This is a genomic window from Roseateles sp. YR242 (assembly GCF_900109745.1).
Classification (GTDB): domain Bacteria; phylum Pseudomonadota; class Gammaproteobacteria; order Burkholderiales; family Burkholderiaceae_C; genus Roseateles.
Genome location: NZ_FOAV01000008.1, coordinates 1 through 57,671, shown reverse-complemented (window position 1 = coordinate 57,671; position 57,671 = coordinate 1). Strand labels below are relative to the sequence as shown.

General features: G+C 66.4%; 43 protein-coding genes (1 of these 43 running past the window's edge). 11 read left to right on the top strand and 32 right to left on the bottom strand.

The window, feature by feature from the left end:
- Positions 1–2,972, top strand: partial view of a type VI secretion system membrane subunit TssM gene (tssM, locus tag BMY53_RS15835; RefSeq protein WP_092947467.1) — the 3' portion only. The gene continues 598 nt to the left of window position 1, outside the view; the window shows 2,972 of its 3,570 coding nt (coding positions 599–3,570); the start codon falls outside the window, past its left edge; the stop codon is at positions 2,970–2,972.
- A complete protein-coding gene (tagF, locus tag BMY53_RS15830) occupies positions 2,972–3,694 on the top strand; it encodes a type VI secretion system-associated protein TagF (protein ID WP_092947466.1) in 723 nt (240 codons plus the stop codon). Before tssM ends, tagF begins: the two co-directional genes overlap by 1 nt.
- A gap of 91 nt (positions 3,695–3,785) precedes the next feature.
- Here the strand turns inward: tagF and BMY53_RS15825 are convergent, their stop codons facing one another.
- Together BMY53_RS15825 and tagH are read right to left on the bottom strand one after the other, a co-directional pair.
- Positions 3,786–4,694: a PP2C family protein-serine/threonine phosphatase gene (locus BMY53_RS15825; protein ID WP_092947465.1), complete on the bottom strand. Its 909-nt coding sequence runs from the start codon at positions 4,692–4,694 to the stop codon at positions 3,786–3,788.
- Between the two features lie 27 nt (positions 4,695–4,721).
- On the bottom strand, positions 4,722–6,755 hold the full coding sequence (gene tagH / locus BMY53_RS15820) for a type VI secretion system-associated FHA domain protein TagH (RefSeq protein ID WP_092947464.1): 2,034 nt from the start codon (positions 6,753–6,755) through the stop codon (positions 4,722–4,724).
- Between the two features lie 171 nt (positions 6,756–6,926).
- Here tagH and BMY53_RS25480 point away from each other — a divergent pair, with 171 nt between their 5' ends.
- On the top strand, positions 6,927–7,904 hold the full coding sequence (locus BMY53_RS25480; protein WP_143074097.1) for a LysM peptidoglycan-binding domain-containing protein: 978 nt from the start codon (positions 6,927–6,929) through the stop codon (positions 7,902–7,904).
- 291 nt (positions 7,905–8,195) lie between these two features.
- On the opposite strand, the gene BMY53_RS15805 is transcribed toward BMY53_RS25480, so the two are convergent.
- The 5 genes from BMY53_RS15805 to BMY53_RS15785 all read right to left on the bottom strand — a co-directional run bounded on the left by BMY53_RS15805 (position 8,196) and on the right by BMY53_RS15785 (position 17,077).
- Positions 8,196–9,479 (bottom strand): hypothetical protein, encoded by a 1,284-nt coding sequence (locus BMY53_RS15805; RefSeq protein ID WP_143074096.1) that lies wholly within the window; start codon positions 9,477–9,479, stop codon positions 8,196–8,198.
- A gap of 352 nt (positions 9,480–9,831) precedes the next feature.
- Positions 9,832–11,007 carry a hypothetical protein gene (locus BMY53_RS15800; RefSeq protein ID WP_092947461.1) on the bottom strand — a complete coding sequence of 392 codons (1,176 nt, stop codon included), beginning with the start codon at positions 11,005–11,007 and terminating at the stop codon, positions 9,832–9,834.
- Positions 11,004–12,041: a polysaccharide deacetylase family protein gene (locus tag BMY53_RS15795; protein ID WP_092947460.1), complete on the bottom strand. Its 1,038-nt coding sequence runs from the start codon at positions 12,039–12,041 to the stop codon at positions 11,004–11,006. Before BMY53_RS15795 ends, BMY53_RS15800 begins: the two co-directional genes overlap by 4 nt.
- Before the next feature lie 11 nt (positions 12,042–12,052).
- On the bottom strand, positions 12,053–14,635 hold the full coding sequence (locus BMY53_RS15790; RefSeq protein WP_177200907.1) for a protein kinase domain-containing protein: 2,583 nt from the start codon (positions 14,633–14,635) through the stop codon (positions 12,053–12,055).
- A 195-nt stretch (positions 14,636–14,830) separates the two neighbouring features.
- Positions 14,831–17,077, bottom strand: coding sequence for a type VI secretion system Vgr family protein (locus BMY53_RS15785; RefSeq protein WP_092947458.1), 2,247 nt, complete (start codon positions 17,075–17,077; stop codon positions 14,831–14,833).
- 292 nt (positions 17,078–17,369) lie between these two features.
- On the opposite strand from BMY53_RS15785, the gene BMY53_RS15780 reads away from it, so the two are divergent.
- A complete protein-coding gene (locus BMY53_RS15780) occupies positions 17,370–18,692 on the top strand; it encodes a TIGR02270 family protein (RefSeq protein ID WP_092947457.1) in 1,323 nt (440 codons plus the stop codon).
- Between the two features lie 23 nt (positions 18,693–18,715).
- On the opposite strand, the gene BMY53_RS15775 is transcribed toward BMY53_RS15780, so the two are convergent.
- From BMY53_RS15775 to BMY53_RS15710, 15 genes are all read right to left on the bottom strand, one after another.
- Entirely contained in the window at positions 18,716–19,210 is a 495-nt protein-coding gene (locus BMY53_RS15775; RefSeq protein ID WP_092947456.1) for a hypothetical protein, read from the bottom strand.
- A gap of 184 nt (positions 19,211–19,394) precedes the next feature.
- Complete coding sequence (locus tag BMY53_RS15770) at positions 19,395–20,375, bottom strand: S41 family peptidase (protein ID WP_143074095.1); 981 nt, start codon at positions 20,373–20,375, stop codon at positions 19,395–19,397.
- Between the two features lie 410 nt (positions 20,376–20,785).
- Entirely contained in the window at positions 20,786–21,316 is a 531-nt protein-coding gene (locus tag BMY53_RS25475) for a hypothetical protein (protein ID WP_143074094.1), read from the bottom strand.
- Between the two features lie 46 nt (positions 21,317–21,362).
- Positions 21,363–24,014 carry a type VI secretion system ATPase TssH gene (gene tssH, locus BMY53_RS15765; RefSeq protein ID WP_092947454.1) on the bottom strand — a complete coding sequence of 884 codons (2,652 nt, stop codon included), beginning with the start codon at positions 24,012–24,014 and terminating at the stop codon, positions 21,363–21,365.
- A gap of 19 nt (positions 24,015–24,033) precedes the next feature.
- Positions 24,034–25,101, bottom strand: a complete 1,068-nt coding sequence (tssG, locus tag BMY53_RS15760; protein ID WP_177200905.1) for a type VI secretion system baseplate subunit TssG — start codon at positions 25,099–25,101, stop codon at positions 24,034–24,036.
- Positions 25,098–27,047 carry a type VI secretion system baseplate subunit TssF gene (tssF, locus tag BMY53_RS15755; RefSeq protein ID WP_092947452.1) on the bottom strand — a complete coding sequence of 650 codons (1,950 nt, stop codon included), beginning with the start codon at positions 27,045–27,047 and terminating at the stop codon, positions 25,098–25,100. Before tssF ends, tssG begins: the two co-directional genes overlap by 4 nt.
- A 2-nt stretch (positions 27,048–27,049) precedes the next feature.
- Positions 27,050–27,544: a type VI secretion system baseplate subunit TssE gene (gene tssE / locus BMY53_RS15750; protein WP_092947451.1), complete on the bottom strand. Its 495-nt coding sequence runs from the start codon at positions 27,542–27,544 to the stop codon at positions 27,050–27,052.
- Positions 27,545–27,566: 22 nt separating this feature from the next.
- On the bottom strand, positions 27,567–28,382 hold the full coding sequence (locus BMY53_RS15745) for a type VI secretion system accessory protein TagJ (RefSeq protein ID WP_092947450.1): 816 nt from the start codon (positions 28,380–28,382) through the stop codon (positions 27,567–27,569).
- A gap of 16 nt (positions 28,383–28,398) precedes the next feature.
- Positions 28,399–28,893, bottom strand: a complete 495-nt coding sequence (locus tag BMY53_RS15740; protein WP_092947449.1) for an Hcp family type VI secretion system effector — start codon at positions 28,891–28,893, stop codon at positions 28,399–28,401.
- 104 nt (positions 28,894–28,997) lie between these two features.
- Positions 28,998–29,477, bottom strand: coding sequence for an Hcp family type VI secretion system effector (locus BMY53_RS15735; RefSeq protein WP_092947448.1), 480 nt, complete (start codon positions 29,475–29,477; stop codon positions 28,998–29,000).
- A gap of 135 nt (positions 29,478–29,612) precedes the next feature.
- Positions 29,613–31,112: a type VI secretion system contractile sheath large subunit gene (gene tssC, locus BMY53_RS15730; RefSeq protein ID WP_092947447.1), complete on the bottom strand. Its 1,500-nt coding sequence runs from the start codon at positions 31,110–31,112 to the stop codon at positions 29,613–29,615.
- 50 nt (positions 31,113–31,162) lie between these two features.
- Entirely contained in the window at positions 31,163–31,675 is a 513-nt protein-coding gene (tssB, locus tag BMY53_RS15725; RefSeq protein WP_092947446.1) for a type VI secretion system contractile sheath small subunit, read from the bottom strand.
- Positions 31,676–31,749: 74 nt separating this feature from the next.
- Entirely contained in the window at positions 31,750–32,769 is a 1,020-nt protein-coding gene (gene tssA, locus BMY53_RS15720; RefSeq protein ID WP_092947445.1) for a type VI secretion system protein TssA, read from the bottom strand.
- A 222-nt stretch (positions 32,770–32,991) separates the two neighbouring features.
- Entirely contained in the window at positions 32,992–34,839 is a 1,848-nt protein-coding gene (locus BMY53_RS15715) for a hybrid sensor histidine kinase/response regulator (RefSeq protein WP_092947444.1), read from the bottom strand.
- Positions 34,840–34,843: 4 nt separating this feature from the next.
- Positions 34,844–35,476: a response regulator transcription factor gene (locus BMY53_RS15710; protein ID WP_092947443.1), complete on the bottom strand. Its 633-nt coding sequence runs from the start codon at positions 35,474–35,476 to the stop codon at positions 34,844–34,846.
- 505 nt (positions 35,477–35,981) lie between these two features.
- On the opposite strand from BMY53_RS15710, the gene BMY53_RS15705 reads away from it, so the two are divergent.
- Positions 35,982–37,352 (top strand): glycoside hydrolase family 53 protein, encoded by a 1,371-nt coding sequence (locus BMY53_RS15705; protein ID WP_177200904.1) that lies wholly within the window; start codon positions 35,982–35,984, stop codon positions 37,350–37,352.
- 69 nt (positions 37,353–37,421) lie between these two features.
- Positions 37,422–40,055, top strand: a complete 2,634-nt coding sequence (locus BMY53_RS15700) for a TonB-dependent receptor (RefSeq protein WP_092947441.1) — start codon at positions 37,422–37,424, stop codon at positions 40,053–40,055.
- Between the two features lie 80 nt (positions 40,056–40,135).
- Here BMY53_RS15700 and BMY53_RS15695 read toward each other — a convergent pair whose 3' ends face one another.
- From BMY53_RS15695 to BMY53_RS15665, 7 genes are all read right to left on the bottom strand, one after another.
- Positions 40,136–41,158: a glycoside hydrolase family 53 protein gene (locus BMY53_RS15695; RefSeq protein ID WP_255370230.1), complete on the bottom strand. Its 1,023-nt coding sequence runs from the start codon at positions 41,156–41,158 to the stop codon at positions 40,136–40,138.
- 79 nt (positions 41,159–41,237) lie between these two features.
- Positions 41,238–42,248: a galactose-1-epimerase gene (locus tag BMY53_RS15690; protein WP_177200903.1), complete on the bottom strand. Its 1,011-nt coding sequence runs from the start codon at positions 42,246–42,248 to the stop codon at positions 41,238–41,240.
- A gap of 8 nt (positions 42,249–42,256) precedes the next feature.
- Entirely contained in the window at positions 42,257–43,141 is an 885-nt protein-coding gene (gene malG / locus BMY53_RS15685) for a maltose ABC transporter permease MalG (protein ID WP_255370229.1), read from the bottom strand.
- Between the two features lie 28 nt (positions 43,142–43,169).
- A complete protein-coding gene (gene malF, locus BMY53_RS15680) occupies positions 43,170–44,717 on the bottom strand; it encodes a maltose ABC transporter permease MalF (protein ID WP_092947438.1) in 1,548 nt (515 codons plus the stop codon).
- Positions 44,717–46,120 carry a maltose/maltodextrin ABC transporter substrate-binding protein MalE gene (malE, locus tag BMY53_RS15675; RefSeq protein ID WP_255370228.1) on the bottom strand — a complete coding sequence of 468 codons (1,404 nt, stop codon included), beginning with the start codon at positions 46,118–46,120 and terminating at the stop codon, positions 44,717–44,719. Before malE ends, malF begins: the two co-directional genes overlap by 1 nt.
- Positions 46,114–47,271, bottom strand: coding sequence for an ABC transporter ATP-binding protein (locus tag BMY53_RS15670; protein WP_092947436.1), 1,158 nt, complete (start codon positions 47,269–47,271; stop codon positions 46,114–46,116). Before BMY53_RS15670 ends, malE begins: the two co-directional genes overlap by 7 nt.
- 4 nt (positions 47,272–47,275) lie before the next feature.
- Positions 47,276–49,717, bottom strand: coding sequence for a beta-galactosidase (locus BMY53_RS15665; RefSeq protein WP_143074093.1), 2,442 nt, complete (start codon positions 49,715–49,717; stop codon positions 47,276–47,278).
- Between the two features lie 283 nt (positions 49,718–50,000).
- Between BMY53_RS15665 and BMY53_RS15660 the strand changes: the two genes are divergently transcribed.
- Genes BMY53_RS15660 through BMY53_RS15645 form a run of 4 tightly spaced genes read left to right on the top strand, consistent with a single transcriptional unit; the run spans position 50,001 to position 55,447 of the window.
- Complete coding sequence (locus tag BMY53_RS15660) at positions 50,001–52,091, top strand: beta-galactosidase (protein WP_255370227.1); 2,091 nt, start codon at positions 50,001–50,003, stop codon at positions 52,089–52,091.
- Positions 52,092–52,150: 59 nt separating this feature from the next.
- Positions 52,151–53,206, top strand: a complete 1,056-nt coding sequence (locus tag BMY53_RS15655; RefSeq protein WP_092947434.1) for a UDP-glucose--hexose-1-phosphate uridylyltransferase — start codon at positions 52,151–52,153, stop codon at positions 53,204–53,206.
- Positions 53,207–53,213: 7 nt separating this feature from the next.
- Positions 53,214–54,431, top strand: a complete 1,218-nt coding sequence (galK, locus tag BMY53_RS15650) for a galactokinase (RefSeq protein WP_092947433.1) — start codon at positions 53,214–53,216, stop codon at positions 54,429–54,431.
- Positions 54,428–55,447, top strand: coding sequence for a LacI family DNA-binding transcriptional regulator (locus tag BMY53_RS15645; protein WP_092947432.1), 1,020 nt, complete (start codon positions 54,428–54,430; stop codon positions 55,445–55,447). The genes galK and BMY53_RS15645 overlap by 4 nt, the downstream gene beginning before the upstream one ends.
- 157 nt (positions 55,448–55,604) lie before the next feature.
- Here BMY53_RS15645 and BMY53_RS15640 read toward each other — a convergent pair whose 3' ends face one another.
- From BMY53_RS15640 to BMY53_RS15630, 3 genes are all read right to left on the bottom strand, one after another.
- Positions 55,605–55,913 carry a UBP-type zinc finger domain-containing protein gene (locus tag BMY53_RS15640; protein ID WP_092947431.1) on the bottom strand — a complete coding sequence of 103 codons (309 nt, stop codon included), beginning with the start codon at positions 55,911–55,913 and terminating at the stop codon, positions 55,605–55,607.
- A 2-nt stretch (positions 55,914–55,915) separates the two neighbouring features.
- On the bottom strand, positions 55,916–56,458 hold the full coding sequence (locus BMY53_RS15635) for a Dps family protein (RefSeq protein ID WP_092947430.1): 543 nt from the start codon (positions 56,456–56,458) through the stop codon (positions 55,916–55,918).
- 225 nt (positions 56,459–56,683) lie between these two features.
- A complete protein-coding gene (locus tag BMY53_RS15630) occupies positions 56,684–57,160 on the bottom strand; it encodes an ankyrin repeat domain-containing protein (protein ID WP_092947429.1) in 477 nt (158 codons plus the stop codon).
- Positions 57,161–57,410: 250 nt separating this feature from the next.
- On the opposite strand from BMY53_RS15630, the gene BMY53_RS15625 reads away from it, so the two are divergent.
- Positions 57,411–57,671, top strand: a 261-nt coding sequence (locus BMY53_RS15625) for a transposase (RefSeq protein WP_143074092.1), incomplete at its 3' end; no start/stop codon positions are given.

Genomic DNA, 57,671 nt, shown 5'->3' with positions numbered 1-57,671 from the left:
CGCAGGACAGCGACCCCACCAACGACAAGGCCACCTGGAGCGGCTTCCTGCAGATGCTGCGCCGCTCGCGCCCGCGCCAGCCGCTGAACGGCGCGCTGGTGACGGTGTCTGTCTCCGACCTGCTGGCACGCAGCGCCGCTGAGCGGGCCCAGTACGCCAGTACCGTGCGCGGCCGCCTGCAGGAACTGCACAAGGACTTGGACGTCCGTTTCCCGATCTATCTGCTGGTGACCAAGGCCGACCTGCTGTCCGGCTTCATGGACTACATGGCGACGATCGACAAGGACCAGCGGGCCGCCCCCTGGGGCTTCACCTTCCCGCGCGCTGCCACGACCCCGCTGGCCCAGGCCGGGGCGGAGTTCGACGCGCTGGCCCAGCGCCTGCTAGACGGCCTGATCGACCGGTTGCAAGCCGAGCGTGACCCGCAACGCCGGGCCCGCATTTACGGCTTTCCGGCCCAGTTCGGCACCCTGCGTCAGGCCCTGCTCGAATTCCTGGACGGCGTCTTTGCCCCCTCCCCCTACGAAGCCCAGCCCCTGCTGCGCGGCGTCTACTTCGTCAGCGGCACGCAGGAGGGCACGCCCATCGACCGCGTGCTGGGTTCCGTGGCGCGCAACTACCGCCTGGAAAACGCCGTCATTGCGCCCAACCAGGCCAGCGGCCGCAGCTACTTCCTGAACCGCCTGCTCAGCGAGGTGGTGTTTGCCGAAGCAGGCCTGGGCGGCACCAACCGCCGCTGGGAACGCATGCGCAATGCCTGGATGGTGGCGGGTTACGCCGCTGTCGGCGTGCTGGGCATCGGGCTGCTCACGGCGTGGGGGTTCAGCTACAGCAACAACCGCAAGTACATCAGCGATGTGTCGGCCCACGCCGAGCAGGTTCGGCAACTGCTGAACGCGGCGCCCAACCGCGCGACCGCGGAACTGCTGCCAATCGTGCCGGCGCTGGACGCGACCCGCAGCCTGGCGCAGCTGGACGGTGCCACGCCGTGGTCCATGCGCTGGGGCCTCTTCCAGGGCAAGAAGCTCGACAGCGCGGCCCACGCCGCCTATCAGCGCATGCTGGGGGACGCGCTGCTGCCGCGCATCATGCTGCGCATCGAAGAGCAGCTTCGCCAAGGCAGCAACACCCCCGAGACGCTTTACGAGGCCCTCAAGGCCTATGTGATGCTGCACAACACCGATCATTTCGATGCCGCATCGCTGAAGCAGCATGTGCAGACCGACTGGGAAGCCACGCGCCGTGAACTGACGCCCGAACAGCGCGACCAGTTGGCCCGCCATCTGGAAGCCTTGCTGGACCAGGGCGGCGTGGCGTCGCCGTTGCCGGAGGACGAAGCGCTTCTCAAGGCCACCCGCAACCAGTTGGCCACCCTGCCGCTGCCGCAACGCATCTACAACCGGCTCAAGGCCCAGCGCCTGGGCGGCGACTTTCCGGAGTTCACCGTCATCCGTGCGGCCGGCAACAACGCCTCGCTGCTGTTTGTGCGGTCCAGCGGCGCCCCACTGACCTCCGGCGTGCCAGGCCTGTACACGCGGGATGGTTACCTGAAGGGCTTCCAGCCCATGGTGGGCCAGGCGGCCACGCAGCTGGCCGCCGAGCAGTCGTGGGTACTGAACGTGGCCGACGCCCCGAAGGATGCGGCCGCCCTGGTGCGCGCCAACGGGCCGCTGGAAAACGAAGTGCGCCAGCTCTACCTGACGGACTACGCCGCCACCTGGGAATCCTTCCTGGCTGACATCAAGCTGCAGCCCATGGGCACGGTGACGCAGTCGGTCGAGCGCTCGCGCCTGTTGTCCGCCTCGGACAGCCCGCTGCCGCCGCTGTTCAAGGCCATCTCCCGCGAGACCACGCTGAGCACGGGCGGCAACGCCATCGAGCAGGCGCAGCAACGCGCGGATGACCTGATCCAGAAATCCCGCGAGAAGATCGTCAACGCGATCTCGGGCAAACCGGCCTCGGCCGACGCCGCCGCCCAGCAGCGCCTGGAAGCCACCCTGGTGGACGACCGCTTCGCCGGCCTGCGCAATCTGGTGACGGCGCCCCAAGGCGGCGGCAAGGCGCCACTGGACGAGACACTGGCCCTGATCGCCGAGGCCAACGTGGTGCTGAGTGCGGCCGAGACCGCGCTCAAGGGTGGATCCGCGCCCCCGCCGTCGCCAGTGCCCAACCGCTTGAAGGTGGAAGCGGCGCGCATGCCGGAGCCCCTGCGTGCCATGCTGGATGACCTGGGCAACAGCTCCTCCCGAGTGTCACAGGGTGCGCTGCGGCAGACGCTGAGCCAGGAAGTGCGCTCCCAGGTGGGCGAGTTCTGCCAGCAGGCCGTGGCCGGCCGCTACCCGCTGGACCGCAATTCCTCGCGTGATGTCACGCAGGCCGACTTCGCCACCCTCTTCGGCCCTGGCGGCAAGATCGACCAGCTGTTCCAGCAGAAGCTGACGCCCTATGTGGACACCACCAGCCGCCCCTGGAAGTTCCGGCCGGTGGAAGGCACGCCACTGGGCGGAGACTCCGGCACCCTGCCGCAGTTCCAGCGCGCAGCGGTGATCAAGGAAACCTTCTTCCCCGGCAGCAATGCGCCCTCCCTGAAGCTGGACTTCAAGCCGGTGGAGATGGACACCACCATCCAGCAATTCATCCTGGATGTGGACGGCCAGATCGTGCGTTATGCCCACGGCCCGCAGATCCCGACCTCGGTGCAATGGCCAGGGCCGCGCGGCAGTTCGCAAGTGCGTGTGCAGGTCAGCCCAAGCAGCGCCAACGGCTCTTCCGGCATGGTCAACGATGGCCCGTGGGCGTTGTTCCGACTGTTCGATCGGGTGAAGATCGACAAGACCAATGCGCCGGAGCGCTTCCGCGTCACCTTCGACATTGATGGCCGCAAGGCAGTCTTTGAAGTCACGGCCAGCAGCGTGAACAATCCATTCCGCCTGGGCGAGCTCAATCAATTCTCCTGCCCCAACAGCCTCTGATGTCATCCATAGGCCTGCCTCCCAGCACTGCTGCCGACCCCTCCAGCGCCGAGCTGACGCCCGGCTGGTACGGAAAACTCGCCCCCCTGGGCGACTTCGCGCAGCGGCGCCTGCCCACCCACTGGGTGCGCCACTGCGACCCATGGCTCTCGCAGCTGATGCGGGAATTGCCCTCCGTGCTGGGGCCGAACTGGCTGGACCTCTACCTGACCGCCCCGGTGATCCGCTTTGCATGGGCACCCGGCGTGGTGGACATGAAGTGGTGGTTTGGTGTGCTGATGCCCAGCTGCGACAACGTGGGGCGCTACTTCCCGCTGGTCATCGCGCAGCAACGCAGCGACCCGCCGGTAGACCGTGCCGGGCTGGAGCACCTGGAGCGTTGGTACAACGTCCTGTCCCAGGCGGCGCTGCACACCTTGGAGGATGGCGCGTCACTGGAGAGCTTCGAGCAGCGGCTGGCGGCGGCGCCGGCCTTCCCGGCCAGTGCTGCGGCGGCCATTCCGCTGCCGGAGGCGGCCCACCGCTGGCAGACCTTCAGCCCGCCCTCTCCTTCGCTGCCCACGGGCATGGCGATGCTGGCGGCGGGTGAGCTGCTGGAGCGGCTGGCGGGCTGCACCGTGTGGTCCACACGGGCGGTGGCGCCAGAAACGCCGCAGTATCAGTGGGGGCCTGCGCTGCCCAACAGCAGGGTGTTCGCCAACCTGCTCACGCAGGCACGCTGAACGTCGGCAGGCTGAATGGGCCTGAGTGGGGCCTGAGTGGGGCCTGAATCGGACCTGACCGCAACAGCCGAAGGCCTGAGCGGCCTTGGCCTCAGAGCGGCATGCGCCGGGTGGTCTCGTCGTCCTCGTCTTCCCCATCGAACGCGGCGGCCTGGGGCAGCACGGGCACCGCGGCTGATGCAGGCGCAGGTGTGGGTGCAGATGCTGATGCCCCTGCAGCCACTGTGTCGTCATCGTCGGGGTTGATCACGGGCGCGGTCTGGCGGCTCCCCACCCAGAGCGCAATCGCGCTGAAGTTGTCCTGATTCGGCAACTCTCGCGCTTCGATCTCGGCACGCATGGCCATGAGCCAGTCGTCCGGGTTCTGTGCCAGGCGTAGCGTCGCCGGGATGGCCTCGTCGCCTGCACTTCCCCACCACCCATCACTGCACAGCAGAAACACGTCGCCGTCTTCCAGGGGCTCCGCCCCGGTGGTGTGCGGCTCCAGTTCGTCATCGATGCCAAGGGCCGCCACCAGATGATTCTTGTGGGGATGGTCCTCGGCCTGGGCCGGCGTGATCAGGCCAGCATCAATGAGGCGCTGCACCACACTGTCGTCGTTGGTAACCCGGTCGATCTGGCCATTGCGCAGGCGGTACAGCCGGGAGTCACCCACGTGGGTCCACATCGCGAAGCCGCGTTGTGCATCCACGCACAGCGCCACCAGCGTGGTGTGCATGCGCTCCCGGCCCCGTTCCTCAATGCCCCGCCGTACATCCTCATGGGCGGCAATCACGGCGCCAGTCAGCAGCTCCGGCCGCCACGGCAAGGTGGCATCCCCCAGGGTGATCTGCATGCGATAGACCGCCCGGCGCGCCGCCTCGGCCCCATTGCGATGGCCACCGGCCCCGTCGGCCAGCACGGCATACCAGCCCGGGCCGTTCTCGTGGGCGACCACAGCGTCCTCATTGTTGGAACGCTGGCCGGTTTCACTGCAGGCCGCGACGCGGATCTTGAGCATGTTGTCGTGTGTTGGACCGGTGACGCGTCAAGCTGCGGTCTTGCGTTGATTCAGGCGTTCGAGCTGTTCCTCATAGGCCTCCAGGAAGGCCTTGCCGAACAGGTTGTGGAAGTCTTCCTGGGCCTCTTCGCGAATCGACTCGAAGTGCTGCAGGTAGAGCTCCCAGAGCTTGGCCTTGCGGTTGAGCGTCAGGACGCTGTCCAGCACCGAGCGGCTGGTGAGCTTGGACTCCAGCATCTCCGGCTTGAAGCGCCCCAGCACCCCTTCCAGCGCCGCACGAGTGCCGGCCATGGTACCGATGGTATGGCCAACCAGGTCGTGCATGGCATCGGACATCGCAGCCGGCCCGGGCAGGAAACCCCGCACCGGCGGCTGGAGCAACTGCTCCAGCGCGGATTGAGCATCCGGGGAGAACTTCAAGGGGTTGTTGTCCCGGGAACGGATGATGGTCACCTGCGCCCGCAACTCATGCTTGGTGGCCGCCCGCACGGACATCATCTGCAGCGTGCCCTCGACCGACGAACGCAGCAACTGGCCAACAATGCGCATCAGGTCCGGGTTCAAGCCCTGCGGCGGGTCGAAGCGGATGCCGGCGCCCTCGCTGAAGGCCTGCCAAAGGGCGGCAGCGTCCGAATGGCCAGCGGCGGCGCCTGGTGCTGCAGCGGCTTGACTGGGGGCTGCGACCGGTGCGGCGGTGGGAAGCACCGTGGCGGTGGGAGGCACGGGGGTGGTGGGGATGCTGGGGCGAGGCGCAGCCCGCGCGGCGGCTGGTGGCGCGGAGATGGTCGCACCGGTTTCGGACGCCATGACCATCGGCGCGGCGGCTTCATCAAAACCATCATCGATCGCCCTGCCGATGGCGCCAGGGGTCGGCTGCAGCGCTGGCTCCTGCCGGGGGGCAGCGCCCGCTGCCGCAGGCTGGACGTCGGGCAGTGCCTGCTCGGGCTCGGCCAGCGGGCGCGGGCGGCGCACCTCCGGTGGGCGGAATGAACTGCTGAGTGCCGAGGTGTGATCTGGCAGCGCGGGGGTGACCGGCTCGGTGTTCTTGGCCACCGGCGGCGCGTCGCCAAACAGGGCCATCGGGTCGGTCGACAGGGCATCGCTGGCGCCACCCCGCGTGGCCTCAGCCATGAAGCCTGCGAGCGGATCGCTGGATTCACTCGCGCCAGGCTTGAGCCCGAACATGTCGTCTAGCGAGCTGGGGCCGGCGCCCGTGGTGGGGATCAGGTCCGCAAATGCACCTGCAGCGGAGAATTCATGGCCACCCCGGCTGGGCGGCGGCGGTGACGCCACCGGTGCCCCGAGGCCGCCAAAACCCATGTTGGATGCAGCAGGGGCGCTCACGGCGCGTGGCGGCGGAGGCGGCGCAAAGGGATCGAAGTCGTCCGGCAGCAAGCCCATGGTCGGCGGCGGAGCCGCCACGGGGGCGGCCTTGAAGCTTTCTCCAAAGGCTGAGCGCGGCGCCGGTGGCGGCGGAGAACCCAGCAGGTCGGCAAAGGGATTGGATGAAGCGCCAGCGCTGCCACCGCCCCCCATCAGGTCGGCGAAGGGGTCGCTGGCCGGGGCGCGGGCGGGCGCCGCCACGGGTGCGGCCATGGGGGCGGGAACGGGTGCGGCCGCTGGCGCCAGGGGCGCAGCGGGCCAGCCGGCAGCGGCCGGGCTGCCGCCCAGGCCGTGCGCATGCCCCAGGGCTGCCGGCGTGGCGGCGGGCCGGGGCGCCAACGCCACATTCGTGTCATCGGCCGTGTTTTCAACGACTTCCAGCAGATAGCCGCCGATGCGGACCTCGTCCCGGTCGCGCAGCGGCAGGCTTTGGCCCTGGGCCAGGGATTGGCCACGCACGGTGATGGGATTGGCGCTGCCGATATTGAAGATCAGATAGCCGCCCGGCGCCCCACGGATCTCTGCCTGCTGACGAGAGATATGGCGCTCCGGGTCCGGGAGCGCCATGGTGTTGCTGTCGGCGCGGCCGATGGTGCCCCCCTGCGCCCCGAACTGTGCGGTAATCGGCTGCGTCAGGGGCAGGTCGTTCAGCGACACTGCGCGCAGGGTGAGGGTCATGTTGCTGCCTTTGATCGATCCAAGGTCGCCAGTCGCGTCCTTCGCGAAATAGTTGGCGGCCCTCGCATGTTTGCCGGTCTTGGGCCGTGCTTCAATGAACGAAAGTCACCTTCCTCTTCCAGCAGCCGGCTTCATACTGCCGCAGCTCGTTCTGGTTCCCTAGCGATGCAGATGCCAAAGTATTCCCTTCGCGCTATTGCCCCTTGTGTCCTGGCCGCCTTGCTGGCCGGATGCGTCACTCCTGACAAGCGCTCCGGCCCGCCCGCGCCAGACCCCAGCGCCTCGGCCGCATCCGCGCCGGTAGCGCCGCCGCCTGCGCCGGAACCACCGCCGCCTGCCACGCCTGCGCAGGCCGCCCAGGCCCAGAAGATGGCCATGTCCGCCGTGGACATGCTGGAAGCGGGCCAGGAAGACCAGGCCCGCGCTGAAATCCAGCGTGCCCTGGCCCTGGACAGCACCAACAAGCTGGCCAACAGCCTGATGCGTCAAATCACCGGGGACCCTGCCCAGATGCTGGGCCGGGAGTCCTTCTCCTATACCGTCCGCCCCAATGACACGCTGTCGCGCATCGCGGGCCGGTTCATGGGCGACATTTATTCCTTCTACATCCTGGCCCGGTACAACGACATCAAGGTGCCGAGCCGGGTGGCGGGTGGCCAGGTGCTGCGCATCCCCGGCAAGGCGCCCCCGCCGGGGTCGCTGGACCCGCAACCGGCTCCGCGTGGCCGCAACACCCCTGCCCCGGCGCCTGTCGTGGCGCCGCCGCCAGCGGTCCAGGCACCCGCCCCTGTGGCCGCGCCTGCGCCGGCCCCCAGCCCTGCACCCGCGCCTGAACTGAGCCCGGGTGAAAAGGCCATGCGCAACGCGGAGTCCTGGGAGCGCAGCAACCGGCTGGATCGCGCCCTGGATGAGTACAAGCGTGCGGCGTCGCTGGAGCAGCCGGGTGCGCAGGCCAAGGTGGATGCCGTCCGCAAGAAGCTGATCGACCGCTACACCCTGGCCGCCCGTACGGCGTTTGCCAAGCAGGACCTGGCCGGCTCGATCAAGGCCTGGGACAACGTTCTGGAGCTGGATCCGAACAACGAGCTGGCCAAGCTGGAACGGCAGAAGGCCGTGGCGCTGAAGGCGAAGGTGGATCAGCTGAAGTAAGGCGGGGACGACCTGTCAGGAACGAGGCTGGCCTGGGTAACCCGGCCAGCCTTTTTTTTTTGGTTGCCAGGGCGGAGGTCAGACGGGCTGCCAGGAGGCAGGCTGGAGCTGGGTCGACATGTCGAGGATCATGGCGCTGAGCTGAGCAATATTGAGCGTTCCAGGGCCTGTCAGATTGTTTGAATATGGGCACCCCATGCCGAGAAGGCAGATGAATGCCGGGCAGGACAAAGACGACCGCCGCTGCGTTCACGGCGGCGCAGCCGAGATTCCGGCGCTGGGAATGGCTCATCACATGGTCTTCGGGAGAATACTGGCCCATTGCTCAGCGGTCAGAGTGAAGGCTCTGAGCAACTGCAGGTCGTGGTCGTATTCGAAGAGACGGATTTCGTCGGACGCATTGTCGATCTGGGTCACCACGCCATAGCCGTTGGCGGCCGTGCGGGCGAACGCCAGCGTCAGGTACCGAAGTCTTTGGCTCTCCAGGGGGATCTGGGTGTGAAGGATCCGATCCGGTTGCGCCACGCGAAGTGCCCAGGATGACGGGGGAGAGGGATTGGTGACCGTCCACATGGTGCCCGTTGCATCAATGCCGAACTGGCTTTGGAATCGACTAAGAGCCGGATCAGACTTCAACCATCGAAACGATGCAATATCCTTGTCTGTGGCGGGATGAGTGTTCACCTCCGCTGTCGACAGCGTGCGCGTCACGATGGGTCGCGGCGCCAAAGGGCCTGAGCCGTTCGGGCGCAGCGACGCAAGGATATCCGTCTCTGGAGATCTGCCAGATTCCTGCGTGCTGCCGGGGCAAGGAAGGCTGAGATCGCCGTTGCCGTGTTGCCCCACCACACCCCGCCTCAGGTGCATGACGGCATGGGCCGACTCGACAAGGGGCCCACTCTCGCCCTGCTTCACGACCCCCGCTCGGATGTCCAGCTTCCAGATGTATAACGTCGGCAGGTCGGCGTCATAGTAGAGACGCTTGCGTTCCACCAGCACGCGTCCTTCTGCCGTAGGTTCGGGCAGTTCACTGATGCCCACGCATTGTTCAGGTGAAACTCCGAGTTCTCTAAGCTTGGGCACGACCTGACGTGGATATTCAGTCTGCGTAGACCAATTGCGGCAAGCGCCGGAGCCGGCCGGCATCAGCTCGAAACGAAGGGTGGGCTTTGTTCCGATGTAATCCTCCGTGATCGATCTAAAGTCCTCGTCAGTCTCCACAGCAGACCAGCCCGAACGCAGCATGAACTCAATGAGGCGGTCCCTGGTGGGCGGCAACCAGCGAGCGGTCTTGCCTTGAAGCGCCGTGCCCACCAGCAATGGAAGAAACCGGCGATCAATATAGATATCTCTGGCCAGTAGTGGCTTCTGGAGGACCACACCGTTGGAGCGACAGGACTGAGCGAGGATGCTCTCCTGTTTGCGCTTGCTGGTCACATGCGGAATGCCATCGGACACAGGACTGCTCGCGGTCTGCTCGAACGACACGCCCGACACGCCGGCCAGCAAGCCGCCCAACGCGCCGGCAAGAAGTAGCACTGTGACCACGGTCGTAATAAATTGCTTCAATGACATTCCCCCCCCGTGAGGCGCTTGGTCGCCAATGTAGCTGAGCCACAAGTGCCTGATATCAACGATGGGAAGAAATCTGGCTGCGCAATGCGTCGACATTGCGCGTATCAGTGGTTATTTTTCAGCCGGATGTGGAGCTCGCCGCTCCGAACTAAGTGGATGTCTGCCAAAGGGATCCGCCAGTGTTCCGCGGCACCAATCAATACTGGCTTCCCAGCCAACCAATGGCTGTTGAATCCGGCAGAAAACAAAAAGCCGCTCAACACGCATCCCGCGTGTGAGCGGCTCTGTGGCCACCAGTCCTCCAGCTCGGCCGGCCCGCAAAAGCACTGCGGCCCGCCGATGCCGTCGCAACTCAGCGCATCTGCTTCGGTGCAGCCCCCGCGGCTGTTGCCGTCTTGCTGCCCGCTGACGGCGCCGCTGCAGCATCGATCCACTGGCGCATCAGTGCCAAGGCCCGGGGGTGTTTTTCATCGATCTTCAGACATTTCTGCAGCCAACCAATGGCGCCGGCACGGTCCGCACTGGCCACGCGCTCGGCCTTGCGAACGTAGAGGTCGGCCAGCAGCCGGCGGGCTGACGGGTCTTTGCGGTCCTGGACAGAGCGGCGCTCCAGCAGGTTGATCGCTTCGTCCACCTCGCCCTGGGCCGACAGCATGGCAATGTGCTCCAGCTCGTTCCGGTCGGGGCCCGCAGGCGCATCAGTCACCCGCACGCCCTTGCCTGCCGGCGCAACCGGTGCGGCCGCCACGGCCACCTCCTTCACAGCCTCCTTCGCGCCATCTTTGGTCGAATCCTTGCCAGCAGCAGTCACCGAATCCTTGGCTGCCGCCTTCCCGGTGTCCTTCGCAGGCTCCTTCAAAGCGACCTTCGCATCCTTGGCAGGCTCCTTCACTGCCATCTTTGCAGCGGCGTCCTTGGCCGCCACCTCTTTGGCTGCGTCCTTGGCCTCCTTGGCCTCCCTCGCGGCCTCCTTGGCCGCCACCGCCTTCGCCTGCGCAGCCGTCAAGGGCTTGGGTTCCGCTTGTGTACGCCGCAGGCTGATCCGCGACGGCGTGCCCAGATAGGCCCGCTTGTTCCGGTCCTTTTCAATGGCTCGCAACGCGTCCGCCGCCTTGGCGTTGTCGGGTTGCAGACTCAATGCGGTCAGGTACTGCAACGTGGCTCCGTCCAGGTCTCCCTTGGCTTGTGCCTGCTGGCCCTTCTGCAGCCGATCCGTCACACCCGCATCGATCTGCGCCTGCACCGCCGCCAGCCGGTCACGGTAACCCGTGTCCTGCGGGCGCAGCACCGTCAGCACTTCCCAGGCCCAGGCGGCCTCGGCCAGTTGCCCTTTCTGCTCCAGGTCCTTCGCGCGCTGGAACTGGCCCAGCTCGAAGTCCCCCATCGGGCCTCGGGGCACCGTGGGCGCCGCATCGGGCGCACGCTCGCCCGTGGTGGTCTGCGTGGTGCCGCAGGCTGTCAGGAAGACCGCGCAGGCCAGCATCAGCGGCAGGCCGGTTTGACGCTTGATCAGGTCAGGCCAGCTCACGGCGTGCCCCCGATCTTGCGGCTGGTCTGCAGCCGGGCCTTGAAGGCCTCCAGGTCGTGGTCACCAAAGATCATCGTGCGGCGCAGCATCAACGGCTGCGCAAAAAACGCATTGCCACCCGGGTTCACCGTCACCGCCAGGCTGAACTTCTGCCTGGTCAACTGGTCCAGCACCAGGTCGTTCGCATCCCCATACGGAAAGGCGAAGTGCCGCACCGGTGCATTCAGGCGCTTCTCCAACATGTCACGCGGGAGCACCACCTCCTGCTCGATGTTGCGGGCATAACGTTCATCGTTCTCGCCAGCGGCACGCTCGATCAGGTTGCGGTGGGTCTTGGAGTGAGATTGGATGTCCATCAGCCCGGAGGCGGACATTTCCTGCAGCTGCGGCCAGGTCAACGCATCGCCGGCACCCAGGAAGTCCGTGTAGACAAACATCGTGGCCGGCAGGCCCAGCTTCTTCAACACCGGGAAGGCAAAGCGGTAGACCGACTCATAGCCGTCGTCAAACGTCACCACCACCGACCGTGGCGGCAAGGCTTGCTTGCCTTCCAGGTAGGGACCCAGCTGCGCCAGCTTGAGCACGTGGTAGTTGTTGCGCACCAGCCATTCCATCTGCGCAGCGAAATTGCCGGGAGACACCGCCATCTTGCCGCCCGTCGTTCCCAGGCGGTGATAGCACAGCACCGGAATGGTCTGGTAGCTGCCCGGCCACACGCCCAGCGGGTTCTGCGGCTTGAGCGGCACCACGATGGGCTGGCCAGGGTCGACCTTGCTCAGCCCGCCATTGGCTTCACTGATCTGCCATTCGTTGTCTTCATTGCCCAGCAGCCGCCCCGCAATGCCACGCAAGGACTCGCCGTTGGACGGCACATAGATCAACAGGCGATCGTTTCGGGCCACCACTTCGCCCAGCAGGGGCGGTTTTTCCGGGGTGGTGGACGGCACGGGCGGCTGGATCGGCGGCGTGGACTGGCATCCACACAGCACCAGGGCCACCGCCGCGCATACACCCTGCAGGGAGGTAAGTTTCATCACGACAGTGATCAGCGGCGGCCGGAGGATGGATCCCGGGAAGAACCCGATGAGCCGGACGACCCCGTGGAGCGGTCCGACTTGATCGACGTGGCCGGCTTGCTGGACGAACTGCTGCGGCTGCCCTCGCGGGAGGACTCGCGCGACGATTCCCTGGACGAAGAAGAGGAGGACTTGCCCTTCGCCGCCGCTGCCGTCAGCGCGGCGGTGGTGCGAATGGTCTCCGGCTTGCTCTGGCCCGCTGTCAGGGCCTGGCGGTCCTGCAGGGCCTGGGCCATGTGGTCGAAGGTGGCATAGAGCAGCCCGAATTCGTCCTTGCGCTGCTCGCGGATGCGGAAGCCGTAGCGGCCGCGGGCAATTTCGCCCAACGCCTCGTTCATCAGCTTGATCGGTCGCGAGAACCAGTTGCCCACCACATACATCGCAATGGCCACCGCCAGCACGGTCACCACCGCCAGCGCCGCCATCAGCGTGCGGGACAGGCGCGCCACGCTTTCCAGCGGACGCTCCGGCAGGCCCAGGGCCACGTGGCCCACCACCTTGTCGTTGTAGGTGATGGCGGTTTCAAAGCCCAGCACCGCCTCGTGGCCCACCAGGTAACGCGTGCGCTTCACACCGCCCAGCTCGCCCAGCACTTCGCCCGCAGGCGCCTGGTAGGGCTTGCCCACGGCATCCGCCACACTGGAGGCGCGGACCACGTTGTCCTTGTCGGCGAGGGTGAGGCTTTGGAAGTCCCTCGTCTTCATCATTTCGGCCAGGAGCACGTCCACCGTGACCCAGTCGTCCGCCAATGCGGGCGTGGCGTTCTGGACCGCAATGAAGCGCGTGAGCGCCGCACCCGAATCAGCCACCTGCTGCATCATGGCGTTGTACTGCCGGTCCAGGATGATGGTGCAGGTCACCGCCATCACGATGGCGACGATGGCCGCCATCATGGCCGTCCACTTGACCCGCAGCGGGATGATGCGCGGGCGGTCCACCGCCTGCGATTCCTCGTCGATCTCGGCCAGTACACGCGTCAGCGCATCCGCCACCTCGGCACCACTGGGGAAGCGGTCGTCCGGTGCCTTGGCCAGGCAGCGGTCCACCACCCGGCGCAGCGATGCGGGAATGCTGGGACGCAGCTTGTTCAGCGGCGTCGGGTCTTCCTTGGCAATCTTCAGCGCCAGCGTCACCACGCTGTCCCCGGTGAAGGGGCGCTGGCCGGTGAGCATCTGGTACATGACGATGCCGACCGAGAACAGGTCGGCACGGCCGTCGATCTTCTCGCCGTTGATCTGCTCCGGCGACATGTACTGCGGCGTGCCCAGCACATCCCCCACGCGGGTGCGCTGCTCGCCCTTGCTGGACTCCATGTGGGCAATGCCGAAGTCCATCACCTTGATGTCCAGCGTGCCCTTGCTGCGGGCAATGTTGCCCGGCTTGATGTCCCGGTGGACGATGCCTCGCTTGTGCGAGTAGTCCAGCGCGCGGGCCAGCTGGATGGACATCACGACCACATCGCGGATGGGCAGCGGCTTGCCGGGCTCGAGCACGTCGGCCAGCGATTCACCGTCCAGCAGTTCCATGGCCATGTAGGGCCGGCCGTCGATCTCGCCCACATCGTGCACGGTGACGATGTTGGGGTGCGAGAGCCCGCCCGAGGCGCGCGCCTCGCGCAGGAAGCGGGCGCGGTATTCCTCGTCCTCGCACAAGGAGGCGTGCAGGAACTTGATGGCGACGTCCCGGGCGATGCCGGGGTCGTGCGCCCGGAACACACTGGCCATGCCACCACGGCCCAGGCGTTCACGGATTTCGTAGCGGCCGACCTGACGCACCGGCATGTCTGCTGCCGGGGCCGGAGCACCGCCGCGCACAAAGGGCACCGGATGGATCAGCGGGCCACCCGGCAAGGTGGCCGCACGGAAGGCAGCTTCGGCTTCAGCCTGCAGGGTCGGATCGAACGTGGTGGCCGCGAATTCGGAATCGTCATCGTCATCATCGATCGGCTCGTTGATGATGGGCGACTCGAAGCGGCGGGTGATGGGGGCACTGGGGGCCGGCACCGGTGCAGCCGGCGCTGACGAGGCGGGACGGGCCGCAGCGGCTGCCGTCATGGCCTTGAAGGCCGCGCTGGGCACCACCACGGTGGCGTCATCACCGCCCACGTGGCCTTGCGAAGGGACAGGCGCGGCCGCAGGCGCTGCAGCAGCCACAGAGGTGGCGGGTGCCGGAGGCACAGGCGACGCCGCGGCAGCGTCAGGCGCGCCAGCAGGCCATGCGGGGGAGGATGAGGAAGAAGAGGTCACGGATGGGGCCGGTGCCGCCGAAGCGTCGGCCGGAGCGGTGTCGGGTGTAGGGGGAGCCACGGAAGCCATGGCGTCGGGGGTTGATTCCCCGACAGCCTCGGCCACGTCAGGCCGTGCCGGGTCCGGAGTTCCATCCGGGGCCTCGGCACGAGGTTCGACACGATTGGCCGCCGTGATCGGCGGCATGCGGTCCAACGGCGTGGCGGCGGTCGTGATCCGGGTGGCATCGGGATCCATGGTGGGATCGTCCGAATCATCCGGGCCGTTGCCCTTGTCAGGGCGGGAAAAACCTTCTGGTCGTGACATCAAAACGCCTCGCCGCGGCAAGAAAGCCGCATCATGCGTAATCGTCATTCTCTCTCGATGGCCGCGCAATGAACGAAAGTCATTTGGCCATGACCGGGGGTGATGAGGTGGGTCAACAACGAACGCTGACGCCGCCTTACCCAGGCGCACGCCAGGTCACCATGCCTTACGGTTCGTAACGGCCACCCGCCCGACTCAGTTCTGATTGACCTTCGAACCCTTCAGGTTCACGTCCCCGCTGGCCTTCACGTTGATCTTGCCGCTGCCGATGATGTTGATGTCCGCGCCCTTGAGCTGGATATCCCCATTGCTCTTGAGCGTCAGGGACGCCGAGCCGCACTTCAGCACCAGTTCATCAGAGGCCACAAACACGGCCTTGGCCTTGCTGTTGACGGTGTAATCCGCGCCGGACTGGAAGCTCATGGTGGAGCCTGCATCGGCGGAATATTTGGCCCCGGCCTTGCGGCTCATGTTGGCGCCAGCAGTGTCGCTGATGTTGGTGCCGGCGGAGACGGTCTTGCTGATGCCGATGGTCTCGCTGCTGAGGCCGCCGATGGCCACGATCTTGGCGCCGCCCACTTCCTGCATCAGCGCCGCGCCCACGAGGTGATTCATGGCCGCGCCCACGGTGAGCGCGTAGACCGCACCGATGGTTTCGGTCTTGGCCAGCGCCACCGTCACGGTCTGGGTGCTGCCGAAGCTCTGGCTGTCCGACGAAGCCACGGAAAGCGTGCGCGTGGCGCCGACCGTCTCCACCTGGTTGGCGCCCACCGTCAAGGTCTCGTTGGACCCCACGGTCTTTGTGCGGTTGGCGCCGATGGTGATGCCCTGGTCCACGCCCACCTTCAGCGTCTGATTGTTGCCCACCGTCTCCGAGTCATCCACGTCGATGGTGTCGGTGCGGTTGTTGTGCACCGTCAGCGTCTGGTCGTGCTCGATGGTGGACTGCATGTCGAACTGACCATGCAAGGTGATCATTTCCTTGCCGGCCGTGTCGTCCATCGAAAACTCGTTGTAGCCGGTGGCCTTGTGGCTCTTGGACTTGATGCCGCTGACCACGCCGGCTGCCGGCAGCTCGAAAGGGGGCATCTGCTCGGCGTTGTAGACGCGGCCGGTGATCAGTGGCTGGTCCGGATCCCCTTCGACGAAGTCGACCACGACCTCCTGCCCGATGCGGGGAATGGACACACCGCCCCAGCCCTTGCCGGCCCAGGGTTGCGACACCCGGATCCAGCAGGAGCTTTTTTCGTTGCGCTGGCCACGGCGGTCCCAGTGGAACTGCACCTTCACGCGGCCATATTTGTCGGTGAAGATTTCTTCGCCAGAGGGGCCGGTGACGATGGCGGTCTGCGGCCCCGGTGCATACGGCTTGGGTGTACGGCGCAAGGGACGAAACTGCTGCTGCGAGGGCATGGCGCTGAAGCTGCAGCGCAGTTCGGACGCGCCGGAGCCGGATTCGCTGGCTGCCTGCTGCAGATGCAGCGTGGTGCCGGTGACCAGGTACTTGGCATTCTGGTCATCTCGCGGATGCCGGAACAGCGACAACAGGTGGCCGGTGCACACACCTTGCGAATTGCTGCTGCCCTCGAAGTACTCGTGGCTGCTCTGGATCTCATCGAGCCGGTCTTCCGCGTATTGGGAACCATCGGACGGCTGCAGGTAGCCCCCCGGGAAGTCAAAGACCTCGCCGTCGGACAGGTCGTAGTCCCGGGAGCGGGATTGGGTGGATTGCAGTGAGGTCGAGGGCCGCTCGAAGTCGAAGTCCGTGATGACGACCTTGCCGGAGGTCATGCTCTGCACCGCACTCCAATGGTCCACAAATTCCAGTGCCGGCGGCGATTGGGAGCCCCCGCCGTAGAACGGCAGCATCTCGCAGTTGGGTGCGCAGTCATGGGCACTGGCCGCGTCCGCCAACACCAGCTTGTGGCCGGATTCGTCGTGGGTGAAGTACCAGTAGATGCCTTCATGCTCCAGCAGCCGGGCCACGAAGTTGTAGTCAGTCTCGCGGTACTGCACGCAGTAGTTCCAGCTTCGATAGGGCCGCTGCAGCTTGAACTCGAACTTGGCCGCCGGATGGTCCTCGAACACCGCCTTGACGATGTCCGGCACCGTCATCTCCTGGAAGATGCGGCAGTCCGCCGTACGGGTCAGCAGCCACAGCCAGGGCCGGACGGTCATTTCGTAGACCGTGTAGCGGCCCTCGAAGCCGCGCTGGGCGAAACGGGTGATGTAGCCGGAGAGGTGGCGTGGTGCGTCGTCGCGCAGCGCGACCTTGAGCGCGGCGGACTTGCCCAGCAAGTCACTGGCCTTGATGTCCTTTTTTTCGCTGAGCAGCGTCAGGGAGGTCTCCCCCAGCTCGCTCAACTGTTCCCGGGAGACGCAGCTATGGACGCGCAGCAGGTCGTCGGCAAGCGGGGTTTTGAGCTGAAAAGGCGCGGCCATGGCTGATGTGAGGTGGTCCTGGGCGCGACGGTAGGCCGTGTGACCGCGCTCGGATAGCGACCAAAGTCATTCAGCCCCGCCGACCGGCTTTGGGCGTTGCCCGGAAACGGTGACCGCCGGTAGATGGGGCCGGCTGCCGCCGGCGCTGGTTGTCGCGCGGCCGTCCCTGGCCCGAGCGACACGGAGCCGATGGCCCGGGGTGGGTGGGCCACCGGGTGACTTTCGTCGCTTTACCGTCTGGTCATCGATCCCTAGGGTGTCGGTGGCCAGATGGCCAGACTGAGGAGCAGTTATGCAGTTGCCGGTGCACGTGTCCAGGCTCGTAGACCGGAATCCCCTGGCTCGACAGGCCACTGAATGTGGCCACTTGTGGACCTTGCGAGACCGAGCGGTCCGCTCGCCTCGTTACCGGATGCAGCATCTGGTGGCGTTGGACCGGCGGATCGAGGAACACCGGACGGCGTTGACGCTGGGCGGTGATGAAGCCTGGGCGGCCTGCGTTGACGCGCTGAACGGCACGGGCCCAGGAAGCGACGAGGCGTCTGATGACGCACAGAGCCCCCACGACAGCGCCGGCATCATCTTTGCGGCGGCGCTGATGGCGTTCTCCGCCCGCCGCGCCGATTACATCCGCCTGACTTGCGATGCCGCCCTGGCCTCGGCCGCTGGCCAACGTGCCTTGATCGCGGCCTTGGCCTGGCTGCCCTTCGAGCCGCTGGCGCCCATCCTGCAGCAATTTTCCTCGGCCCCTGACGCGCGCTTGCGGCGGGTGGCCATGCGGGCCTTGGGCCTGCACCGGCGGGATCCGTTTGACGCCCTGAAACCCGCCCTGTTGGATGACGACCCTGGCGTGGTGGCGGCAGCCGCGCGAGGCCTGGGCGAAAGCCGGCGGCGCGATGCCGTGCCGTTGCTGGCGTCCCGTTCCAGCGTGGCACCCGAGCCGGCCCGGTTTGGCATGGCGTCCAGCCTGCTGCTCCTGGGCTGCCGCGACGCCCTCCCCTTGCTGGCGTTGATGGCTGAGGATGGCGGGGCACAGGCCATGGAAGCCCTGGGGTTGGTACTTCGGTCCGCCCCCACGGCGGAGGGCCGCCAGTTGCTGTCCAGGCTGAGCAGCCGCGCGGGCGCCGAACGCCTGGTGGTGGCCGGCACGGGCATGCTGGGGGATCCGCTGGCGGTGCCCTGGCTGATTGCCAAGATGCAGGATCCGGCCCTGTGCCGGATTGCGGGAGAGGCGTTCTCGCTGATCACGGGCGCGGACCTGGCGGACCCTGCGAACTTTGGACAGGGAGAACCCAGCGCCGCAGGCGAAGCTGAACCGGCCGCTTCATCAGCGCAGGGCGAGATCCACCCGGATGACGTTCAGTTGCCGAAGCTCGACCTGGAGCGTGTGGGCGCCTGGTGGCAGGAGCACGGTGATGCCCTGACCAAGGGCTCACGCCACCTGTGCAGCCAGTCGATCACACCCGCCTCGCTGTTGGGGATTCTCCAGTCGGGCGATCAGCGCCAACGACGTGCGGCGGCGCTGGAATGGGCGCTGCTGGACGATGACCAGCCCGTTTTTGATGTCCGGCAACGCAGTGACGGGCAATTGCGGGCGTTGAGAGCCTGCAGTTGATGAAGGCTTGACGTAGGGGCCCGTCAAGCCATGGCCAGCGCCGCCGTCAGGCACAGCACCTCGCCATCCTCGTCATAGTCGGCCGACAGTTCCACGCCCTGGCCCCCCGCCTGTACCACCCACTGTTCCCACTCGATGGCGTCTTCTTCACCATCCGAAGCGTCCGGCTCGCCATAGGCGGCCAGCGCTTCTTCGCGGGTCTCCACGGGAGCCTCGCTGAACGGGCCCGGCCCTTCATAAGGCTCCACCTCCTCGCTACCTTGCGGGTAGTAGAAGATGCCACTGAGCACCTTGGCGCCCTCCCCGCGAGGCTCGCCGAACTCACGTTGGTAGGCGTCACGGTTGGAGAACGAGAACACCACGCCCAGCTCGGTCAGCATGAGGAAGTCGGTCTTGAGCTTCTGGATACGCGCGGGATTCAGCGCAGTGTCGCCGGCGGCGTGCGGGGCAATGGCTTGGTGCAAGGCCTCGTCGGAGATGGTGAGGCCAAGCAGTTGGGGAAAGAGGTCCGGGGTCATGGGAGGGATTGGAGCACATGGCCCCAAGCCCCCCCGACCAACACCCTATTACCTGGAACTGGTGAAGTGACGGCCCCTATCCTTGCGGATGACAAGCTTCTGAAACTTGAGGGTATGTTCAAGGACGTGCAGAGCGCAGCCCAGAAGGACTGGCAACTTGAACTGCGATGAGGGAGGTCGATGATCACAAGATCCCGGCTTGCCGCAGTTCCTTGACGAGGTCTGCTGCAGTCTGGCTTGTGACCAGCAAACGCGGCAACAGGGAACCTTCGATAGCTGCGCCATCCGCGTCGAGCATGGACCCGGCCGTCAGTTGCAATGTCAGCTCCCGATTGACGCGATAGCTTTCATTGGCGGTGGTCAAGCCCGCCGTCGGCTCCCCGACGAAGATGCCATGAGCTCTAACCTGGCTCGCTGCGATCAGCATTTCGCAGGAGCTGGCACAGGATGAATCGGCCCAGAGCACCACCTTGCCTCTAAAGTGCTCAAGTTGCAGCGCTCGCTCTTTCCATATCGTGCCGGCGGTGCGTTTTCCACGCGGTGTGAGATCAACCTTCTGCACAACGCCCTTTCCGTTGACCCACGCATATAGGGGACCCGCGGACAACGCCGGAGCAGCAGAGGCCAACAGGATCTCCTCGTTGCCACCTGTATTGCCCCGCAGATCGAAGATCCAGGTGCCATCGGAGGGTGCCGCCAGGATGCATGCATTCGCCATCGACACATACCGCTCAAGCGCCTCGGCACTCATGCCGGCAGTGCCTGGCAAGGTTAAGACCCTGACGCCATCGCCCAGATCCACGCAGGAAGGGAGCACATCTTGACGATGCAAGGGCTTCCGCCCGTTACGTTCCAGCGGCTGGAAAGCCAGCGACGAATGCTTTCGATCAGGGAGCGATGACAGCATCACGGACAACAGTGCGCCCTCTGGTGCGAAGTCTCGAGGAGCCCGTCTTAAGGCTTTACGGAATTCAGCCTCCAACGCCGCCCAACGCACCGCTGTACTTTTGAAATACACATCTTTCGCATATTTCAGGGCCGCAAAGGCGGAACGTCCCAGGACGGCAATTTGTTCAGCAGAGTTCTCGATATCCGACCTGGACTCAACGAGCGCCACGCGTTCGAACACCACGCCCGGCGTATCCGAGTAAGCAACGATGACCACGTGGTCCGCCTCTTCGGGGATCCATGCGACGGCTCGGCAGCTCACGCCCTGGCACGCCCCAGGTGGCGATGCGGATAGGCGGTACTCACCCTTGTAGGCAGCTACGGTCAACCGGATGTCAGCAGCCGGCGAACCACCGCGGATTGCAACTCGGGCGCCGAACCAGCGGCCAGCATGTGCACTGGCATCCAACGACACCCTCGCAAAGGTCGTCGATTCCGTCGTCCGAAACGCCAGGCCGGCACCGCCCTCACGGACATCAACCCACGCTCGTCCATTTGGCCGCGCTTGAGCGGGAGCAGCCCCAACAGTGGCTGCAAGCAGGCCAAGAATCACTAGGAGGACGTGGCGCTTGAGAAATAAAAAAGCCACCAGGCACACCTGCTGCGTTGCTGCTGAGATTGGGCGCTTCAACGGCGACACTCTCCGCCGTTGAGTGCGCTTTCTTTATCGCATGGAATGACAGATTTCAACTGCGGCAGTCGGCTGATCACTGGCCCCTGGCAGGCAATCTCAACTTCCTTGCCCTCTTCAGTTGTGACACGAACACCTGAAGCATGCTTGCGACCTTCCTGATAGTCATAGACCACGTAGTCCGTTCCCTGGATCTCGAAACGAACCTCAGTTTTTTCCACCTTCTCACGGAAGTATCCGGCGTAGAGCAACCGACTTGTTCCATCCGTTGCCTGAGCGGGGAACACCAGCTCTACCCTATCCGGGCGTCCGAAGCGGTACTGCAGCGTCCCCGGTTTTCCACAAATACTCACCCATCTCGACCTGGCGGTCGGGCAAGCGAAGTAAACCGATTCTTCCGGTTGGCACAGGCCGCGATCGGCCACCAGCGCCGTACGGCTTTCGGCACCCGTCGCGGAAGCATCGGCAAATGCCGATGCTGGCAATGCAAACAAGAGCGCGAGCCCCCCTATGACGAAAGGATTCATCGGCCTCATGGCAGTTTGATTTGGATAGATGGCTGAGGCCTCCTACTCAATCAAACCCGTACTCAAAATCCCCGTCCTTCACCGTCAACGCCACCTTCTCGATGCTGTGCCCCTGCGTCAGCCGCGTCAGGTATTCACGGCTGATGCGTGGCAGCACGGTGTTGGTAAGGATGGCGTCGATGACGCGGCCACCGCTCTCCACCTCGTTGCAGCGGCTGATCACCAGCTTCACCACCTCCTCGCCAAAGCTGAACGGCACGCCCAGGTTTTCCGCCACGCGGCGCTGGATGCGGCCGAGCTGCAGTCGGATGATCTGGCCCAGCATCTCTTCGTTGAGCGGGTAGTACGGAATGGTCACCAGACGGCCCAGCAGCGCCGCCGGGAACACCTTCAGCAGCGGCTCGCGCAGCGCCTTGGCAATGCCCTCCGGTTCCGGCATCAGCTCCGGGTCCGCACACAGCTTCATGATCAGGTCGCTGCCCGCATTGCTGGTGAGCAAGATGATGGTGTTCTTGAAGTCGATGTAGCGCCCTTCGCCGTCCTCCATCCAGCCCTTGTCAAAGACCTGGAAGAACAGCTCGTGCACGTCCGGATGAGCCTTCTCCACTTCGTCCAGCAGCACCACGCTGTAGGGCCGGCGGCGCACTGCCTCGGTCAGCACGCCGCCCTCGCCGTAGCCCACATACCCCGGGGGCGAACCCTTGAGCGTGGAGACGGTGTGCGCCTCCTGGAACTCGCTCATGTTGATGGTGATGACGTTCTGCTCGCCGCCGTACAGCGCTTCGGCCAGGGCCAGCGCCGTCTCGGTCTTGCCCACGCCGGAAGTGCCGGCCAGCAGGAACACACCGATGGGCTTGTTGGGGTTGTCCAGCCGCGCACGGCTGACCTCGATGCGCTTGGCGATCATCTCCAGCGCATGGCGCTGGCCAATGACGCGCTGGTTCAAGGTGTCCGCCAGTTGCAGCACGGCCTGCAGCTCATTGCGCACCATGCGGCCCACCGGAATGCCGGTCCAGTCCTGCACCACGCTGGCCACGGCCTGCTCGTCCACCGTGGGCAGGATCAACGGGGCATCCCCCTGCAACGCCACCAACTGGCCGCGCTGATCCTTCAGCTCGGCCAGCAGCGTTTCGCGCTCGGCTTCGCCTGGGGCGCCCTCACCCTCCTTGCGCAGCAAGGCATGCAGCTCCAGTACGCGGTCCACCAGGGACTTTTCGCGCGCATGGCGGGCTTCCAGCGCAGCACGGCGGGTTTGCGCCTCGTCCAGGTCAGCGGCCACGCGGCGCTTGCGCTCCGTCACGTCCAGCCCGATGGCCCCTTCGCGGCCGATGATCTCCTGCTCCACCTCCAGCGCCTGGATACGGCGCAGGCAGTCTTCCAGCTCGGGTGGCGTCGCGTGCTGGCTCACCGCCACGCGGGCACAGGCCGTGTCCAGCAGGCTGACCGCCTTGTCCGGCAACTGGCGGGCGGGGATGTAGCGATGCGAGAGCCGCACGGCCGCTTCGATGCCTTCATCCAGCAGCGCCACGCGGTGGTGCTTCTCCAGCACCGAGGCCACGCCACGCAGCATCAGCACCGCCTTGGCCTCGTCCGGCTCCGGCACCTGCACCACCTGGAAGCGCCGGGTCAGCGCCGGGTCCTTCTCGATGTGCTTCTTGTATTCGGCCCAGGTGGTGGCTGCAATGGTGCGCAGCTTGCCGCGTGCCAGCGCAGGCTTGAGCAGGTTGGCGGCATCCCCCGTGCCCGCCGCACCACCGGCGCCGATCAGGGTGTGGGCCTCGTCGATGAAGAGGATGATGGGCTTGGGTGAGGCCTGCACCTCGTCAATGACCGCCCGCAACCGGTTCTCGAATTCACCCTTCATGCTGGCGCCCGCCTGCAGCAGGCCGATGTCCAGCATGTACAGCGAGACCTCCTTCAGCTGCGGCGGCACGTCGCCCTGGGCCAGGCGCAGGGCAAAACCTTCCACCACAGCCGTCTTGCCCACACCAGCCTCACCCGTCAGGATGGGGTTGTTCTGGCGGCGGCGCATGAGGATGTCCACGATCTGGCGGATCTCTTCGTCCCGCCCCGCCACCGGGTCGATCTCGCCCTGGCGCGCGCGTTCGGTCAGGTCCACCGCAAAACGCTTGAGCGCTTCCTGCTTGCCCATGGCAGCCGGTGCAAGGGCACCACTGGCATCACCCGGCACCGCGCCGGGCTCGGCGGCACGCATGGCCTGCTCTGGCGAGCCTTCAACCACCTTGGCGAAGTTTTCGCTCAGGTCTTCCACCGGAATGCGTTCAAACTGCCGCGACAGCGAGACCAGCGCATGGCGCATGGACGGTGTCTTCAGCAGGCCGATGACCAGATGGCCGGTGCGCACCTGCCCGTCCCCGTACATCAGCGAGCCATACACCCAGCCGCGCTCCACGGCGTTTTCCACCCAGCTGGAGAGGTCGGTGACGGACGAGGCGCCACGCGGCAGCCGGTCCAGCGAGGCCATGAGGTCGGCCGACAGCTGGGCCGCATCCAGCTGGTAGTGCTTGGCGATGCGGTGCAGGTCCGAATCCGGTGTGTTGAGGATCTGATAGATCCAGTGCTGCAGCTCCACAAAGGGATTGCCACGCAGCTTGCAGAAGACCGTGGCGCCTTCGATGGCCTTGTAGGCCAGTGGGTTCAGTTTGCCAAAGAGGCTGGTGCGGGCGATTTCGCTCATCGGGTTCTCCCTGTGATCTTCAATTGGCGCCAGGACGGGGCCGCAGCCGCAGCCCGCCCGACGGTTTGTTGAATGTGGAATTGCGGGCGCGGCCGGCCCAGCTCGTGTAGCCCAGCCGCACGGATTGGCCCAGCACTGCCGCCGGCATGGTGGCCCCTGCCAGCTTGGGGCGGATCTCCCACCAGAAGCCCAGGCCGACGTATTGCCGGATCCAGTCGTTGAGCGGCCGGTAGGCACTGCCATCCGGCAGGAACAGCGCGAACTGCTCCATGGTCAGCGGGCCGATGACCACCACAAAACGGTACTGGCGGTCCCAGGCCTTGCTGCCCAGCGTGGTGTTGCGGCCCAGCTTGGCCGCCACGAGGCCGATGCCTTCCTTGCGCCCACGGGCGTAACCCATGCGCGTGCGGTCATTGGGATCGATCGGCATCCAATGCGAGACAAACTGCTGGATGCGCACCGGCACGCCGAAATGCTGGGACAGGATCTTGGCCAGCCCCTCGGGATGGCGGGCACGCTCGCCCATCATCTTCGCGTTGAACAGGCGCGCACTCTGCGGCAGGGTGTCCTTGGGCTGCCATTGCCCATACAGACCGGTGGTGGCCCCCAGCCAGCTGGCGTAACGGTCGCTCTCCGGCCGGTCCTGCTGCACCACCGGTTGAGACTGCGCCCAGGCCCGGTAGAACAGCAGCAGCATGCGGTGATGGAAGACATCCAGGAAGCGCGCCAGCGTCGGGTCATTGCGCTGGTGCAGGCGCTCGCGGGTGTATTCGGTGAGGTGCAGCGGCATGGGGCCCTGCGGCCCCAGCAGGCCAAAGAAGCGTACGCCCAACCGGGGCACGCCCGCGGACGTCTGGTGCAGCCGGGCCAGCGCGGAGGGCGCAAAGTCCAGCTCCGGTTCTTCCCCCAGCCGGATGGGCTCCTGGTTGGGGCGGGCCGCGTGGCCCAGGCGCGGCAGCTCGGGCGTGAGCCCCTCGATGCGGCGCAGCAGCGCGAAGAAATCAAACCGCCATGGCGTCTGTTCCACCTCGCGAAACAGGGCCTGCAACGCCGCAGCGTTGTCCAGAGGCGGGTCGCTCGGCGTCAAGGGTGGGCTCCGACATCCTGGTGCGCCGATTCGCTGCTGATGCGCACCGGCCACCGGCGCAGTTCGCCTCGCTGGGTGGAGCGCAGGCGCAACTGGGTGAAGCTGTTGATGGCGGAATGGCGCGCGAAGTAATACTCCAGCACGCTGCCAAACAGATAGGCGCTGTGCCCCTGGAAGGCCAGTTCGTCCAGCTCCAGGTCGATCTCGGTGCCGCAGCCAAAACTCAGCGGCCCGGAGAACGGCAGCCGGCGCACGACCGACTTGGCCGACACATGGCGCACCCCTTCCACCTGCCGCTGCCAGGCCGCATCACCCGGCGGGCCATACAGGGTCAGCATGCGCCGCAAGGTGGAGGCCGCCTGCGCGGGCGGCTCGTCCGCAAAGGGCAGTTGCTGCATGGTGAGCAGGCTCACCAGGCTCCAGCCCGCGTCGCCGACCGGCTGCCGGCTCACCGGGCGGGTGGGCCCGTGCAGCGCGTCCACCCGCAGCACCGGGCCGGCCGCATCCAGGCGCCAGGCGCTGGGGCCACTGCCGGCATTTCCACCGGTGCCGCTGCTGCCGCCAGTGCCGCCGCTGCCGTTATGGGGCAGCAGCGTCGGCAGGTCCCGGTTGGTGACGAGTGCGGAGACGGACAGCTGGCGGATGTCTTCGCGATACGGCGCGTGGCGCGGATCCACCAGGGACAGGAACACTTCCTCGCCGATATAGGCGGTGCGCGGCCCCTGCTCCTTCTGGCGGGAGGACAGCAGCCGGGGCTCGCGGCGCGCGGCGTAGTAACCGGCGCCTTCGGTGGAAAGTTCGTGGTAGGTGGCGTAGAGCGGACGGAAGGTCTGCTGGCCGACCTGCCCAGCCCCATAGCCGATGACGCTCTGCAGGCTGTGCACCTCGAAGTCCATCGGGCGGGTGCGGTCCGGCACCACGTGGTACTCCCAGTTGCCCGGGCCCAGCTGGATGCGGTCCAGCCGCTTGGGAAACAGGTTGATCGCAGGGGTGCAGTGCAGCGCCAGGCTTTGCGCATCCACCATGGCTTCCAGCCCGCCATCAGCGCGGTTGAAGAAGACCACGATGTCGGCTTCCTGCCCGTCGACACGGGCCAGCCGGTCGGCCAGGCCCGTGATGTCGAAGAACAGGAAACGGCGTGGCATGGCGGCCGCTTCCTGCAGCAAACGGCAGCCGGAGAAGACGCGTTGCGTGTCGGGCAGCAAGGCCTGGTCCGCTTCAAAACCGACCGGACGCACGCTGGTGTCGTCGCGCCACTGGGCCGACAGGTTGCCAGCGTCCACGCCCTCACCGGTCACGAAGCTGCCCAGCGCGGTGCCCAGCACCAGTTCATGCAGCCGGAAGGCCACATCGTCAGGCGCGCTGATGTAGAGCTGCAGGCGGTCCATGCGCAGTTGGCGCAGCGGCAGGCCACCGCCGGTGCGGATGCGCAGGCGCAGGCCGCCACGATAACCCGCGGCACCGGGCAGGCGGTTCACCGGAAGGTCCGGCGCATGGTTGAAGTACTGGACGTTGACCAGCTCCAGCGGCCACAGGGTCACGTCATGCGCGGTGCGGAACTCGCAGCGGGTGTCCTGCCCGCGCGGCAGACCGGACTGCAGCACGCTGTCGCGCGGCACGGGGTAGCCCTTGCCAAGGTTGGGGTCGGTGGTGTCGACGGAGAAGCGGGCCACCATCATCGACGGCACCGGCGCCAGGAAATTGGGATAGATCGATTCCAGCAGGTGGGAGATCAGCCGCGGATGCTCGGCATCCAGCTTGAGCTGTACACGGGCGGACAGAAAGGCAAAACCTTCCAGCAGTCGCTCGACATAGGGGTCCGCGACCTCGGTCCCTTCCATGCCCAGGCGGCCGGCGATCTTGGGGAACTCGCGGGCGAACTCGCCACCGACCTCTCGCAGGTGGGCCAGTTCGTCGCTGTACAGGCGCAGCAGGCGCGGATCCATGCTCAGGCCTCCCGCACTTCCACCTGGCCCGCTTCCAGGTCCAGCTGCGTGCGCAGCAGGATTTCCAGCGGCACGGGCTGCGACCACAGATGGCCGCGAATCTCGAATTCAATCACGTTGTGTGTGTCCAGCACGCTATTGGCTTCCAGCGCCCGCACCTCCAGGGAACTCTCCAGGATGCGGGGCTCGAAACGCAGGATGGCCTGCCTGATGGCCCGCTCCACCTGGCTCACATCCACCTTGGACGCCAGTTGGCCGGAGAGCGCCGGCAGGCCGAAATTGAGCACGCTGTCACCCACATGCGGATGGGCCTCCAGGGCACGCCCCAGGGGTTGCACCGCATTAAAGAGCCACCCCAGGTCGCGCAGCACCGCCTGGCGCAGCTGCGACTTGGTCATCGTGTGGCGGTCCTCGCCTTCCTCACGGCTGGTGGGATCGTCATCGGTGAGCCGGTCCAGCAGGGCTGGCTGCAGGCGGTCGCGGGTCGTCTGGTTCATGGCGCCGGGAAGGGACCGTGCATCAGGCCGATGTCAGTTCGATCAGGCGCAGGTCCAGCAGGCCGGCCTCGCCCTGGTCCGTCATCAGCACCCGTTGGCCGATGCCCGCAAACTGGTCGCTCTCACCGGCGTCGGATGGGCCGGCCAGGGGCTGCCATTCGGTCCGGCGGGAGAACCAGGTGCGCTCGTCGTCAAAGGCATTGGTGCGCGGATAGCGCGTCGGGATCAACGCCACGGAGCCGCCGCCGTTGGGGAATTCCAGATAGGCCGGCGCCCAGACCAGGTCACGAAGGTCTTCCGGCGGTTCGATCTGGATCTTGGCGAGCGCCGAATACGGCACCCAGCAATAACGACCATTGATGTTGGCCTCCAGGATGGGGCCGAGGCGGGAATCGCCGTCGCAGATCCATTCAAAGGCCTGCCCGTCCTGGGTGCCGGCGCTGGCGGGCGCCTGTTCCAGCGCCTGCGCGCGCATGAGCTGTGCGGCGCGGTGGTCGCCATCCGCATCCAGCTTGAGGGCCTGCACCATGGCGGCCACCCACTCGGCAGGTTCGCCCATCACCATGGGCGTGGTCTTGCCCTCAAACACCGCTTCGCGCACCAGCTCGCACTTGAGTGCTTCGCGGTAGGTGTTGACCATCGCCAGCGTGCCGGCATCCAGCTCGCCGCAAACTTCCAGTTGGGCCGCCGCACGGGCCCATTGGCCGTTGACGGCCAGCAGCTGGAACAGCAGCACCCGCAGCTTCGCGTCCTGCGGCTGCTGGCGGACCTGTTGCTGGATACCGGCCAGCGCCGCGCTGGCCTGGCCGGCGGCGATCAAGGGTTCTACTGCGCTCATACGGGTCCTTCGGACCTCAGGTGAGGTCGTCGGTGAAGGTGCAGCTGCCGCCGAGCTGGCCGGTGGCGCTCTGGGTACGGTATTCCACCGCCACCTTCTGGAAACTCAGGGTGATGCGTTCAACGGGGTTGCCGTCGTGATCCACATCGATGTCGTAGGTCGCGACGCGGGCCTTCTCCAGCGTGATGCTGAAGAAGTCCTGCTGCTCCCCACCGGCCTTGCGCACGCTCAGCTTGGCGCTGCGGACCTCGTCATTGGTCGCCACGGCGCTCATCAGCGCGGTGCTGGCACTGTCCAGCCCCTTGGTGATGGTCAGTTGCCGATAGCTGCGCCGTCCGGTGCTCTGGCCCGCCACCGCATCACCCGCAGCGCCCACGCCCCAGTTGAAGCCGGTGACGGCAATATCGTTCTGGTGGCCGGCCGCCACGGTTTCGCCCTTGACCTTGCCCGCGCGCTTGAGGGTCAGGTCCAGGTACATATCGGCGCTGCCGCCGCTTTTGATCAAAGACATGTCAGGCTCCAACACACGCGCCGGCGGCTCCGCAGGGAAGCCAGCCGGCACGCCAGCCGGGCCGTGAAAACGGCCCGGAATTTGTCAGCGTCAGGCTGAAGGGATCAGCGGGTTTCGGTGGTCGCCAGATTCCAGCCGAACTTGACGGCGCCACCCAGCGAGCCCTTGGCATCCTGGGCCTTGTATTCGAACTCGATGTCCGAGTAGCTCAGGGACACGCTTTCCGAGATGTCACCACCGCTGCTGGCGGAAGGCGACACCGAGGTCACCAGCACTTGCTTCAGCGTGACCTTCAGGAAGTCCAGTTGGCCTTCGCCGGCCTTGCGGCAGGTGATGACGGCGCTGTCGAAGTGCTTGCCGCTGGCGCAAGCCTTGGCCAGCACGGGGGACGCCTTGTCGTAGTAGTGCGCAAACACCAGTTGGCCGGGAATGCCCTTGCCCTTGCCCGAACCACCGCCAGACGAGGCGGTGCTGTCCTGGCGGACGTCCCAGGACCAGGCGAGCAGATCGATCTCGCCCTTGTGGTCCTTGTGGGTGGATTCGCCGTCAACACCGGCGAGCTTCAGATTGGCGTCGATCGTCATGGTGGGTCTCTCCTTGATGGACTCGTGAAAATCAGCCCCGCTTCAACGCGGGCGGAGCTGCAAAAACGGGCCGGTGGCCCGGAACTGTTGACCGATGGGCCGGACCGGCCCTCCCTCGGATATCGATGTCTGGCCTTATTGGCCCTTTTGCGACGGCAGCTTGGACACCAGCCGCAGCGACACGGTCAGGCCTTCGAGCTGGTAGTGCGGGCGCAGGAAGAATTTGGAGGTGTAGTAACCCGGGTTGCCCGGGATCTCTTCCACCAGCACCTCGGCGGAGGCCAGCGGCTTTTGCGACTTGGTGACTTCCGACGAGTTGGCCGGATCACCATCGACGTAGTTCATGATCCACTTGTTCAGCCACTTCTCCATCTCGCCACGTTCCTTGAAGGAACCGACCTTGTCGCGCACGATGCACTTCAGGTAATGGGCGAAGCGGGTGCAGGCAAACAGGTAGGGCAGGCGCGCCGCCAGGTTGGCATTGGCGGTGGCGTCCGGATCGTCGTACTCGGCCGGCTTCTGCAGGGACTGCGCACCAATGAAGGCGGCGAAGTCGGAGTTCTTGCGGTGCACCAGCGGCAGGAAGCCGTTCTGGGCCAGTTCCGCCTCGCGGCGGTCGCTGATGGCGATTTCGGTGGGGCACTTCATGGCCACGCCGCCCTCGTCGGTGGGGAAGTTGTGCGTCGGCAGGCCTTCCACCGCACCACCGGATTCCACGCCGCGGATGCGGGTGCACCAGCCGTAGTTCTTGAACGAACGGTTGATGTTGGCCGCCATGGCGTAGGCCGAGTTGGCCCAGGTGTAGGCGCCGTGGCTGCCGCCACCAGTGTCTTCCTCGAAGTTGAATTCGTCCACCGGGTTGGAGCGCGCGCCATACGGCAGGCGGGCCAGGAAACGGGGCATGGTCAGGCCGATGTAGCGCGCGTCATCCGATTCGCGCAGCGAGCGCCAGGCGGCGTACTCGGGCGTACCGAAGATCTTGGTCAGGTCGCGCGGATTGGCCAGTTCCTGCCAGGAGCTCATCTGCATGGCCGACGGATTGGCCGCAGCAATGAAGGGGGCGTGGGCCGCGGCGGCCACCTTGGCCATTTCACCCAGCAGTTCCACGTCGGGCGGGCTATGGTCGAAGTAGTAGTCACCGACCATGGCGCCGAAGGGCTCGCCGCCGAACTGGCCGTATTCCTCTTCATAGACGCGCTTGAACAGCGGGCTTTGGTCCCAGGCCGCGCCCTTGTAGCGCTTGAGGGTCTTGCCCAGGTCCTGCTTGGAGATGCTCATGACACGGATCTTGAGCTGCTCGTCCGTCTCGGTGTTGCTCACCAGATAGTGCAGGCCACGCCAGGCGCTTTCCAGCTGCTGGAACTCGGCGTTGTGCAGGATGGTGTTGAGCTGTTCCGACAGCTTCTTGTCCAGCTCGGCAATCATGGCCTCGATGGACACGATGACGTCGCTGCCGATCAGCGTGGTCTGGGACAGGGCCTGCTGGGCCAGCGTCAGGACCGCCTGCTCGACGGCGGACTTGGCCTCGTCGGTCTTGGGCTTGAATTCCTTGTTCAGCAGTTGGGCGAACTCGTTGCCTTCGTACGAGATGCCCTGCAAGGCGGCGGCGGATGGGGCGAGAATTTCTTCGGCCATGGTGCGTGCTCCCGGTTCTTTCTGTCAGTGCTGGGCTGCGTTCAGCGCCATCACTGCGCGTCCGCGCCGTCGGCGGGTTTCTGGGCGGAGGCCAGGGACTTCAGCAGCGCCTCGTCCTTCACCACCTTGGCGATCAGCTGTTCCGCGCCGACCTTGCCATCCATGTAGGTGATCAGGTTGGCGAGTTGCTGGCGGGCTTCAAGCAGCTGCTTGAGGCCGTCGACCTTGCGCGCCACAGCAGCAGGCGAGAAGTCGTCCATGCTTTCGAAGGTGATGTCCACCATCAGGTTGCCTTCGCCGGTCAGCGTGTTGGGCACGTTGAAGGCCACACGCGGCTTCATCGCCTTCATGCGGGCATCGAAGTTGTCGACATCGAAGTCGAGGAACTTGCGGTCCGCCACCGGGGCCTGCGGCTCGGCGGGCTTGCCCGACAGGTCGGACAGCACGCCCATCACGAAGGGCAACTGGACCTTCTTCTCGGCGCCGTAGAGCTCGACGTCGTACTCGATCTGCACGCGCGGGGCGCGATTCCTGGCAATGAACTTCTGGCTGCTGGTGGCCATGGGCTACTCCTGATTAGAGACGTCGTCGTGGGCGTCGGAATGGTTCTTGTGGGGGAAAGTCATGCGGGTGGGCATCAGTCGGTGCGGCCGGCCAGGCGCTCAATCTCGCTCAGGCCGTCCGGGACAAGGTCGCGGATGATGTCCATGAAGCTCTTGCTCATCAGGCGCTGGGCCCGGCGGATCAGCAGTGGTGCCGGATTGCTGGGTTCGTTGAGCTCGATCCAGTCACACACACGCTGCAGGGCGCGCATGGCGTCTTCCCGGCTGGCGATCACGCCCGCAGGCACCGCCACGCGGGAGGCCGAAACGCCGGGGGTGTCCGCGCCCTCCCCGGCAGCGGACTCGTCGTCTGCAGCGGGGACGGTGCCGCCACCCAGTTGGGCGGCGACCAGGGCCAACGGCTTGAGCACCCGCAGCAGCGGCCCGAAGTCGGGGCCCTGGGCGGCGCCCAGGTGTTGTTCGATGGCGCCGGAGATGGCCTGCACATGGGCCACGCCGGCTTGCAGGCGCTCCAGGAAGGCCTCGTCGTTGGCAGCCAACGCGCCCAGGCCATCCAGCAAACCCTGCGGGGACGGCGCGGATTCGTTGGCCATGGGGTCGGCATTGCCGAAGGCCAGTTCCACGTCCCGCACCCGGGGGCCGCCGCGCTGGCCGGTCAGGCTGGCCGCACGCACGTCGGCCAGGCCGGCGTCGCTGGACAGAGGCAGCAGCGCATTCATGCGCATGGTGGGGTCGTTGCCGTCGCTGGCATCCAATTGGGGATGGACGTGATCCCAGTGGCGTTCCAGCAGGCCTTGCACCAGGGAGAGGCCCTGCAGCGCCGCCTGGTAACCCTTCAGCCGCGCGCCGCTGCGCACCAGCAGCACGGCAACGCGCAAGTCGCGGGTACGTTCGGCCAGGGACAGGGCCTGGTCCCAGACCTTGATCCAGTCGGGCTCCTCGGCGGGAATGACCGTGTCGCCATACTGCTGTTCGGGCTTGCCTTCGGCGGCGCTTTGGAGGGCGAGGAAGGCAGGGTCGTATTCCAGGTCGGCGCCGCAAGGGGCATCGTCCTGAAGAGGGGTCAGCAGTTGATCGAGATCGATATCAGCCATTGCGTCCGGAGGGCTGTTGCCCGTTAACGACCGGACTCTAGAGATCCCGAACCATCCGCGCAGTGGTCGAAAGTCACATTGCGGGAACCACCCCCTACCCCACCAGCATCCCGCCGGGCCCGGTCACCCCGATCACGCGGCGCCCACCCCTGAAGGGTGTGTGCGAATCCAGACAGCGGAGGGCGCCTCCGGGCGCCGGACGCTCAGGGGCAACCCGAAGGCTCAGGCCACCATGCCGCGCAAGGCGTTGAAGAGCTTGCGGGGTTGCAGGGGTTTGAAGAGCACGGTGTGGCCACTGTCGGTGGCACGGCGGATCTCTTCCTTGCTGGTGTCTCCGGTCACCAGGATGGCCGGGACGCTGTGACCGTACACCTCACGGATCGTCTGGATGGCGGCCAGGCCGTCAGGCCCGTCGCCCAGGTGCAGGTCGGAGAGGATGAGGTCGGGCGGCTCGGGGCGCGCGCGCACCAGGCTCTCGGCCTCTTCGGCGCTGCCGGCGATCTGGGCTTCGTAGCCCCACTCCTCCAGCAGCACCCGCAGGCCCTCCCGGATCGGCTCTTCGTCGTCGATGACCAGCACGGATCGCGGCTCGATCACCGACATGGGGATGGTGTCCGCCGCGCCAATGACGTCCTGCACAGCGTGCAGTTGCCGGACCGGGATGCTGATGCGGAACATCGTGCCCTTGCCCGGCCGCGAGGCGACCGTCAGCCGATAGCCCAGCAAGTGCGCCAGACGTTTCACGATGGCCAGGCCCATGCCCAGCCCCTGGGTGCGGCTGCGCTCACCGTGGCCGACCTGGTAGAACTCCGCAAAGATGCGGGGCAGATCCTGGGGCTTGATGCCGATGCCGGTATCCCAGACCTCGACATTGATGTGGTCCGCCGTGGTTCGCGCCACCACCACCACGCCACCGGTCTCGGTGTACTTCAGCGCGTTCTGGACCAGGTTGCCCAGGATGCGCTCCAGCAGCTGAGGATCGCTGCTGACGGACTTGCCGCCCGGCGAGAGCCGCAGCCCCAGGCCATCCCCTTCGGCCTGACCGGCGTAATGCATATGCAGGCGACGGAACAGGTCCCGGAGCGCAAAGTGCTGGATATTGGGTTCCACCGTGCCGGCATCGAGCCGGGAGATGTCCAGCATGGCGTTGAAGGAACGCTCCAGCCCTTCGATGGAGCGCATCACGTTGCGCACCAGCGGCTCTTCGGCGCTGCCCTGCAGCCGGCGCTCCAGCGTCGCGGCGAAGAGGCCCAGTGCGTGCACGGGCTGGCGAAGGTCGTGGCTGGCAATGGCGAGGAAGCGGCTCTTGTCCTGGTCGGCACGCACGGCGGCATCACGCTCCTGCTCCAGCACATTCACGCGGTCATCCCGCTGCATCACCCAGTGCTGATTGCGATGCCAGCGGTGCTGCTCCAGCAAGGCCAGGCCAGCCACAGCCATGGCCGCAGCAAACCAGGCCGCTCCCTGCCAGGGCCGCTCCGCCACCCCATCCAGCACCAGCCGCGCCAGGCCTTCGGACGCGGGCAGCAGGGCTGCGGCGGCGGCGCCCCGGCCCATGGGCGCGAGCAACACCGCCAGCACGGTGGACGCCGCAGCCAGCAACGGCCCCGCCAGGGGCGCACGCGCACCGGGCAGCTCGGCAATCCAGGGGTGCAGGCTGAGCAGCAGCAGGCAGCCGGCGCCTTGCAACAGCAGCAGGCGCCGGCCCTTGCGGGGATCGAGTGAATTGCGGACGCCCGGGCGCGCCAGGCGGTTGGACATGTGCCGCGCCGTCCAGACGCAACCACTGGCCAGTGCGGCCACGCCGATCAGCCAAATGGTGAGGCCGGCGCTCAGGTCCCGCCGGGTGAGCGAGACCAGCAGCGGCAGCGCAACGGCGGCCAGCAGCCAGGGCCAATGGGCCCACGCCTCGTCAAAAGCGGCATCTTCCAGCCGACGTTCAATGGCGCGGCGCTCATGGCGCCGCCCATCCTGATGCGCGTCTTCTCCGTCCGCACTCCGGCCCGCGACGGCCACATAGCGGCCCGCCTTGGCGGAATCGGCCGATCGCCTGCTCTTTCGCTCAGCCAAGGACTCAGCGGAACAGACTGATCATGTGGGAACGCGACTTCACATCCAGCGCCAGCAGCAGCGAGGACACATAGTTCTTCACCGTGCCCAGCGACAGCTGGGTGGAGTTGCTGATTTCCTGGTTGCTGCAACCTGACAGCACCAGTTCCAGGATTTCCAGATGGCGCGGGCCGAGTTCGGCCACGCGGTCATACATGGCGGAGGACGGGAAACGCGGGAACATGGAGCCGGCGGGCCCCGAGCGGCGCTGTTCTGCCAGCAGTGCACGCAGCGTGCTGCGCATCTCGGACATCAGCGCACCCTTGGGCAGGTAGCCGACCGCGCCGAGCGCCCGCGCCTGGCGCACGACGAATTCGTCCTGCGTGCCGCTGAACACCACGACCCGCGCCTGCGGATACGCTTCCATGAACTGACGCAGGCCCTGCAGACCCTTGCAGTCCCCCAGATTTAGATCGAGCAGCACGGCATCCACGGCCTGGCCGTCTGCCTGCTCGCCATACAGCTGCAGCCCTTCCTGCAGCGAGGAGGCCTCAACCCATTCAATGGAGATTTCGTCCAACGACTGGTAGAGCGTGCGGATGCCCGCGCGCACCAGTTCATGGTCGTCCACGAGCAGCACGCGACGCGTGACAGTCATATTGGAGATTGCAAAACCGCCACTCACCGACCCCGCAAAACTGCGAAGGTCGACTTGGCGAAGATCAGACATACCTTCCATAGGGCCTCCCTTAAGCGATGTACCGTTGCTCCGGCTTGCACATCGCAACCCTCTCTTGGTACCGGAGAAGCAGGCATCTTAGGCCGGCAGAGAGACAAAACACCCCCTAAGAAGGGGGAACTCCTTGGGGGGAGTCAGGCAACAGTTGTTACTGCAAGTTGTTACGGCACGCGTCTCGCACAGAAACCCCTCCCCAGAGGGACTTGACCACGGTGCCGAGGGCCGCAAGCCACCTTGCCACGGGCGCCGGCGGCCCGGCGGCAAAAGGCGCGCCATGTGGCTTTCCAGCCCTACCGGGAAACCCCTCAATGGTGGCGTTGGGCAAATGTTGGACACTAGCAAAAGGTTAAGCGATTAACCTATGATTCAGCCCAAGCAACAACGAGAGGGTCCGTCCACAGGACGACCCCGGAGCGAGACAACCTTGAGCGATCACCGACTCATTGCAGACGCGTCCCCACAGGGCGCCCACGACCTTTCCGCCGCCCTGACCCGCCGCACGCTGGTGCTCGCCGGTGGCGCCGCGCTGGTGGGCTGTGCCCTGCCCGGCCAGGCGGCGGAGCCCGTGTCCTCGACAACCGCTGGGGTGCCTGCGGTGGTGCCTGCTGCATCGGCGGCAGCCGGTCCTGTGTGCGTCGCCCATCCGGTCACGCGGCACGCCAAATCCTTCATCCTGGGTGCCGACGTCTCCACGCTGGAGGCGGTGGAGCGCGGCGGCGCGCGGTTTTCCACCGCAGACGGGCGCTCCGGCACCGCATTGCAGATCCTGCGCGCCTCGGGCATCAACTGGGCGCGCCTGCGGCTGTGGCACACCCCTGTCAACGCCCGGGACGTGGTGGAAGGTGACCGCATCATCTCCCGGCATGGCGAGCCGGTGGGCGGTGGCAACAATGGGCTGGAGGTGACGCTGGCCCTGGCCAAGCGCATCCGCAAGCAGGGCCTGAAGCTGCTGCTGGACATCCACTATTCCGACTTCTGGACCGACCCCGGCAAGCAGGAGAAACCCGCCGCCTGGGCGCGCCTGCACGGCGAGGCGTTGCAGAGCGAGGTTGAACGATATACCTCGCAAGTCCTGACCGCGCTGCATGACCAGGGCACCGACCCCGACATGATCCAGGTCGGTAACGAAATCAACGGTGGCATGCTGTGGCCGGACGGCAAGACCTGGCGCCAGACCCCGGACGAAAAGATCGGTGGCGACCAGGCGTTTGTGGACCTGCTCGGCGCCGGCATCCGTGGCGTGCGCGCCACCGACCGTCTGCGCGGTGGCCGCCTGCCGGTCATGCTGCACCTGGCGCACCAGGGCGATGGCAAGAGCGGCGAGATGTTCCGGCGGGTTTATGACCGGTTCGAGGCTGCCAAGCTGGACTACGACGTCATCGGCCTGAGCTGGTACCCCTATCACCATGATGGTTTCGACCAGTTGCGCACCAACCTGCGCGACCTGTCGGACCGCTACCGCAAACCGCTGGTGGTGGTCGAAACCGCTTACGGCTGGCGCCCGGACAACCCCGGCAGCGGCCCTGCGGTGTTCAACGAAGAAGGCGCGAAACACGGCGGCTACCCCGCCACGCCACAGGGCCAGGCCACCATGCTGCGCGACCTGGTGCAGGCCGTGGCGGCGGTACCCGAGGGCCTGGGCGTGTTCTGGTGGGAGCCCGCCTGGCTGGACGTACCGGGCGCCGGTTGGCGGACCGGCGAAGGCAATGCCTGGGCCAACCAGACCCTGTTTGATGCCCAGGGCCGTGCCCTCCCCGCGCTCAAGGCCTTCCGGGACGCCGCCCCCTGCCCCTGACGGCTGGCACCCGCGCCTGCTGCAACACCCGATTCAAAACCGACGACCACAGATTTCGGAGACAAAACGATGACTGCTTACCTGAACCGCTCCAGCACCCTGCCGGCCCTGGCCCCCGTGGCCCTGGCCTGCGCTGCGCTGCTGAGCCCGCTTGCCGCACTGGCCCAGGACACCACGCCCCCGGCCAGCGGCGACAGCGCCAAGCTCGACACCGTGGTGGTGCAAGGCCAGCGCTCCAGCCTGATCCGAGCCCAGGACATCAAGCGCAATGCGGAACAGGTGGTGGATTCCATCGTGGCGGACGACATCGGCAAGCTGCCGGACGCCAACGTCGCTGAAGCCCTGCAGCGCATTTCCGGCGTGCAGATCTCCCGCAACCGTGGTGAAGGTGACCGTGTCCAGGTGCGCGGCCTGCAGCAGACCCAGACCCTGCTGAATGGCCGGGTGATCTTCACCGCCGGCAAGGAGCGCGGCCTCTCCTTCCAGGACGTGCCCGCCGAACTGCTGGCTGGCGCCGACGTCTACAAGACCCCGACCGCGGAACTGATTGAAGGCGGCATCGGCGGCGTCATCGACCTGCGCACCCGCCGCCCGTTCGACTTCGCCGGCTTCAAGCTGGCCGGCTCCGTCAAGGCCTCCCGCGCCGACCTGGCCGACAAGAACAACGCCGAAGGCTCGGTGCTCGTTTCCAACCGCTGGAAGCTGGATGCTGGCGAATTCGGCGCCCTGCTGAGTGTCTCGACCCAGAAGCGCGAATACCGCTCCGACACCCAGGAGCTGGACAACCCCGCCGCCCTGGCGGACGGCTCCGGCACCGTGGCGCCGCTGGGCAACTGGCTGGCTTATGAATTTGGCGAGCGCGACCGCAAGGCGGCCAGCGCCTCGCTGCAATGGCGCCCGGATGCCCGGTCCGAATACACGCTGGACCTGAACCACACCCAGCTCAAGAGCCGCACAGACGTCTACGGCTTCTATGCCTCGCCTTTCTGGGCCAACTACAGCGACACCGCAGGCCAAGGCCAGCTGTGGGCCGATGGCACCGTCAAGACCGACAGCCAGGGCCGCTTTGTGTCCGGCACCTTCTGGGGTGCGGACATGAGCACCTCCAGCTCGGTGGCGGATGAGAACACCCGCATCGACCAGTTCTCCCTGGCCGGCAAGTGGAAGGTGGCCGACGCCGTGGTTCGCAGCGACATCAGCCACACCCGCAGCAAGTTCGACCGCTTCTATCAAGAAGTGCGTCTGGGCACCTTCTCGGATGACCCGGCCACCTACACCTTCGACCTGAGCACCAAGCTTCCTTCTGCCTACTCGGACACCGCCCAGCTGGACAACCCAGCCAACTACTGGGCCGACAAGACGCTCTACTTCCGCATCAAGAACAGCGGCCGCGAGACCGCATGGCGCGCGGACGTGGACAAGCCGGTGGATGCCGGCATCCTCACCAAGCTGCATGGCGGGGTGCGCATCAATGACCGCCGCGCCGAGAGCGCGGAGATCAACACCATCGACGACATCTGGATGTACAGCCTCTCGGCCATCCCCAGTGTCGGCCTGCTGCCCAACAACAACCTGCTGAAAGATGCGGGCAGTGGCAACATCCCGCGCCAATGGCTGGGGGTGCTGGACACCAACTGGCTGCGCAATACCGAAGCCGTGCGCAGCACCTTCGGCCTGACCGAGCCCAGTTTCGACCCGGCCCAGACCTTCAACTACCGCGAGCGCGGTGCGGCGCTGTATGGCGCTGGTGATATCGACACCAGCCTGGGCAGCCTGCCGCTGACCGGCAATGTGGGCCTGCGCGTGGTGCAGACCAAGACCGAACGCGCCTACACCAACCTGAGCAGCGAACGCGTCAACCTGGACAAGACCGACACCGACTGGCTGCCTTCCGTGAACCTGCGCCTGGAACTGCAGCCCGACCTGCAGGCGCGCCTGGGCCTCTCGCGTGTGGTCACCCGCCCCAACTTCGACCAGCTCACCCCCAGCCTGAGCCTGAACGTCAACGACCAGACGGCCTACCAGGGCAACCCGGAGCTGGACCGCCTGCGCGCCAACCAGGTGGACGGCACGCTGGAGTACTACATCAGCAAGAGCGACAGCATCTACGGCGCGGCCTTCTACAAGGAGGTGCAGGGCTTTGTGCAGAACACCGTGACGCAGGTGGCCATCCAGGGCACGACCTACTCGCTGAGCACCCCCACCAACGGCAGTGACGGTCGGATCCGCGGCCTGGAAATCGGTTACCAGGGCTTCTTCAACCAGTTGCCGGGTTACCTGCGCGGCCTGGGCCTGCAGGCCAACTTCACCTATGTGGACAGTGCCGCCCCGAGCTCCATCAACGGCCGCACGGCACCGCTGGAAGGTTTGTCCAAGCGCAGCGCCAACATCGTGGGCATGTATGACTACGGTGATTTTTCCGCCCGTCTTGCGTACAACTGGCGCAGCGAATACGCCGTGGGCTCGCGGCTGAGCTACCCCACCAATGACGGCGTTACCGCGCTCACGCCGGTGACGATGAAGGGTTACGGCATGGTGGACGCCTTCATCAGCTACGCGATCACCGGCAAGATCAAGATCGCGCTGGAGGGCAACAACCTGACCAACACCGTGCGCCGCAGCTACTTCAGCGACTACAACCTGCCGCGCGGCACCTACGCCGACGGCCGTCGCTTCGCGATCAGCCTGCGCGCGGAACTCTGAAGCTTCGCGAATGGTCAGCTCCCCGTCCCCACCGGCCGGGGAGCTTCTTTCAGGATGCCCGGTTCAGACCGGGCCGGCGATCAGAACGGATCAAGCGCACTGGTGAAGCGTCCTGAGCCATCCAGTGCTCCCCAGGTGTAGCCTTGCCACCCCGGATAGGCCTGCGGCTCCCAATACAGCACGCCCAGGCCGTTGGTGCCCAGCGCGGAGACCCGCGTGATGACATCGGCCAGCATGGCCTTGGCGGCCGTGGCCTGCTGCCAGTCCATCCCCGTTTCCGCCACGATCACCGGCTTGGCATAACGCTTGACCATGTCCGCCATGTTGGTGGAGAGCTGGGCATTGAGCGTGCTCCAGTTGCTGGAGGTCGGGTAGTGCGACATGCCGATCACGTCGTACTTTGCGCTGTTGGCTTTCATGCCGTCAAAGAACCAGCGGAACAAGGCGTTGTCGTACCCGTTGGAAAGGTGCAGCACCACCTTGGCATTGGGAAACACCGCCTTGGTGGCGTCATACCCGCTGTTGATCAACTGCACGAGGTTGGCGAAGCTGCTGCCGGAGGCCTGGCCGGTGGGCCACAACATGCCGCTGTTGATCTCGTTGCCGACCTGCACATAGTCCACCGTCACGCCGTTGGTCTTCAGATAGCTGAGGATGCCCTGCGTGTGTGAATAGACGTCGGTGACCAATTGGCTCAAGGTGTGGCTGCTCCACGCGGCGGGCTTGGTCTGCTTGCCGGGGTCCGCCCAGCTGTCGCTGTAGTGGAAGCTCAGCATGAGCTTCTGGCCCTGGGCCACCGCCCGCTTGGCCTTGTAGAGCGTGTCGGCACCGTCGCACCAGCCGCCACTGGGGCTGACCCAGACGCGCAGCCGGATGGTGTTGACGCCCAGGTCACTGAGCAGCTTGAACGGATCGGTCTTGGTGCCGGCGCTGTTGTAGAAGCTGTAGCCCGCCGATTCTTCCTGGCTGACCCAGCTCACGTCGGCGCCCTTGAGCAGGGTTGCCGCCAAGGCCGGCATGGCGACCAGGCCGCCAGCGGCGGCCAGGCCTGCACTGATGCCTGTCTTCAGGCAATCGCGTCGTGTCCACTGTCTCTTCTTCATTCCCTTGTCTCCTATGGTTGGTGTGGTGGTGGGGAATTCGGATGTACGTGGGACCGGCTCGTTACTGCTGTCCGGGTCCTTAGGTTCTGAATCGATATCGAATGCGGTGGGCCCACACCGCGCCCGGGCGCAGCCAGCAATCGGGCTGTGGCCATTCGGGGTGGTGCGGGCTGTCCGGCAGGTATTGGGGTTCCAGTGCAATGCCACTGAAGGCGGGCCACTGCGGATGGCAGTCACGCGTGCCGCTGGCCAGGAACTCACCGGTATAGACCTGCAGCGCCGGCAAGGTGGTGAACAGGTCCATGGCCAGCAGGCGGTCGCGGGACTTGAGCGTCGCGGCGGCGCGGGCCATGCTGGCGATGCCCTCTTCCAGCAGGAAGGCGTTGTCCAGCGGCTGGCCGATCACCCGGGAGGCCTGGTAGTCCAGGCGCGCTGCATCGGGCGACGCCACGGAGACCGGCGCACCGGTAGGCAATCCGCTGCCATCCACCGGCAGCACCCGGGAGGCCGTGACCTGCAGCCGTTGCTGGCGCACGTCCACGTCGTCATGCCCATCGAGCTGGAAGTAGGCATGGTTGGTCAGGCCCACCGGTGAGGCGCGGTTGCCGCCCAGCCGGGCGCGGTAATCGATCTCCACGGTGTGCCCCGGCAGCAGCCGGTAGAGCACTTCCACATCGAGGTCGCCCGGAAAACCCTGGTCCCCATCGGCCGAATGCAGGCCCAGGCGGATGCGATCGTCGGCCAGCTCCAGCAGCGTCCATTCCCGCTGATGGAAGCCGCCCGGGCCACCATGCAGTTGATGGTTCAGGCCGGGCTCGCTCGCGAGCGTCCAGCTCCGCTCCCCCTGCCGCAGCTTCAGCCCCGCAATGCGGTTGGCCCAGCGCCCTACCGTCGCACCCACATAGGCGCGGTTGCGGCGCTGGGAATCCAGGTCATCAAAGCCCAGCAGCACTTCGCGGCTGGCGCCGTCGCGCAGCGGCACCTTGCAGCCGACCCAGCTGGCGCCATGCCCCAGGATGCGGATCTGCAGGCCGTCCCTGCTGGTCAAGGTCCAGGCATCTGCGGCGTCCGCACAGCGCGGTGCGGTCATCACGGCGCTCATTCCTTCACCCCACCGGCGGTCAGGCCGGCCACCAGCCAGCGTTGCATCAGCAGGAACATCAGTGTCAGCGGCAGGCCAGCCAGCAAGGCGGTGGCGGCGAAGTCGCCCCACAGGTAACGCTGGTTGAAAAGGAACAGGCGCGAGCCGACCGCCAGCGTCAGTTGCTGTTCGTCATGCAGCAGCACGGAAGCGACCGGGTACTCGATCATGGCGCCCAGGAAGGCCAGGACAAACACCACGGCCAGTACCGGCTTGGCCAGCGGCAGCAGCACCAGCACGAAGGATTGCCAACGGCTGGCCCCATCCACGGCGGCCGCCTCTTCCAGGTCAGGCGGAATGCTCTCGAAATAGCCCTTCACCAGCCAGATGTGCTGGGCCACGGCGCCCGTGTACGCAAGCGCCAGGCTCCAGTGGCTGTTGAGGCCCAGCCAGGGAATCCAGTCACCGAGGCGGTCAAAGATGGCGTAGATGGCCACCAGGGCCAGCACCGACGGGAACATCTGCAGCAGCAGCATGGCCGTCAGCGTGCCCTCGCGGCCTGCAAAGCGCAGGCGGGCGAAGGCGTAGGCACTGGTCACCGAAAGCACCAGGCACACCGCTGCACTCACCAGCGCCACCTTCATCGAATTGAAGATCCACTGCAGCACCGGGAACGGGGGTGGCGTCACATTGCCCTGCGCGTCCACGACCGACATGCCCAGCGCCAGGCGCCAGTGCTCGAAGCTGATCTGGCTAGGGATCAGGCTGCCCCCGGCAAAGTTGCCAGGCCGCAGCGAGATCGAGACGATCATCACCAGCGGCAGCAGGCTCAGCACGATGAAAACGATCAGGAACGCATGCAGCGCCAGCACACGCCAGCGTTGCGATTGGGTCATCACCATGGGCATATCTGTCCACTCCCCGTGCGGCTCAGCGCCGCACGGTCTTGGCGCCGCCGAAGAAGCGCAGGTTCACATAGGCCAGCAAGGCCACGATGACGAAGACGATCGAGGAGATCGCACAGGCCAGTGCGTAGTTCTGGCCGCCGTCATTGAAGGCGATGCGGTAGGTATAGGAGGCCAGCAGGTCGGTGGCACCGACCGGCACCACCGTATCCAGGTAGTCCGGCGCGCCTTCCGTCAGCAGGGCAATCAGCGTGAGGTTGTTGAAGTTGGCGGCGAACGAAGCCACCAGCAACGGCGCCATCGGCCGCATGATCAAGGGCAGCGTGATGCGGAACAGATTGGTCAAGGGCCCGGCACCCGCCAATGCGGAGGCTTCGTAGAGATCCTCCGGAATGGCCTTCAGCAGGCCCATGGCCAGGATCATCATGTACGGATAGCCCAGCCAGGTGTTGACCGTCAGCACCATGGCCCGGGCCAGCGTTGCATCGCTGAACCAGCCGGGGCGCACGCCGAAGAGCATGTCCAGCACCAGGTTGATCTCGCCCAGGTTCTCGTTGAACAGGCCGCGGAACACCGGGATGGAAATGAAGGCGGGCACCGCATAGGGCAGGAACAGCGCAATGCGGTAGGCCGACCGGCCCTTGAGCGCTGGCCAACTGATCGCCACGGCGAAGAACAGGCCCAGGGCGAACGTGAGCAAGGTATTGAGCGTGGCGAAGCTGACCGTCCAGGCAAAGACACGGCCAAAAGGCTCCAGGAACTGGCGGTCGCCGAAGATGCGGGTGTAGTTGGCCCAGCCGACGGTGGTGCGGAAACCGGGTTCGATCGCGTGGCCGTCCGCCGCGCGCCAAACCCCCGCGTCATGGTCAGCCGTGAGGGTGCTGCCGTCACGCAGGTCGACCAGGTGGTCGGTGTCCTTGGCCGCGTAGCGCGGCTTTTGGTCCGTGATGCGATGCAGGCTGGAGAGGCGCCATGCGCGGTCGTCCGGCGTGCGGAGGACGAGGTCGCGCAGCTGCGGCAGCAGGGCCACCACGGCACGGCTGTCGAGGCGCTCACCAGAGGGCGAGACTGGGGCCGCAGCCGTCTGGCCCTCGGCGCCCTGCTCCGCCGGCAGCAGCTTCACCCCCTGCGTGGTGTCCTTCAGGCTGAATGGCTCGCTGTGCCAGCCCTGGCCGTTGTCATCCACCAGAACCGCCTCATACCGCTTGTCGCCGCTCAGCTTCCACAGGGTCAGGTCCATGCCCTGCCCTTCGCTCTCGGTCTGCTGCAGCAGCACCTCGGTGGCCCGGGTGAAGGACAGCAGATGGGCGGAGCTGTAGTTGGTGAAACCGATGGCCAGCGTGAACCCCATGGGCAACACGATGAACACCGCCACCGCTAGCACGCCCGGCATCACGTAGCGCCAGGCCTGCATGCGTTTGGAGAACTGCAGGAGCACCAGCAGCCCGGCCAGACCCAGCACGGCCATGGCCCAGGCCGCCTCATGGCCACGCAACAGTTGCTGGCACAGGAACAGCAGCCCCAGCACGGCCAGGGCATTCAGGCCGTGCAGGCCCCAGGTCAGTGCGCGCATCAGCTGGCCTCCCTGGCGGCGTTGCTGATGCCGTACACGGCAGCACCCTCAGCGGCATCGTTGCGACCCGTCTTCGGCGCTGCACTGTCGCCGGACACGCGGCGGGCGGCCCGGGTGAGACCCTCGTCCACGCCCTCACGGCCCTGCGTGATGCTCTGCACCGCCGCATTCATGGCGGTCCAGAAACGCGCCATCTCCGGGATGTTGGGCATGGGCTCGCCCTGCTGCGCGGCGGCGGCGGTACCCGCAGCCAGCGGGTCGGCCTGCAACTCGGCCAGCAGGGCCTGATTGGCCGGCACACCCAGCGGCACATGGGCCTGCATGCCACGCAGCCCCTCCAGGCTGAGCAGGTAGTTCTCGATGAACTCGGTGGCCAGCAAGGGCTGGCGGCTGGCGGCGCACACCATGGCGCCCAGCACACCCACCATGGGGCGGCCGGGACGGCCCTGCAAGGCCGGCAGCGGTGCGGCGGCCACGCGCAAACCGCTCTTTTTCAGGTTGTTCCAGCCCCAGGGGCCGTTGATGGTCATGGCCACTCGGCCCTCATTGATGGCCGCTTCGCTTTCGGCGTAGGTGGCCGTGCGCGGCACCAGGCCTTCGTCCACCAGGCGCTTGAGCAAGGCCATGCCCTGGCGAGTGCCGGGGGTGTCGATGCCGTTGCGGCGAGCGTCCCAGCTGCCATCGTCGCGGCGGGCAAAGGCGAAGCCGCCGCCGGCCGACATCAGCGGGTAGGTGTAATAGAACTCGTTGTAGGGCCACATGATCGCCCGGCGGCCCTGGGGGCGCAGGCGGCGGTCCAGTTCGAAGACTTCATCCCAGGTGCGGGGCACACGCGGCACCAGGTCCAGATTGCAGATCAGCGCCACGGTTTCGATGGCCACGGGGTAGCCCCAGGTGCGGCCGCCGATCCGCCATGGCGACCAGGCCAGCGGGTTGATGGCTTCGCGGATCTTTCGTGAAGGCGCCACGGGGCGGATCAGGCCGGATGCCGCCCAGCCACCCGCGCGATCGTGCGGCCAGATCCACACATCGGGGCCCTTGCCCGCAGCGGCGGCCTGCTCGAATTTGGACACGCCGTTCTCGGGATGCTCGACGCGGATGGGCACACCCGTGTCGCGGGTGAAGGTCTCGCCGACCTTGACGATGCCGTCATAGCCCTTGTCGCCGTTGATCCAGATACGCAGCGGTTCGGTACGGTTCAACAGGTTGGCAGCGGCCGGGCCGGCGATGGCGCTCAGGCCTGCGCCCACACCGAGGCCGAGGCCCGTACGCAGCAGCCGGCGCCGTGAATGTGCCTGTGCCTGTGGCCGCAGCGGCAGAGCGCTGCTCTCCTGTGTGCCCAGCGAATCCAGCGGCTCCAGCAGATCAAGCGCGCCCCCCGGGTCACGATCACCCATCAACATGCTGCCGCCTCTTCGTTCAGGCGGGGCACGGCGTCGCCGCGTGTGTCGAAGAGATGAACTTCGTCGCGGAGCGCCGCCACAGGCAGCGATTCGCCGATGCCGGGCGTGGCCGCGCCTTCGGGCATGCGCAGCACCAAGGCACCGCCGGGGCCGGCCAGATAGGCCAGGCTCTGGTCGCCCAGGTGCTCCAGCCATTGCACCTGGCTGGACAGGGCCTCGGTCAGACGCGGGTCCCCCGAGCCGGCGAGGCGCAGGTGTTCGGCACGAATGCCCAGGGTGACGGCGTCGCCATCCGCCACAGCGTCGGGGCGCATCGGCAGGGACAGCACCGCCCCGTCCGCCAACGCCACGCGCACGCCATCGGGGCCTCGCGACTGCACCGTCGCCGGCAGGAAGTTCATGCGGGGCGAACCGAGGAAGCCGGCCACGAACAGGTTGCGCGGCCGGTGATAGAGCGCCAGCGGCGCGCCGCACTGGGCCACGCTGGCACGCGGCTCGGTGGCGCCTGGCGGCGGTGGCTGTAGCAACACCATGCGGTCGGCCAGGGTCATGGCCTCCACCTGGTCATGGGTCACGTAGATGGAGCAGGCGCGGCCCTGGCTGCGGTGCAGGCGGGCGATCTCCAGGCGGGTCTGCTGGCGCAGTGCGGCGTCCAGGTTGGACAGGGGCTCGTCGAACAGGAACACGCCGGGTTCACGCACCAGCGCCCGGCCGATGGCCACGCGCTGGCGCTGGCCGCCGGAGAGCTCACGCGGCTTGCGCTGCAGCAGATGGTCGATCTGCAGCAGCTTGGCCACCTCCTCGATGCGCTTGCGCGCCGCGGGCTTGGGCACCCGCGCCAGGCGCAGGCCGAAGCCGAGGTTTTCGGCCACGTCCAGATGGGGATACAGCGCGTAGCTCTGGAACACCATGGCCACATCGCGCTCACCCGGCGCCAGCTCATTGACGCGGCGGCCGCCGATGCGGAGTTCACCACTGGTGATCGTGTCCAGCCCCGCGATCATGCGCAGCAAGGTGGATTTGCCGCAGCCCGACGGGCCCACGAACACGCAGAACTCGCCTTCGGCGATGTCCAGGGAGACCTCATGCACCGTGGGCACACCGCCCTCGACGTAGGTCTTGCCGATGCGATCGAGTTGAACCGAGGCCATGGGGTCAGCCTCCAGCCAGCGGACGCAGGGCGTCCGTGCGGGCCAGGCTCAGCACGGCCTCGCGCAGGTGGGCGCCGCCACCGGCGGCGCGGGCGGCGGGTTCCAGAAAGACCGGCAGGTCCGCCGCAACGGGCAGCAGGCTCAATTCGATCCGGGGTACGGCGCCGCCATCCAGCCAGCGGTCCAGGGCGATCTGCCAGCGGCTGCCGTCGCAGAAGCGGTCGTCCACCACCTGGCCATCCACCCACAGGCGTGCCACGTCGCCCACCAGATCCAGGGTCAGCCACAAGCGTTGGCCTGCGGCAGCACGCAGGGCGGCCAGGGCGTCATCAGGGAGCGTCAAGGTCCAGCGGCCGGCGGCTGCATGCGCGGCTTCGTCCGGCACCAGCGGTACCGGGCCATCGCGCCAGCTCACATGGGGGCCCCATTGGATGGCGGGCACATCGCCCACGGCTTGCACCTGGGTAGGCTGCAGCGCCCAGCTGAGTGCCGGTTCCGCCTGCCAGGACCAGTGGGCCCAGGTCACGCCCGCCGTGCGGTGGTCACCACCCAGACCCTGGCGGGGATAGATATGAAGTTCACCGGCCTCTGTGGCGGGGCGCTGCAGATGCAGCGTGACGCCATCCGCATCCAGGAAGACAGGGTGGCTGCTCCAGACGAGGCGGTCCACGCCGCCCAGGCGGATGCGCTGGCTCAGGGCGCCAGACTTCTGGGAAAGGACGATCACTCGATGTGTCAGGCCATCGTCCGCTTCCAGCTCAATGAGTTGCGGGTCTTCGCTGGAGGCCAGTTGCACACGCCAGACGCCGTCCGGCAGGGTCTGCACCGAGGCCCCGGGGGCATGCAAGCGCACCAGGCCGGGCGCATCCAACAGCACTTCCGCCTGCACGCCATCAATGGCGAAACCGACCCAGGTGACCACACCGTCCGCATCGGTCCAGCGCGTCAACGGCTGCACCGTGGCCTGGCGCATGCGCACGCGGCCGAGCTTCTGCCCCACCGGCCAGATGAAGGCCATGCCAGGCCGAAGGTCCACGCCGCCATCCGAGGGCAGGCGCAGCGGCTCGCCCTGCTGCGTCTGCAGCAACCACTGCTGGCCGGGCATGGCCGGCAGCGGGTGATGACGCACGTGGTGGTTCACGAACATAAAGCCCTCCACCGAGGCCGCATCCGCCCCTGCGGCTCGCACGGACACACGCGCCTGGTCGCGATTCGCCGGGTCCAGGGGCCCTGACGCGGGCAGCACGGCCACCAGCGGCGCCAGCGTGTCGCCAAACGCCTGCATGAACTGGTGCAAGGTGCGCAGGCGGCCCCAGGAGGGGCGAACCTGGCCGTACTGGCCCAGCGGCGCGTGGAAGTCGTAGCCCCACTGCGGCACATCGTTGGGGTAGCCGCTGGCCTGGGTCTCGTTCAGGGGGCCGGTTTCGCAGACCGGGTTGGTGCCGCCGTGGTACATGTAGTAGCCATACAGGTTGGCTCCCGACCCGAGTTGGACCAGGGTGGTGGCGTAGACATCTTCGGTGGTGATCACCGGTCGGCGGTGATAACTCTGATGCATGCCGCCGCCGGCCTCGGCCAGGCAGAACGGATAGTGCTCGGTATCGATCAGGCCGGCGGCCGGCGTACCGTCCACATTACCCATCTCGCCGATGACCCGCCGGGTGTTGAACAGGAACACACCGGAGGGCGGTAGTGCCTCGCGCGAGCCCTGCCAGAAACCATCCGCATAGGCGCCGGAGACCGGCAGCACTTCTTGCGGCGGGATGTCCAGCGTGGGCCAGCCGGTCACGGTGTACAGGGGCACGGTCATGCCGGCTTCGATGGCCAGGCGCTTGAGCTCGGCAATATGTTCCTTGCCCTGGCCCGGGCCGGTGGCGCCATATTCGTTTTCCAGCTGCAGGCCGACGATCGGCCCGCCGTCACTCCAGAGACGACCCTTCACCTGCGCGCCGATCTGCTCATAGAAGCGCTTCACATGGCCCAGGTACACCGGGTCATTGCAGCGCAGCGGCCCAGTGGCGGGCAACCAGTCCGGGAAGCCGCCCAGGCGCACCTCGGCATGCACCCAGGGGCCGGGCCGCAGATACACCAGCAGGCCCGCTTCGGCCGCCAGGTCGATAAAGCGCGACAGGTGGCGCTGACCTTCCCACAGCCACTGGCCTTCAAACGGCTCGTGGTGGTTCCAGATCACATAGCTGGCGACGATATCCACGCCACCGGCCTTCATCTTGGCCAGCTCGGTGGCCCATTCGGCTTGCGGGAACCGGCTGTAATGGAACTCGCCCATCACCGGCATCCAAGGCTTGCCATCCAGACTCAGGTAGCGGCTGTTGACGTCCAGACGGCGGGTGGGGTGCTGGAAATGGCCGAGATTCAGGAAGCCGACTTCGGGCGCAGCAAAGGTGGCCGGCACAGGCACGACCACCGGAAAGGTTGTCTCACTCACGTTTTTATAGCTGCCCAGATGGCAGGTTAATCGATTAATTCAGAACAGTAGACCAAGCGTCGAACCTGGGGGCAATGCGGGTAAGCACCAAGGCGGCCCGCAAACCACCCGAACCGGCGACACCGCCAAAGGCCCCACCCGCCTCTGAAACGCCAGGCCTGCGATTCTATGCGGCCGCAGCGTCGATTCGATGGTCGCCGGGCACAGCGCGCACAGGCTGTACCCCGGTTGTCGTTGACAGCGCAGAGCGTGCTTGCTCCAATCGAGTTAATCGATTAACTGAATGCAACATCCAACCGTGAGCCTCACCTCCCCCGCGACGCCGCCACTGCGCCTGGGCGTGTGCTACTACCCCGAGCAATGGCCGCGCGAGCGCTGGGCCGGTGACGCCCGCGCCATGCGCGAACTCGGGCTTTCCACCGTCCGCATTGCCGAATTCGCCTGGTCTCGCATGGAGCCGTCCGAAGGCCGGTTCGACTGGCAGTGGCTGGACGAAGCCATCGAAACCCTGGCCCGTGAAGGCCTGAAGATCATCCTGGGCACGCCCACCGCGTCGCCGCCGCAATGGCTGGTGGAGGCGTATCCGGACGTGTTGCCCGTGGACGCCCAGGGGCGGGTCAAGCCATTTGGCGCGCGCCGCCATTACTGCTTCTCCAGCCCGTCGATGTGGGAAGCCTCGCAGCGTATCGTCGCGGAAATGGCCAAGCGGTATGGCCAGCATCCCGCCGTCATCGCCTGGCAGACGGACAACGAATACGGCTGCCATGACACCATCCTCTCCTACAGCCCCGCTGCGCTGGCCGCCTTCCGCCGCTGGCTGGGCCGGCGCTACGGCAGCATCGAGGCGCTTAACGAGGCCTGGGGCACGGCCTTCTGGGGCCTGCAGTTCCTGAGCTTCGAGCACATCGGCTTCCCGGTGGGTCAGCCCACCAGCGCCCTGCCCACCCATGCGCTGGACTTCCGCCGCTTCACCTCGGATGAGGTGGTGCGCTTCAACCGCATGCAGGTGGACCTGCTGCGCCAGCATGCGCCGGGCCGCCCGGTGCTGCACAACTTCATGGGTCTGTTTGGCGAGTTTGATCATCACCAGATGGGCCAGGACCTGGACATCGCCGCCTGGGACAGCTACCCGCTGGGCCATGTGGACACCGCCGCGACCTTTCTCACCGAGCCCGAGCGCCAGCAGTGGGCGCGCACCGGCCACCCTGACATCAGCGCCTTCCACCATGATCTCTACCGCGGCATCGGCCACGGCCGCATGTGGGTGATGGAGCAGCAGGCCGGCCCGGTGAACTGGGCGGACTGGAATGCCCTGCCCCTGCCCGGCATGGTGCGCGCCTGGACCTGGGAGGCCTTTGCCCACGGTGCGGAGCTGGTGTCCTACTTCCGCTGGCGGCAGTTGCCGTATGGGCAGGAGCAGATGCACTCCGGGCTGAACCGCCCGGACGGCCAGCGCGACGTTGGCGGCGAGGAAGCTGCGCAGGTGCGTGCCGAGATCGATCTGCTGCTGCAGGCGGTCGGCCCCGAGTCGCTGGAGACCGCGCCAGCCCGTGTTGCATTGGTGGTGGATTACCCGTCGCTGTGGATGAGCCAGATCCAGCCGCAGGGCAAGGACATGCCCGGCTTTGGCGTGGCCATCCGCTATTACTCCGCGCTGCGCCGTCTGGGCCTGAACGTGGATATCGTCGGCCCGTCGTCAGACCTGATTGGCTACGCGCTGGTGGTGGTGCCACAAGCCCTGCATGTGCCCGACACGCTGGTCAAGCGCCTGACCGGTCACCCCGGCGTGATCGTCGCGGGCCCCCGCACCGGCAGCAAGACCGATCGCCTGAGCATCACCGAGCCGTTGCCGCCCGGCCCGCTGCGCACCTGGCTGCCCGTCCGCGTGCGTGCGGTGGAATCCATGCGGCCGGGCCGCCACTACGCAATCCACACCCCGGACGGTCAAGCCCGGGGCCAGGCCTCGCAATGGCGCGACCTGGTGGAACTGGACGCCACGCCCGAAGGTGCCGAAGTCCGGATTCGCGAGCGCTGTGAAGACGGCTGGCCGGCCCGCCTGAGCCACGGCCGCTTTGAACTGCATGCCGTGCTGGTCAACGATGCACTGCTGGTGGACTGGCTGCGCGACGCCGCCCGCAGCGCCGGCCTGCAGACCTTGGCGATAAGCGCACAAGCAAGCGCACCGACGCCGGGCCTGCGCCTGCGCCGCCGGGGCGAGCTGCAATTTGCCATCAACCATGGGCCTGGCGATGCCGACGTGCCCGTGCCGGCCGGGGTTGCGCTGCTGCTGGGCAGTGCGACACTGCCGCCCGGTGGGGTGGCGGTCTGGCAGGTGCCAGGCACCCCAACCGCTGCGCCCGCCGGGACGCGTTGACCCTCATTCCCTCGGCACGTCATGTGCCGTAAGGTTCCGCCCCTTATCCTTGCATCACGATGTCCTTCGATCGCAACCAACACTCACACCGCCGCTACAACCCGCTTGCCGGACGTTGGGTGCTAGTGTCCCCCCAGCGCAGCCAGCGTCCGTGGCAGGGCCAGACCGAGAGCCCGGACACGGAAGTGCGGCCCACGCATGACCCGTCCTGCTACCTGTGCGCCGGCAACACCCGCATCAACGGCGAGAAGAACCCCGACTACACCGGCACCTTCGTCTTCGACAACGACTTCGCGGCCCTGATGGCCGATGTGCCGGCGCCCGACGGCCTCGGTGCGGATGCCGAGGGCGGCCTGTTCCAGGCCATGCCGGCGTGCGGCACCAGCCGCGTGATCTGCTTCTCGCCGGACCACAGCCGCAGCCTGCCCGAGCTGGACGAAACCGCGCTGCAAGGCGTGGTCAACACCTGGTGCGCGCAGAGCGAGGAGCTGGGCCAGCGTTGGCGTTGGGTGCAGGTCTTCGAGAACAAGGGCGCGATGATGGGGTGTTCCAACCCCCATCCGCATGGTCAGATCTGGGCTTGCGACTTCCTGCCCGAGCTGCCCAACCGTGAGGACGAACAGCAACGAGACTGGCTGGCCCAGCGCGGCGAGCCCATGCTGCTGGCCCTGGCGCGCGCTGAAGCCGAACACGGCGAGCGTGTGGTGGTGCAGAACGATGACTGGCTCGCCATCGTCCCCTACTGGGCCGAATGGCCCTTCGAGACGCTGCTGCTGCCGCGCTTCCCGGTGCAGCGCCTGCAGCAGCTCTCCACGGCTCAGCGGGCCAGCCTGGCCCTGGCCCTGCGCGAGCTGACCACCCGTTACGACAATCTCTTCCAGTGCAGCTTCCCCTACTCCATGGGCTGGCATGGTGCGCCGTCCGGCCCGGATGCGGCGGACGCCACGCACTGGCAACTGCACGCCCATTTCCATCCGCCGCTGCTGCGCAGCGCCACGGTGCGCAAGTTCATGGTCGGCTTTGAGCTGCTGGCTGAATCGCAGCGTGACCTCACCCCCGAGCAGGCTGCAGCACGCCTGCGCGAGCAATCCACCGTTCATTACCGCCAGCGTTGATTTCCCGATGGCCACCTCTGTGTCTACCTCCTCCCTGCCCCCGACCGCCGACGCCGTTGTCCGCGCCTATACCGAGCGCCACGGCGTGCCCCCGGCCGTGCTGGCGCGTGCGCCTGGCCGGGTCAACCTGATTGGCGAACACACCGATTACAACGACGGTTTTGTGCTGCCTGCGGCCATCGACCGCGACACCTGGATTGCCGCCGGCCCGCGCGACGATCTGCAGGTTGACGCCCTGGCGCTGGACGAGTCCGGTGCCGAAGACCACTTCGCGCTCAGCGCCACCCCACCGCACTTCCCGGGCGGCGGCTGGCGTGACCACGTCCGTGGCACGCTGGCCCAGTTGGTTCCCTCCATGCCTCGCCCGGTGGGGCTGAACCTGGTGATCTCGGGTGATGTGCCGATGGGTGCGGGTTTGAGCTCGTCGGCTTCGCTGGCGCTGGCGCTGCTGCGCGCGGCGCAACAGATCGCTGGGGACACGGCGCTGACGGGCAAGCAGCTCGCGCGTCTGGCCCAGCAGGCCGAGAACCGTTTCGTGGGCTGCCAGTGCGGCATCATGGACCAGCTGGCCAGCGCCGAGGGCAAGCCCGCGCATGCGCTGCTGATCGACTGCCGCTCGCTGGAGACCAAGCCGGTCTCACTGCCCGAAGGCACCACCTTGCTCATCGCCCATTCCCGCGTGAAGCGTGGGCTGGTGGACAGCGCCTACAACGAGCGCCGCGCCCAGTGCGAGGAGGCGGCCCGCGCCTTGGGCGTCCCTGCGCTGCGTGACGCCACGCTGGAGATGCTGGCCGGTGTGCAACTGGAAGACAAGGTCTTCCGCCGCGCTCGCCACATCATCAGCGAGAACACCCGCGTGCTGGAGGCCACCGAGGCCCTGCAGGCCGGTGACCTGCCGCGCCTGGGCGAGCTGATGAAGCAATCCCACGTCTCCATGCGGGATGACTTCGAGATCACCGTGCCTGCCGTGGACCAATTGGCGGCCCTGCTGCAGGACGTGGTGGGCGACGAAGGCGGCGCGCGCATGACCGGTGGCGGCTTTGGCGGCTGCTGCATTGCGCTGCTGAAGAAGGAACTGGTTCCCAAGGCACTGGAAGCGCTGGAGCGCGGTTACCGGTCGCCGGAAGGTCTGCCCGCGCTGGTCTACCTCTGCGAAGCCGGGCCTGGCGCCCAGGCTGAAGCCTGGCCGTTCAGCGGTGAGGCTGCGGGTACGATCGCGAAATGACTACGCTTGTCGAGGTCGCGCGGGTCGCCGGGGTGACCGCGGCCACCGTGTCCAATGTGCTGCGCAACCGGGGCAAGGTGGGCGAGGAGACTCGCCGACGCGTGCTCGCCGCTGTGGAGACCCTGGGCTACCGGCCCAACCTCATGGCGCGCGCGCTGGTGGAGGGCAAGCCCCACACCATGGCGCTGGTGGTGAGCAGCATTGCCAACCCGTTCTATCCCGAGTTCGCCTTGGAGGTGGAGCGCGCGGCCCGCAAGCTGGGGTACTTCCTGCTGGTCTGCAACACGAACGACGACCCGGCGCAGGAACGCGCTTACCTGGATGCCGTGGGCGGCGCGCTGGCCCAGGGCGTCATCGTCATGAATGCGGACTTCGTGCAGCTGGATGCGCTGCAGGACCTGCGCCGCCGCGGCGTGCCCGTGGTGCTGTGCATGTGGGAGCGGCCACAGGAGCCGCCGCCCCTGCCCTGCATCGCGGTGGATCTGTACCAGGCCGGGGTGCTGGCAGCCGAGCATCTGCTGCGGCTGGGGCATCGCCGGCTGGGTGCAGTGTCGGGCAGCGAGCCCAGTGGCAACCACAAGTGGCGGCTGCAGGGGTTCATTGATACGGTGCAGAAGGCAGGGATTGAATTGCCCGCCGCACATCTGCGATATGGGCACGACACGATCGATGAGGGCCGCAATGCGGCGCACAGTCTGCTGGCCGGTGTGCCGGGGCTGACGGCCGTGTTTGCCACGAATGACCTGCCGGCGCTGGGCGTGCTGCAGGCGGCTGCGGAACTGGGGCTGGAAGTGCCCCGGGATCTTTCGGTGATCGGCGTGACGGACATTCAGCTGGCGCATCAGATGCGCCCGGCGCTAAGCACCGTGGCCATGCCCACGGCGGAAGCGGCGATGCTGGCGGTGCAGATGCTGCAGTCCGAGATCAATGCCAAGCCGGACCATCCGCTGCCGATGTCGGTGACGGAGCCGCCGAAGCTGGTGGTGCGTGGGTCTACCGGGAAGCCGAGGGGCTGAATACACGACCGCCCACGGCGTCGGGAGACGCGGTGGGCGGGATGGCTGGCGGGTTGGCGTTTCAGGGCATTGACGGACGCACGCGCGTCGTCGGCACCAAGCCCAAGCCCAAGCTCAAGCTCAAGCCCAAGCCTCTGACCCGAGGCTGAGCAGCGGCTCAGATATAGCGCGGGATGGGGCCGTTCTGTGGGGTGGTGTCGCCTTGCAGGTCCACCATCACCTTGTCCGCAAAGCACCAGCCCCAGCCTTCTGGCGGATCGTAGCCTTCGATGATGGGATGCTGCGTTTCGTGGAAGTGCGCACGGGCGTGGCGGTGCGGCGATTCGTCGCAACAGCCGACGTGGCCGCAAGTGCGGCAGATGCGCAGGTGCACCCACTCGCTGCCCAGCTTCAGGCACTCTTCACAACCCAGCGCACTGGGCACCACTTGCCGGATACCGGCGGCGTGAACGCAGCGGTATCCCATGGTCAGCCCTGGCCGTTGGTGCGGCTCGATTCGAACAGGAACCAGGTGCGGCGTTCCGTCTCGTCGATCCAGTTCTCCAGCAGGCTGGAGGAAGCGATGTCCCGGTGCTCATCGGTGACGTTGTGGGCTTCGCGCAGGCGGGCGGCCAGCAGCTTGTTGTCCTCACGCAGTTCAGCCAGCATGTCCAGCGGGTCCACGTAATCGGCGTCGTTGTCGCTGATGCGCTGCAGTCGGCTGATGTGGCCGATGGAGCGCAGCGTGGTGCCACCCACCTTGCGGATGCGCTCGGCGATGGGGTCGGTCATGGCGTAGAGCTGGTCGCCCTGCTCGTCCAGCAGCAGGTGGTAGTCGCGGAAGTGCGGGCCACTCATGTGCCAGTGGAAGTTCTTGGTCTTCAGGTAGAGGGTGAAGACGTCGGCCAGGATGCCGTTGAGCGCGGCACTGATGTCGGTGGTGGCGTCAGCGGACAGGTCGCTGGGGGTGGCCAGCGGGGCTTTGCGACGGGTTTTGAGGGCGGACTTCTTGGCGTCGGGGAGCTTGGCCATGGTGCGGTGGCTTTCTCGAAGGGTGGAAGGAACGTCGGGCAGGGCCCGACGTGGTGACACCGATCTTGCGACGCTGAGGATTGTGGGGATACCCCCATTGGTGAGAGGCGGAAATTTTCTTGGGCGCGGTCTGCGAGAGCCGCTCAGTTGCCTGCAACCTGCGCCATTTCTACATGGCAGAAAACGACTACTCGCCGGAACAACGCACTTGGCGCTACGTTCCCTTTACTCGGGCCAGAAGTTTCCTTGTTGGATTGCCTTGAAGTCCGCCCACCGCTGGCGCGCGATTTTTGGATCATCAGCGATATGTGTTGACGAATCGTCCACTTCAGCCAGGAGCTTGGATATTGACCGCTCGCCTATCAGATCCGCCATCTGACGAGCAGTTTCTCCATACTCATTTTCTATTGCAAGGTTTGCACCATAGTCGACTAATAGACGCACAACATCGACCGCGCCGCCGAGCACAGCAAAATGAAGTGCGGATAGCCCAAGATCACCAATGGCATCCTTATCGAGGCCTGCATTCAGAAGCAGTACGACGTCATCAAGCCGGCCAGCGAAAGATGCAAGATGGATTATTTGCGAACCAAAACCGCCCACCTGATTCATATCATCCAACGGCTCTCCAAGAAATTCCGCATGGCGAGCGTATCGATTCAACAATAGTGCGACATCAATCGCACTGGGCGCCGTAGTCATAACACTTGTTCAGTCACCGATTCCATTATCCATTTCGACAATATTTTTTGGTGTAAGCAAATCGTCATACAAGGCATCACGTTTGAGCCGAAGGGACTCGCAACAACAATTCACCTCAGCTAAAACAGCGCCTGCCATGTAATAGGGCGCTAAATGCCATACCTATAGCCACTGCAATCGCGCTAAGGAAGGTCTGCAAAACTCTGCCGGCCATCTTGCCTGATGGCCCAAGGCTTGCGAGGATGTAGGCATGAAGCAGCAAAGCCTCGGACTGAACCTGTTGACCAAGAAGACGCGTAAGCGGGAGTTCCTGGAGCAGATGAACAAGGTCGTGCCGTGGGACGTGCTGGTGCAGATCGTGGCGCCGCACTACCCGAAGGGCAAGACAGGCCGACCACCATTCCCGATCGAGACCATGCTGCGCATTCACTACCTGCAGCAGTGGTTCGGTCTGAGCGACCCGGCGATGGAGGAGGCGCTGCACGACATACCGCTGTACCGTGAGTTCGCC

Excerpts from the sequence above, each read along its gene's own strand:
- tagF (WP_092947466.1), top strand. The coding sequence starts at position 2,972 with ATGTCATCCATAGGCCTGCCTCCCAGCACTGCTGCCGACCCCTCCAGC.
- BMY53_RS15825 (WP_092947465.1), bottom strand. The coding sequence starts at position 4,694 with ATGCTCAAGATCCGCGTCGCGGCCTGCAGTGAAACCGGCCAGCGTTCC.
- tagH (WP_092947464.1), bottom strand. The coding sequence starts at position 6,755 with ATGACCCTCACCCTGCGCGCAGTGTCGCTGAACGACCTGCCCCTGACG.
- BMY53_RS25480 (WP_143074097.1), top strand. The coding sequence starts at position 6,927 with ATGCCAAAGTATTCCCTTCGCGCTATTGCCCCTTGTGTCCTGGCCGCC.
- BMY53_RS15805 (WP_143074096.1), bottom strand. The coding sequence starts at position 9,479 with ATGTCATTGAAGCAATTTATTACGACCGTGGTCACAGTGCTACTTCTT.
- BMY53_RS15795 (WP_092947460.1), bottom strand. The coding sequence starts at position 12,041 with ATGAAACTTACCTCCCTGCAGGGTGTATGCGCGGCGGTGGCCCTGGTG.
- BMY53_RS15790 (WP_177200907.1), bottom strand. The coding sequence starts at position 14,635 with ATGTCACGACCAGAAGGTTTTTCCCGCCCTGACAAGGGCAACGGCCCG.
- BMY53_RS15785 (WP_092947458.1), bottom strand. The coding sequence starts at position 17,077 with ATGGCCGCGCCTTTTCAGCTCAAAACCCCGCTTGCCGACGACCTGCTG.
- BMY53_RS15780 (WP_092947457.1), top strand. The coding sequence starts at position 17,370 with ATGCAGTTGCCGGTGCACGTGTCCAGGCTCGTAGACCGGAATCCCCTG.
- BMY53_RS15775 (WP_092947456.1), bottom strand. The coding sequence starts at position 19,210 with ATGACCCCGGACCTCTTTCCCCAACTGCTTGGCCTCACCATCTCCGAC.
- BMY53_RS25475 (WP_143074094.1), bottom strand. The coding sequence starts at position 21,316 with ATGAATCCTTTCGTCATAGGGGGGCTCGCGCTCTTGTTTGCATTGCCA.
- tssH (WP_092947454.1), bottom strand. The coding sequence starts at position 24,014 with ATGAGCGAAATCGCCCGCACCAGCCTCTTTGGCAAACTGAACCCACTG.
- tssF (WP_092947452.1), bottom strand. The coding sequence starts at position 27,047 with ATGGATCCGCGCCTGCTGCGCCTGTACAGCGACGAACTGGCCCACCTG.
- tssE (WP_092947451.1), bottom strand. The coding sequence starts at position 27,544 with ATGAACCAGACGACCCGCGACCGCCTGCAGCCAGCCCTGCTGGACCGG.
- BMY53_RS15745 (WP_092947450.1), bottom strand. The coding sequence starts at position 28,382 with ATGAGCGCAGTAGAACCCTTGATCGCCGCCGGCCAGGCCAGCGCGGCG.
- BMY53_RS15740 (WP_092947449.1), bottom strand. The coding sequence starts at position 28,893 with ATGTCTTTGATCAAAAGCGGCGGCAGCGCCGATATGTACCTGGACCTG.
- BMY53_RS15735 (WP_092947448.1), bottom strand. The coding sequence starts at position 29,477 with ATGACGATCGACGCCAATCTGAAGCTCGCCGGTGTTGACGGCGAATCC.
- tssC (WP_092947447.1), bottom strand. The coding sequence starts at position 31,112 with ATGGCCGAAGAAATTCTCGCCCCATCCGCCGCCGCCTTGCAGGGCATC.
- tssB (WP_092947446.1), bottom strand. The coding sequence starts at position 31,675 with ATGGCCACCAGCAGCCAGAAGTTCATTGCCAGGAATCGCGCCCCGCGC.
- tssA (WP_092947445.1), bottom strand. The coding sequence starts at position 32,769 with ATGGCTGATATCGATCTCGATCAACTGCTGACCCCTCTTCAGGACGAT.
- BMY53_RS15710 (WP_092947443.1), bottom strand. The coding sequence starts at position 35,476 with ATGACTGTCACGCGTCGCGTGCTGCTCGTGGACGACCATGAACTGGTG.
- BMY53_RS15700 (WP_092947441.1), top strand. The coding sequence starts at position 37,422 with ATGACTGCTTACCTGAACCGCTCCAGCACCCTGCCGGCCCTGGCCCCC.
- BMY53_RS15695 (WP_255370230.1), bottom strand. The coding sequence starts at position 41,158 with ATGAAGAAGAGACAGTGGACACGACGCGATTGCCTGAAGACAGGCATC.
- BMY53_RS15690 (WP_177200903.1), bottom strand. The coding sequence starts at position 42,248 with ATGACCGCACCGCGCTGTGCGGACGCCGCAGATGCCTGGACCTTGACC.
- malG (WP_255370229.1), bottom strand. The coding sequence starts at position 43,141 with ATGGTGATGACCCAATCGCAACGCTGGCGTGTGCTGGCGCTGCATGCG.
- malF (WP_092947438.1), bottom strand. The coding sequence starts at position 44,717 with ATGCGCGCACTGACCTGGGGCCTGCACGGCCTGAATGCCCTGGCCGTG.
- malE (WP_255370228.1), bottom strand. The coding sequence starts at position 46,120 with ATGTTGATGGGTGATCGTGACCCGGGGGGCGCGCTTGATCTGCTGGAG.
- BMY53_RS15670 (WP_092947436.1), bottom strand. The coding sequence starts at position 47,271 with ATGGCCTCGGTTCAACTCGATCGCATCGGCAAGACCTACGTCGAGGGC.
- BMY53_RS15660 (WP_255370227.1), top strand. The coding sequence starts at position 50,001 with ATGCAACATCCAACCGTGAGCCTCACCTCCCCCGCGACGCCGCCACTG.
- BMY53_RS15655 (WP_092947434.1), top strand. The coding sequence starts at position 52,151 with ATGTCCTTCGATCGCAACCAACACTCACACCGCCGCTACAACCCGCTT.
- galK (WP_092947433.1), top strand. The coding sequence starts at position 53,214 with ATGGCCACCTCTGTGTCTACCTCCTCCCTGCCCCCGACCGCCGACGCC.
- BMY53_RS15645 (WP_092947432.1), top strand. The coding sequence starts at position 54,428 with ATGACTACGCTTGTCGAGGTCGCGCGGGTCGCCGGGGTGACCGCGGCC.
- BMY53_RS15640 (WP_092947431.1), bottom strand. The coding sequence starts at position 55,913 with ATGGGATACCGCTGCGTTCACGCCGCCGGTATCCGGCAAGTGGTGCCC.
- BMY53_RS15635 (WP_092947430.1), bottom strand. The coding sequence starts at position 56,458 with ATGGCCAAGCTCCCCGACGCCAAGAAGTCCGCCCTCAAAACCCGTCGC.
- BMY53_RS15630 (WP_092947429.1), bottom strand. The coding sequence starts at position 57,160 with ATGACTACGGCGCCCAGTGCGATTGATGTCGCACTATTGTTGAATCGA.